This window comes from Aeromicrobium sp. Leaf289 (assembly GCF_001423335.1).
Lineage (GTDB): Bacteria > Actinomycetota > Actinomycetes > Propionibacteriales > Nocardioidaceae > Aeromicrobium.
The window spans coordinates 57116-113216 of the sequence record NZ_LMNK01000006.1 but is presented as its reverse complement, the minus strand read 5'-3'; the positions used below and the strand labels follow the sequence as shown (position 1 = coordinate 113216).

The following is a 56101-nucleotide window of genomic DNA, read 5'->3' as shown; positions in this document are numbered from 1 at the left end:
CCGAGCTGCGCGTCGGCGTCGTCGGCTTCGGCTGGATGGGCCAGGTGCACGCCCGAGCCCTGACGCGGCTCGTCCAGCACTACCCCGACACGGCGCTGCGTCCCCGCCTCGTGGCGGTGGCCGACAACGCCCCCGACGACCGGACGGCGCGAGCCGCCGCCGCGTACGGGTTCGAGCACCTGCTCTCGGACTGGCGCGAGCTGGTCGAGCACCCGGAGGTCGACCTCGTCTGCGTGACCGGTCCCAACTTCATCCACCGCGACGTCGCGGTCGCCGCGGCGCAGGCGGGCAAGCACCTCTGGGTCGAGAAGCCCGCCGGCCGCGACGCCGGGGAGACCGCCGAGATCGTGGCTGCGGTCGAGGCTGCCGGCGTGCAGGCCGCCGCGGGGTTCAACTACCGCAACGTGCCGGCCGTGGAACGGGCCCGGCGCATCGTCGCGTCGGGAGCCATCGGCGAGATCGAGCACTCCACCGTCCGGTTCCTCGCCGACTACTCCGCCGATCCCGACGCGGCACTGTCCTGGCGCTTCCGGACCGAGTTCTCCGGCTCGGGCGTGCTGGGCGACCTCGTGAGCCACGCGACGGACCTGCTCGGGTACGTGGTGGCGCCGGTCGCCGAGCTGGTCGTGGACCGCGCGACCTTCATCGCGCAGCGTCGCGAGGCCGTGCCGGGTGCGATGCACTACGAGAAGGGTGCCGGCGCGCTGGGCGACGTCGAGAACGAGGACTACGTGAGCGCCCTGCTGCGCCTCGCCGACGGCTCACGAGCCGTGCTGGAGTCGAGTCGCGTGGCCGTGGGGGAGCAGAACACCTACGGCTTCGAGGTCCACGGCACCCGCGGGGCCGTCGCGTGGGACTTCCGTCGCATGAACGAGCTGCGCGTCGCGTCGGCGCGCGACGACGCCTTCACCGACACGTTCTACGCCACCGAGTACGCCGGCCCGGGCGACGGGGAGATCGGTGCCTTCCAGCCCGGCACGAACAACCCGGTCGGCTTCGACGACCTGAAGGTGGTGGAGGCCCGACGTCTCGTCGAGTCGATCGCCACCGGCACGCCCGTCGGCGCGACCATCCACGACGCGCTCGTCGCGGCACGGGTGCTCGACGCCATGATCCTGTCCTCCGACGAACGAAAGTGGGTCTCCCTGTGAGCAAGCGACTGAAGGTCGGCGTCGTGGGCGCCGGTGCGATGGGGGCGGCGCACGTGCGCACGCTCGCGACGAGCGTCCCCGGCGCCGAGGTGACCCGGGTCTTCGACATGGACACCGCCCGCGCCCAGGCCGTCGCGGCCGAGGTGGGCGGTGAGGCCGCGGCCTCGCCCGAGGCGCTGGTCGCCGACGTCGACGCGTTCGTGATCGCGTCGCCCGACTTCACCCACGCCGACCTGGCGATCGCGGGCATCGAGGCCGGCAAGCACGTCCTGTGCGAGAAGCCGCTCGCGGTCACCGCCGACGACGCGCGACGCGTCGTGGACGCCGAGGTCGCGGCGGGTCGCCGGTTCGTGCAGGTCGGCTTCAACCGGCGCTTCGACCCGGGCTTCGTGAGCCTCAAGGGTTCGGTCGCCGACGGGTCGCTCGGCCAGGTGAAGCTCGTGCACGGGATCCACCGCAACGCCACGAACGCGACGAGCACCGACTCGTCCACGCTGGTGACCGGCTCGATGATCCACGAGTTCGACACCTTCCGGTGGTTGCTCGACGACGAGATCGCGGCCATCCGCGTCGAGTCGCCGATCGCCGAGGGCTTCAAGGACCCGCAGGTCGCCACCATCTGGATGGCGGCCGGCCAGATGATCACGGCCGAGGTCTACTGCAACGCCGCCTACGGGTACGACGTGCGTGTCGAGGTGGTCGGCGACGGCGGGTCGGCGATGCTCGAGCCCCGGCCCCCCGTGGTGCGCCGCGTCGCGGGGCAGAGCAGCACTGCGATCGGGAGCGACTTCGTGGAGCACTTCATCGAGTCCTACCGGCTCGAGCTCTCCGCCTGGGTCGACGCGTCACTGCGCGGCGAGGTCGTGGGCGCATCGGCGTGGGACGGCTTCGCGGCCAACCTGGTCGCGGCCTCCGGCGTCGCGGCCCTGGACTCGGGCGCACGCGAGCCGGTCGTCGTCCCCGAGCGCCCGGCGCTCTACGCCTGACGGGGTAGGTCAGGCGGGGTCGGCCAGGCGGGGGGCGGGCCCGCTGGTGCTGCGGACCACGAGTCGTGGCGTGAGCACGACCTCGGTCGGGTTCCGTCCCGCGAGCAGGTCGAGCGCTCCGGACACGGCTCGCTCCGCCATCTCGAGGGCGCTCTGCGCCACCGTCGTCATCCGGTCCTGCCGGGCGACGGCGAGCCGGGAGTCGTCGTAGCCCACGACCGACACGTCGGCCGGGACGTCGACGTGGGCTCGCAGCAGGACGTCGAGCACGCCGGAGGCGCAGTGGTCGTTGAAGGCGACCACGGCCGTCGGCGTCGGGCGCTGGTCGAGCAGGCGTCGCGCCGCCTCGACGCCCGCCTGCTCGGTGGGCCCGCCGGGGACGACCCACGGCTCCATGCCACGGCGCACGGCCGCTGCGTGGAAGCCCCGGCGGCGGTCCTCGGCGCCGGGCGCGGACCCGCCGTCGACGTGCACCACCCGCACGTGACCGAGCTCGGCCAGGTGGTCGACCGCGAGTCCGACGCCGGCCTCGTCGTCACCCCGCACCGAGGCCACGCCGTCGGCGTCGCTCCGGCGGGCCACGACGAGCGTCGGGACCCGCGTGCCGAGCGAGCCGAGGGCGTCGGGGGAGATGTCGGGACCGAGCAGCACCAGGGCGTCGCACCGTTCCCGCATGAGGGCCTGGATCGCCGCGTCCTCGTCGCGCGAGGGCGCCACGGCGCTGATCGCGACGTCGTAGCCCTGCGCGGCGGCCGCCTCGTAGAGGTGCTCGACGAGGTCGCCGTGGAAGGGCTGGTGCAGGTCGAACGTGACGCCCAGCAGCCGCGTGTCCGTGCGCCGCAGCTGGCGGGCGCGCTGGTCGGGCACGTAGCCGAGACGCTCGGCGACGCCGCGGACCCGCTCCCGGGTCGCCGCGCTCGCCCCGGGGGCGTCGCGCATCACGATCGACACGAGGGCGACCGAGACCCCGGCCTCGCGCGCCACGTCGGCGAGCGTCGTGCGGGTCACGCGTCCTCCTGGGGGCTCGTCGACGGCGGGGCTTGGACGAGAGCTTTGACGATGGGGCGTCCGCATCATATCCTCGGTCTGCATCGTTCTACTAGAACGTTCTAGTCCAGGCCTCGTCCGGTCGTCCGAACTCGCAGCCCACGTCGCCCCCGCCCCGCCCACCTCACCACGCACTCGGAGGAACCATGTCCGCTCCCGTTCGCATCGGCCTGATCGGCGCCGGCCGCATCGGCGCCTCCCACGCCGCCGTCGTCGCCCGACGCGTCCACGGGGCTTCCCTCGTGGCCGTCGCCGATCCTCGTCCCGGCGCCGCGGCCGAGGTGGCCGGGCCGCTCGACGCACGCGCCGAGACGTCGGTCGAGGCCGTCCTGCGGGCCGACGACGTCGACGCCGTGGTCGTGGCCGCGTCGTCGGTCGCCCACCGCGACCTCGTGGTGGCCGCGGCCGAGGCCGGCAAGCACGTGTTCTGCGAGAAGCCGGCCGGCATGTCGCTCGCGGAGATCGACGACGTGCGCACGGCGACGGCGAAGGCCGGGGTCGCGTTCCAGGTCGGCTTCAACCGGCGGTTCGCGCGCGAGTTCGCGGCGGCCCACGAGGCGATCGTGGCCGGACGCCTGGGGGACGTCCGCCAGCTCCGCTCGCTCACCCGCGACCCGGGCCGGGGTCCCTCCGACCCCGACGGCGTGCCGCCGTGGACGATCTTCACGCAGACCCTGATCCACGACTTCGACACGCTGAACTGGCTGAACCCGGGCGCTCACGCCGTCGACGTCGTCGCGACCGCCGGCTCGCTCACGGCGCCGGGCCACCCCACGTTGCTGGACCACGCCACCGTCGTCGTGACCTACTCCAACGGCGCGATCGCCACGGCCGAGGCGAGCTTCGCCGCGACCTACGGCTACGACGTGCGCGCCGAGGTGCTGGGCTCCGACGCGATGGTGACGATGGGTGAGGGCGCCCAGTCCTCGCTGCGTCTGCACGACGGGTCCGGCCGCCTGGCCACGACCGCCCACAGCGACACGGAGCTGCTCCTGGACGCGTACACCGGTGAGCTCGAGGAGCTCGTCGCCGCCGTGCGGGAGGGCCGTGCCCCCTCGGTCGGCGCGGACGACGCCTTCGCCGCGTTCGCGATCGCCCAGGCCTGCATCGACTCGTTCACCACCGGCGGCCGTGCGGCCGTCGCCACCGCCGTGCCGCAGGAGGCCTGAGATGACGTTCACCCTCGCGATCTGCTCCGAGATGGTCTACACGGACCTGCCGCACCTGGAGCGCGTGGAGCGCATCCACGAGCGCGGGTTCGCCGCCGAGATCTGGGACTGGACGGCCAAGGACGCCGACGCCCTCGTCGCGACCGGCGCCCGGTTCACGTCGATGACCGGCTACGTGACCGGCGACCTCGTCACCGAGGACGGGGCCGACGACCTCCTCCGGACGGCGGAGGAGTCCATCGGTTTCGCCCGGCGGATCAGCTGCCCGTCGCTGAACATCCACGGCACGGGGCTGGGGGAGGGCGGCATCCCGGTCCGGCCGGTCGAGGTCGTCACCGGCGACATGTGGCTCGCGGCGGTGAGGACGCTCTCGCGGGTGGCCGAGCTCGCCGAGCAGCACGACGTCACCTACGTGATCGAGAACCTCAACCTCGAGGTCGACCACCCCGGCACGCCGTTCGCGCGGGCCGCCGACACGCTGGCCCTCGTGAAGGCGGTCGGCAGTCCGCACCTGCGGATGAACCTCGACCTGTACCACGCCCAGATCGGCGAGGGGAACCTCGTGGAGCTCGTTCGTCGGGCCGCCCCGTACCTCGGCGAGGTGCAGGTGGCCGACGTGCCGGGTCGCTGCGAGCCCGGCACGGGCGAGATCCGCTGGCCCTTCGTGGCCCAGGCCCTCGCCGACGCCGGCTACGACGGCGTGGTGGCCATGGAGGCGTGGGCGAGCGACCCCTCGGTCGACGGCAGCGACCGCGCCCTCGACGCGTTCCGCGAGGCCTTCACGGTCTGACGCCTCGGCCGTCCCCTGCCCTGCCGGGCGCCAGGCTCACCGTCCGAACGCGCGGGGCAGGTTGAACGGCGTCACGACCTGGACCTGAGACGGCACCGACGTCGGGGGCCCCGGGACGGCTCCGTGGTGACGGAGCAGGAGGCGGCAGGCGTGCCGCGCGTCGGCACGCAGGTCGTGGTGGAGCGCGAAGTGCACGCGCCGGGTGCGCAGCAGCTCGGAGTTGTCGGCGTCGAGGTCGTGCGCGACGAAGACCTGCGGCGCCCGCCCCACCTCGGCGAACGCCGCCAGCGTGGCGCGGTTGCCACCACCGACGGAGTACACGGCGTCGACGTCGGGGTGCTCCGTGAGCGTGGCGCCGACGGCCGTGCCGGTGGAGGGGTCCAGGCCGCCGGTGTCGCTGACCCGCAGCACCCGTCGGCCGGGAGCGAGCTCGGCGAGGGCTTCGGTGAAGGACTCCACGCGCTGCCCCTCGCCGCGGAAGTCGCTGGCGCTGAGCGTCACGAGGACCGCGCCGACGCCGGGTGCGGACCGGGCGACCAGGTAGGCCGCAGTGCGTCCGGCTGCCGCGTTGTCGATGCCGACGTACGCGAGGCGCCTGCTGCCGGTCAGGTCGGTCACCAGGGTCACCACGGGTATCCCGGACTCGGCGAGCATCCCGACCTCCGCAGCCACGTCGGGGTGGTCGGGCGCCTTGAGCAGCACGCCGTGCGAGCGTCGGCGACCGATCGCGCGCAGCGTCTCGACCATGGTGGCCACGTCGGCCTCCTCGCCCAGGTGGAAGCGCGCACGGACCGCCGCCGGGCGCAGGGCGGGCAGCTCGGCCTCGAGCGCGGTCCGCACGGCGGCGCTGAACCGCGTGGGTGCCTGCATCACGAGGTCCAGCAGGAAGGTCCGGCCGACGAGGCGCAGCTGGGTGGCCTGGCGGTCCAGCTCCTCGATCGCCCGCTCGACCTCCGCCACCGTCGCGGCGCGGACGCCGGGGCGTCGGTGCAGGACGCGGTCGACCGTGGCCTCGCTGAGGCCGCTCTGCTGCGCGATCTCGCGCACCTTGTGGCGGTGGGGCACGGCTCCTCCGGGCGGGTCGGACCGATCGTTCTGAGGGTTTCTTGAGGGACTCTAGGCCCCCGCGCGGACGCATACCAGGACTAGCGTCGGACACGTCGAGACCTGCCGACCACCCCGCACCCAGGAGTCCGCCATGACCGCCACGCACCCCGCCCCGCCCGGCCGCCGAGCCCGCTTCACGCCCGACGACGTGAGCCTCGACGACTTCGTCGCGCTCGTCACCGCGCCCACCGATCCCCACGCCTACCGCCACGCCGACCGGGTGGAGCAGGGTGTCGTCGTGTACGCCGCCGCCGACCTGCGTGCGGCGGCGTCGACCCCCGACGGCGAGGACGCCGTCCGCGCCGAGATCGTCCACGCACTCGCCGACGGGCCGGGCATCGTCGTGCTCGAGGGGGCCTGGGACGACCTGTCCGTCGTCGACCGGGCCACCGCCGCGTTCGAGTCCGTCATCGCGGCGGAGAAGGCGTCAGGCGTGGCCGCCGGCGACCACTTCGCCAAGCCCGGGGCCAACGACCGGATCTGGAACGCGCTGGAGAAGCTCGCCGTGAGCGACCCGGGCACCTTCGTCGACTACTACGCCAACGACCTCCTGGCCCTCGTCTCCACCGCGTGGCTCGGACCGGGCTACCAGGTGACCTCGCAGGTCAACGTCGTCCGCCCCGGCGGCGTGGCACAGGACCCGCACCGCGACTACCACCTGGGGTTCCTCTCCGACGAGCTCACGGCGCGCTACCCCGCGCACGTGCACCTGCTGTCGCCGGTGCTGACGCTGCAGGGCGCCGTCGCCCACGTCGACATGCCCGTCGAGAGCGGCCCCACCCTCTACCTGCCGCACTCCCAGAAGTACGGTCCCGGCTACCTGGCCTACCGACGTCCGGAGTTCCGCGCCTACTTCGAGGAGCACCACGTCCAGCTGCCCCTGGCCAAGGGGGACGCGGTGTTCTTCAACCCGGCGCTGTTCCACGGAGCCGGGACCAACGTGTCCGCGGACGTGCAGCGGGTCGCGAACCTGCTGCAGGTCTCGTCGGCGTTCGGCCGGGCGATGGAGGCTGTCGACCGGGCGAGGGCCGCCACCGCCGTCTACCCGACGCTGCGCGAGCGCCAGGACGCCGGCTGGCCGACCGAGGCGCTGCACCACGTCGTCGCGGCGGTCGCGGAGGGCTACCCGTTCCCGACCAACCTCGACCTCGACCAGCCGGTCGACGGCATGACCCCGCTCGCGCAGACCGAGGTGCTCGAGCAGGCGCTCGCGGCCCGATGGTCCGCCGACCAGGTCGCGACGTCGCTCGGTGCGTACGCCGACCGCCGCAGGACCGCGCCGATCGAGGGTCTCTGACATGGGGCGCCTCGACGACCGGGTGGTCCTCGTCTCCGGTGGCACGCAGGGCGTCGGGCTGGCCATCGCGCGACTCGCCCTGCGCGAGGGCGCGCGGGTGGTCGTGACCGGGCGTCGTCCCGACGTCGGGGCCCGCGCCGCCGAGGAGCTGTCGGCACTCGGTGACGCGCGCTTCGTGGCGTGCGACGTCGCCGACGTCGAGGCCTGCCGCGCGGCGGTGGCCGGGACCGTCGCCCTGCACGGCCGGGTGGACGGTCTCGTGAACGCGGCGGGCTTCACCGAGCGCGGCAGCGTGCTCGACACGACGCCGGAGATGTTCGAGCAGCACGTGGCGGTGAACCTGCGCGGTCCCTTCTTCCTCATGCAGGCCGCGATCGGCGACATGGTCCGACGCGGGCAGCCCGGAGCGGTGGTCAACGTGCTCACCATGAGCGCGCACGGCGGCCAGCCGTACCTGGCGCCCTACGCCGCCACGAAGGCCGGGCTCGCCGGCCTGACCAGGAACGCCGCCCACGCCCACCGCTTCGACCGCGTGCGCGTCAACGGCGTCAACATCGGGTGGACCGACTCCGACGGCGAGGACGCGATCCAGCGCCGGTTCCACGACGCGGGCGACGACTGGCGGGAGCGTGCCGCCGAACGGCTGCCGGCCGGTCGGCTCGCGTCGCCGGAGGACGCGGCCGGCATCGTGGTGCTCCTGCTGAGCGACGAGAGCGGCGTCGTCACGGGCTCGGTCGTGGACTGGGACCAGACCGTGCCCGGCGCCTCGGACTGAGGTCCGGGGCTCCGGATGCGTCACGCTGTCAGCGAACAGGGCGTGTTCACGCGTGTCTCGCGACCGCTCGCCCTCTAGGGTCGACAACGTGAACACACCAGACGCCACCACCCAGGGCCCGACGGGCCAGGCTCAGTCGGTGCAGGGCATGGCCGGCACCGACGTCGGCCCGTCCGACCTCGACGGCCACATCTACCAGCGCCTGCTGCGCGAGCGCATCATCTTCCTCGGTTCGGAGGTGCGCGACCAGAACGCCAACGCGATCTGCGCGCAGATGCTGCTGCTCAACGCCGAGGACCCGGGCGCCGACATCTTCCTCTACATCAACAGCCCGGGCGGCTCGGTCGACTCGGGCATGGCCATCTACGACACGATGCAGTTCATCTCCAACGACGTCGCCACCGTGGCCATGGGCCTCGCCGCGTCGATGGGGCAGTTCCTGCTCGCGGCCGGTGCACCGGGCAAGCGCTACGCGCTCCCGCACGCGCGGATCATGATGCACCAGCCCTCCGGCGGCATCGGCGGCTCGGCCTCGGACATCAAGATCCAGGCCCAGCAGTCGATCCTGCTCAAGAAGCAGCTCAACGAGCTGCAGTCGGTCCACACCGGCCAGACGATCGAGCAGATCGAGGCCGACGCCGACCGCGACCGTTGGTTCACCCCCGACCAGGCCAAGGACTACGGCTTCATCGACCAGGTCATCAAGAGCGCCCAGGAAGTGGGTAAGAAGGCATGAGCTACTACATCCCGCAGTGGGAGGAGCGGACCTCCTACGGGTTCCGCCGCATCGACCCCTACGCCAAGCTCTTCGAGGACCGCATCATCTTCGTGGGCACGCCCATCAGCGACGACGTCGCCAACGCCGTCATGGCGCAGCTGCTCTGCCTGCAGCAGATGGACGCCGACCGCGACATCCAGCTGTACATCAACAGCCCGGGCGGCTCCTTCACGGCCATGACGGCCATCTACGACACGATGCAGTACCTCAAGTCCGACGTGATGACCGTCTGCCTCGGCCAGGCCGCCTCGGCCGCCGCCGTGCTGCTCGCCGCCGGCACCCCCGGCAAGCGCTACGCCCTGCCGAACAGCCGCATCCTCATCCACCAGCCCTACACCGAGGGCACGGGCGGCCAGATCTCCGACCTGGAGATCCAGGCCAACGAGATCCTCCGCATGCGCGAGCTGATGGAGAAGATGATCTCCGACGCCACGGGCAAGACGCCCGAGGAGGTCAGCAAGGACGTCGAGCGCGACAAGATCCTCACGGCCGACCAGGCCAAGGAGTACGGCATCATCGACGGGATCTTCGAGACCCTCAAGGTCCCCGCCGCCTGAGGCTCCGGCCGACGCCGCCACCCGTGGACGACACGCGGCGGCGTCGGCCGAACCCCCGGTGGACCGTCCGCCGGGCTTGTAGTGTGAGGGCGACGACACCAGCTCGTCCCCGACGTCGTGACGGAAGAGGAGTGCACCTGTGGCACGCATCGGTGAGACCGCTGACCTGCTGAAGTGCTCGTTCTGCGGCAAGAGCCAGAAGCAGGTCAAGAAGCTCATCGCCGGACCCGGCGTGTACATCTGCGACGAGTGCATCGACCTCTGCAACGAGATCATCGAGGAGGAGCTGGCCGAGGGTGCCGAGCTGAGCCTCGGTGAGCTGCCGAAGCCCCAGGAGATCTTCGAGTTCCTCAACGGGTACGTCGTGGGCCAGGACAACGCCAAGAAGAACCTCGCGGTGGCGGTGTACAACCACTACAAGCGGGTCCAGGCGCAGGCCGCGACCGGTCGTCCCAAGGACGACGCCGTGGAGCTGGCGAAGTCCAACATCCTCATGGTCGGGCCCACCGGCTGCGGCAAGACCTACCTCGCGCAGACGCTCGCCCGCATGCTGAACGTCCCGTTCGCCATCGCCGACGCCACCGCCCTCACCGAGGCCGGCTACGTGGGTGAGGACGTCGAGAACATCCTGCTCAAGCTCATCCAGGCCGCCGACTACGACGTCAAGAAGGCCGAGACGGGGATCATCTACATCGACGAGGTCGACAAGATCTCGCGCAAGGCCGAGAACCCGTCCATCACGCGCGACGTGTCGGGCGAGGGCGTGCAGCAGGCGCTGCTCAAGATCCTCGAGGGGACCACGGCCTCGGTGCCGCCGCAGGGCGGTCGCAAGCACCCGCACCAGGAGTTCATCCAGATCGACACCACCAACGTGCTGTTCATCGTCGGCGGTGCCTTCGCGGGCCTCGAGGAGATCATCGAGCAGCGCAGCGGCAAGGTCGGGCTGGGCTTCAACGTCGGCGGCATGCCCGAGAAGACGCCGGCCGAGCCGGAGAAGGTCTACTCCCAGGTGCTGCCCGAGGACCTGCTCAAGTTCGGCCTCATCCCCGAGTTCATCGGTCGTCTGCCGGTCATCGCCGCGGTCGACAAGCTCGACAAGCCGGCCCTCGTGTCCATCCTCACCGAGCCGCGCAACGCGCTCACCAAGCAGTTCGTGCGGCTGTTCGAGATCGACGACGTCGAGCTCGAGTTCACCGAGGAGGCGTGCGAGGCCATGGCCGACCTGGCGCTGGCCCGCGACACCGGCGCCCGTGGTCTGCGCTCGATCATCGAGCACGTGCTGCAGCCGGTCATGTACGACATCCCCTCCCGCGACGACGTCGCCAAGGTCGTCGTCACCGGTGCCACGGTGCGCGGCGAGGAGGGCCCCACGGTCCTCAGCCGCGACGAGGTCGCGAAGAAGGCCTCCTGACCGTCCGCTCCTGACCGCTCGCGTACCGCCGGTACGCGCCGGTGGCTAGGGTCGGGGCATGACCGTCGACATCACCCTGTTCGGGGCGACCGGGTTCACCGGCACGCTCACCGCCGTCTACCTCGGCACGCACCTGCCCGAGGGTGGGACCTGGGCCGTGGCGGGTCGCAGCGCCGCCAAGCTGCAGGACGTCGTCGACGAGGTCGAGGCGGCGGGCGGAGTCGCGCCCGACGTGGTCCTGGCCGACGTCTCCGACCCCGCCTCGATGCGGGCGATGGCCGAGGGCACGCGCGTGCTCATCTCGACCGTCGGCCCCTACATGCAGCACGGCGACCCCGCGGTGAAGGCCGCGGCCGAGGCGGGCATCGCCTACGTCGACCTGACCGGGGAGCCGGAGTTCGTCGACCGCACCTGGCTGGCGCACCACGAGACCGCCGTGAGGACCGGCGCGACGCTCGTGCACGCGTGCGGCTTCGACTCCATCCCGTACGACCTCGGCGTGCTCTTCACGGTCGAGCAGCTTCCCGAGGGCGTCCCCCTCGACGTCAAGGGCTACATCCGGGCCGGCGGCACGGCGTCGGGCGGCACCTACCACTCGGCGCTCGGGGCCTTCGCGCGGATCCGCCAGGCCGGCGCCACCGCCAAGCAGCGCAAGGCCGCGGAGGCCCGGCCCCAGGGCCGGAAGATCCGCGGCGGAGGGAAGATCGGCCGCGGGGCCGACGGCAAGGGCTGGGCTCTGCCGCTGCCCACCATCGACCCGCAGGTCGTGCTGCGCTCGGCGCGAGCCCTGGAGCGCTACGGCCCGGAGTTCTCCTACTCCCACTTCGCCCAGTTCAAGCGGCTGCCGATGCTGGCCGGCACGGTCGCCGGCGCGGGCGTCCTGCTCGCCGGCGCGCAGCTGGCACCCACCCGCAAGGCGCTGCTGAAGCTGCGTGCCCAGGGTGACGGCCCCAGCCCCGAGAAGCGCGCCTCGTCCTGGTTCAAGCTCCGCCTCGTCGGCGAGGGTGGTGGCAAGCGGGTGGTCACGCAGGTCAGCGGCGGTGACCCGGGCTACGACGAGACCGCCAAGATGCTGAGCGAGTCGGCGCTGTGCCTGGCGTTCGACGACGTGCCGAAGGTCGCCGGCCAGACCACCACGGCCGTCGCGATGGGCCGCCCGCTCATCGAACGCCTCCAGCGCAACGGCATCGCCTTCGAGACGCTCGAGTCGCGCTGACCCACGCCCGCCCCACCCTCACCGGCCCCACCCTCACCGGCCCCACCCTCACCGGCACCGCCCCCACCCGCGGTGAGCTCTCCACCGAACGACGCGGTGCAGGGTGGGGCGGTGAGGATTCCACCGTCCCAGCGCTGGACGGTGGAATGCCCACCCGGGATGGGAAGGAGCGGAGTCGGCGCGCTACTCGGTCTCGGCGAGGGTGGCGTCGGCCACGACCTCGGTGGTGCCGTCTGCGGCCTCCGTGGCGAGCGCGCCGGTCACCCGACCGGCCGCCTTCACGTCGTCGACGGCCTGCAGCACCAGGTCGAGCGAGGCCTGGGGCCCGCGGACGGTCACGGCCGTCACCTCGGTGCGCTGGCTGACCTTCGCGGTCGACTTCGCCCCGCGGATGCCGGCCAGCGCCTGGGCGGCGGCCGGCAGCAGCGCCGGGTCGCCGTCGACGGTCACGTCGTCGGTGGTCGGCCACGCCGCACGGTGCACCGAGCCCTCCTGCCACCAGCTCCAGACCTCCTCGGTCACGTAGGGCAGGAACGGCGCGAGGAGACGCAGCTGCGTCGACAGCGCCAGCACGAACGTGGCGCGGGCGGACTCCCCGGCCGGCGTCTCCTGGCGGGCGCGCTCCTTGACCAGCTCGAGGTAGTCGTCGCAGAAGTCCCAGAAGAACTTCTCGGCGACCTCGAGGGCCGAGGAGTAGTCGTAGGCCTCGAAGTGCGCGGTGGCCTGCTCCACGACGCCGCGGAGCCCGGCGAGCACGGAGCGGTCGAGGGGCTCGGTCACGCGCGCGACGTCGAGGTCGGCCGCGGTGGCACCGAGGCCGTAGTCCTCGGGCGCGGCGAGGACGAACTTGCTCGCGTTGAGCACCTTCATGGCCAGGCGCCGGCCGACCTTCATCTGGGTCTCGTCGAAGGGGGAGTCCGAGCCGGGACGCGCCAGCGCGGCACGCCAACGGACGGCGTCCGCGCCGTACTTGTCGAGGATCTCGTCAGGCACGACGACGTTGCCCTTGGACTTGCTCATCTTCTTGCGGTCGGGGTCGACCACGAAGCCCGAGATCGCCGTGTGCGTCCACGGCACGGAGCCGAACTCCTGGTGCGAGCGCACGACGGTGGCGAACAGCCACGTGCGGATGATGTCGTGGGCCTGAGGGCGCAGGTCCATCGGGAAGGTCCGCGCGAACAGGTCGGCGTCGCGCTCCCACCCGCAGGCGATCTGCGGGGTCAGCGACGACGTCGCCCAGGTGTCGAGCACGTCGGGGTCGCCGACGAACCCGCCGGCCGCACCGCGCTGCGACTCCTCGAAGCCGGGAGGGGCCTGCGACGCCGGGTCGACGGGCAGCGTGTCCTCAGCCGCGAAGATCGGGTCGTCGTAGTCGGGCTCGCCGTCGGCGTCGAGCCGGTACCAGACGGGGAACGGGATGCCGAAGAACCGCTGACGGCTCACCAGCCAGTCGCCGTTGAGGCCCTCGATCCAGTTGGTGAGGCGCGACTGCATGTAGCCGGGCGTCCAGTCGATCTCGCCACCCCGGGCGATCAGCGCGGCGCGCAGGTCGGCGTCGCGGCCTCCGTTGCGGATGTACCACTGACGGGTCGAGACGATCTCGAGCGGCTTGTCGCCGCGCTCGTAGAAGTTGGCCACGCGCTGCGTGGGCTGCGGCTCGCCGTCGAGGTCGCCGTTGTCGCGCAGCGCCTGCACGACGAGCTCGCGGGCCGAGAACACGGTCTTGCCGGCCAGCTCGGTCCACAACGTCTCGCCCGGCCCGCCGGCCACCCACTCCGGGGTCTCGCGCAGGAACCGGCCGTCGCGGCCGATCACGGTGCGGTTGGGCAGCTGGAACTCGCGCCACCACTGGACGTCGGTCAGGTCGCCGAACGTGCAGCAGTGCACGATGCCGGACCCCTTCTCGGGGTCGGCGAGCGGGCTGGCGATGATCGGCACCTCGACGCCGAACAGCGGTGAGACCGCGGTGCTGCCGAAGAGGTGCGCGTAGCGCTCGTCGTCGGGGTGGGCGATGATCGCGACCGCGGCGGCCGTGAGCTCCGGCCGCGTGGTCTCGACGACGATCGGGCCGGACGCGTGCTGGTAGGTCACGCGGTGGTAGGCGCCGGGGTAGTCGCGGGCCTCGAGCTCGGCCTGCGCGACGGCGGTCTGGTACGTGACGTCCCACAGGGTCGGGGCGTCCTGCAGGTAGGCCTCGCCGCGACCCACGTTGCGCAGGAACGCGCGCTGGCTGGCGGTCTGGGCGTCGGCGCCGATGGTCGTGTACTGGTGCGACCAGTCGACGCTCAGGCCGAGTGTGCGCCACAGCTTCTCGAAGACCTTCTCGTCCTCCTCCACGAGCTCGTTGCACAGCTCGATGAAGTTGCGTCGGCTGATCGGCACCTGCTTCTTGGGATCGGGCTTCGCAGGCGGCGTGAAGTCGGCGTCGTAGGGCAGGGACGGGTCGCAGCGGACGCCGTAGAAGTTCTGCACGCGACGCTCGGTGGGGAGGCCGTTGTCGTCCCACCCCATCGGGTAGAAGACCTCCTTGCCGCGCATCCGCTGGAAGCGCGCCACCACGTCGGTGTGGGTGTAGCTGAACACGTGACCCACGTGCAGCGAGCCCGACACGGTCGGGGGAGGCGTGTCGATGGAGTACACGTCGGCGCGCTCGGCGGAGCGGTCGAACGTGTAGGTGCCCTGCTCGGCCCATACCTGGCTCCAGCGCTCCTCGAGTCCTTCGAGGGCGGGCTTGGCCGGGACGCGGTTCGCTGCAGTGGTCACGAGAGGACAGTCTAGGAGCCCGGGCCCTGGCGGGGGTGCCGGGCCGTGGGCGGCCGATGCGGGGGTGCCGGGCCGTGGGCGGCCGATGGTGCAGCGGGGGTGCCGGGCCGTGGGCGGCCGATGGTGCAGCGGGGGTGCCGGGCCGTGGGCGGCGAATGGTCCGGCGGGGCCGCGCGGCGTCGGGTTGTGGCGCAGGGCGGGAGGGCGCACGGTGGTGGCATGCCCCTGACATCGATCGAGGACGAGCTCCGCCAGCTCATCGCCGACCGCGTGCGCGCGGTGGCCGAGCGTGACAGCAGGACGTTGGTCGACGCCCACGATCCCAAGGTGGTCAGCTACCCCGTGCTCCCGCCTGCCGAGACCCACGGGACCGAGGCCGTGGCGGACGGCCTGGGTGCGTGGCTGTCGTCCTACGCCGTCGGTCCCGAGTACGAGGTGCACCACCTGCACGTGGGTGGGGCCGACGACGTCGGGTACTGCGCCTTCCGGTACCACGTGAGCGGCCGCCTGCACGACGGTGCCGAGGTGGACATGTGGGTGCGCAGCACCCTGGTCTGTCGGCGCGTGGACGGCGCGTGGCGCATCGTCCACCAGCACGAGTCGGTGCCCTTCGACCCGGCCACCGGCGCCGGCCTCGTCTCCGAGGCGCCCGACGACTGACCCGGGGCGTGCCCGTCAGACGAGCCAGCGCAGGGTCCGACCGTGTCCGTGCGTCCAGGCCACGGCCTGCCCGTCGACGCCCAGCACGAAGGTGGGGTGGTCCGGGGGAGGCGCAGGACTTCCGGAGGTGACCGACGGCAGGACGTTCTTCGACTCGTTGCTGACCCAGTGGCAGGCGCCCTCGGCCACGAGGCCACGGACGAGGACGTCGTAGGCGTCCCGCTGCTCGTCGTCGAGGTAGGCGATCACGGCGCTGTGGAACACGACGACCGGTCCGTCGGCCGACGCAGCCTCGACGAGGCGCGGCAGCTCGGTGAGCAGGTCGCCGGCGACGAGGTCCGGTGGATCGGCCCGGGCCACGTCGAGCGCCGCACGCAGTCGGTCGCGACGGTCCTGGTGCTCGGGCCAGACCAAGGCCTCCAGCCAGGCGGCGTCGTCGCCGGACGTGACGTCGAGCGGGTTGAGGTCGACGCCTCGTCTGGCTGCCACGGACGGGACCCGGGTGGGGAGCGAGACGCGTCCGGTCACCCGGCACGGCAGCTCGGGCCCGACGCCGAGGGTCACGTCGCCGTCGTCGGTGCGCCACCGGTAGGCGTAGCGGTCGGGGTAGAGGCACAGGCCCGCGCTGGCACCGACCTCGACCAGCGAGAGCGGCGCGCCGTCGTGGTGCTCGGCGAGGAGGCCGAACGCCGGGACCAGCGTGGCGAGTCGTCCGACCTCGTTGGTCTGGGTGGCGCGCTCGAGGATCGTCGCGCGGACGGGTCCCTCCGGGCCGTCCGCCAGGAGCGCGTCGCGGAGCCCGCCGTACGGGCCCGGGGCGATCACGCCGTGCACGCGGGCGGCGGCGAACACCAGGTTCGGCTGCTGCTTCAGACGGGGGAGGGTGGTGAGCCACCCCAGCACCTCGGGGTCCTCGGCGACGGCCGCGGACCACGTGGCGAAGGTGGGGGAGTCGGCGGCCTGGGCCGCGAACTCCCGATACTGCTCGGCCAGGTCGTGCCAGAGGTCCATGCCGTCGATTGTTGCTCGCTGCGACCGGTGCGCGAGCAGCGGAGGGCGGTTACGCCTAGGCGCGGTGCTCGGGGGCGGGGTGCCCCTCGGCCAGGGGGTCCGCTGGATGGGCCGGGTCAGCGGCGTGGTGGGCGACCGCGTGGTCGGGGGCGCCGCTCACGTGCCCGCCGTCGGTGCGGAACAGCGCGCTCGGCCACCACATCCAGCGGCCGAGGTCGAGGTTCAGGGCCGTCACCAGCACCGACCGCACGATGATCGTGTCGAGCAGCACGCCGAGGGCCACGGCGAAGCCGAGCTCGGCGAGGAACACGATCGGCAGGGACCCGAGGGCGGCGAACGTGCCGGCCAGCACGAGGCCGGCCGACGTGATGACGCCTCCGGTGGCGGCCAGCCCGATGAGCGCACCCCGTCGGGTGCCGTGCAGGAGCGCCTCCTCCCGGACGCGGGTCATGAGGAAGATGTTGTAGTCGATGCCGAGCGCCACGAGGAAGACGAAGGCGTACAGCGGGAGCGACGAGTCGGCCCCCTCGAAGCCCAGGACGTGGCGGAACACGAGGGCGCTGATGCCCAGGGCCGCGCCGAACGAGAGCACCACCGTGGCCAGCAGCACCAGCGGTGCGACCAGCGCCCGCAGCAGCAGGGCCAGGATCAGCAGCACGGCCACCAGGATGATCGGGATGATGAGCCGGTTGTCGGCCGCCGAGGCGTCCTGCACGTCGTGGTTGATCGCCGTGGTGCCGCCGACGAGGGCTCCCGGCACGTCGGCCAGCGCGTCGCGGGCGCGGTCGATCGTCTCGAACGCGCTCGTGGAGTCCGGCGCCGCCTCGAGGGTGCCCTCGACGTAGGCGATGTCGCCCTGCACGACCGGCTCGGTCACGGTGTCCGGCGAGATGCCCTGCACGTCCTGCAGCGCCGCAGCGGCCGCCTCGCCCGCGTCGGCGTCGGCCACGACCTGCACCGGGTCGCCGGCCCCACCCGGGAAGTGCTCCGCCAGCTTCTCCTCGGCCACGATGGACGGCTGCTCGGTGGTGAACGACTCGGCGTTCGAGAGCCCGTCGGCGTCGAGCTGGACCACGCCGAGGGTGAAGGCGCCCAGGGCGAGGGTCGTCACCACCCACACCGTGCGCGGGCGGTGCGCGATGCGCCGACCCACCCGACCCCAGATGCCGCGCTCGGCGGGCTGCGGGTCGCCGAAGCGCGGCACGAAGGGCCAGAAGACCCAGCGGCCGAACACCACGAGCAGCACGGGGAGGAGGACGAGCATCACGACGAGGGAGACGACGATGCCCGCGGCGGCGACCGGTCCCAGCCCGGACGTCGAGCTCATCTGGGCGAGCAGCAGGCACAGCAGGCCGACGACCACGGTGCTGCCGCTCGCGAGGATGGCCGGGGCGGCGCGGTGCAGGGCATGCGCCATGGCCTCGTGACGGTCCTCGGTGTTGCGCAGCTCCTCGCGGTAGCGGGCCACGAGCAGCAGCGCGTAGTCGATCCCGGCGCCGAGCACGAGCACGGACAGGATGCCCGCGCTCTGGCCGTTGACCGTGAGGTCCGCGTACCTCGCCAGCAGGTACACGACGCCCTGGGCGGCGAACACGCTGAGCACGCCGCACACGAGCGGGATGATCCACAGGATCGGGCTGCGATAGGTCAGCAGCAGCATGACGACCACGACCGAGATCGCCGCGAGGAGGAGGATGCCGTCGATCCCGGCGAAGGCCTTCGCCTGGTCCGCGCCGAGCGCCGCAGGGCCGGCCACGTAGACGTCGGCCCCGCCGGCGCCGTCCTCCGCGGCGGTGCGCAGCTCGTCGACGACGTCGGGCAGGCGCTCCCAGCCGGTGTCGGGGTCGATCCTGAGGCTGACCACCAGCTGCGCGGCGACACCGTCCTCGGACGGGATCGGGCCCACGATGTCGCCGGTCACCTCGGGGATCGCCGCGATATCGGTCTTCAGGGTCTCGAGCCGCGCGAGGTCGTCGGGCTGGGGGCCGTCCTCCCGCACGAGCAGGACGATGGCCGGGATCACGTCGGGGTCGGCGAACTGGGTCGCCTTCGCGATGACCTGCGTCGACTCAGCCTCCGCCGGCAGGAAGGAGGCGACGTCGTTCTCCTGCACGTCGGCGAGCTTCGAGCCGAACGAGCCCAGACCGCCCAGGGCGACGAGCATGACGACCAGCACGAGCCACTTGGCTCGACGGTGGGCGATCCAACCACTGATCCGGTGGTTCATGCGCATGCTCCTGGGGGGTGGGGTGCACGACCGGCGCCGCAGCCCTCTCATCATGGCGGACAGAGGGGGGCGCGTGGAATCAGGGAGATCCCCGATCCGCTCACCCGGGCCGACTGGGTCCACGCGGTCGGCACGCGCGGCACGGCCTGGGATACTGGCGGGGATGAACCCCACCTACGCCGAGGTCGAGGCCGCCCTGCTGGGCCGCTGGCCCGAGACCAGGCTCGAGCCGTCGCTCGAGCGCATCACCGCCCTGTGCCGTCTGCTCGGCGACCCGCAGGACGCCTACCCCGTCGTCCACCTCACCGGCACGAACGGCAAGTCGTCGACGGCGCGGATGATCGACGCGCTGCTGCGGGCGCTCGACCTGCGCACCGGGCGGTTCACCAGCCCGCACCTGCAGAGCATGACCGAGCGGATCAGCCTCGACGGCGAGCCGCTCACCGAGGAGCAGTTCGTCGAGGCCTTCGCCGACGTGGCCGCCTACGCCCAGGTCGTCGACGACAGCCAGCCGCACCCGATCTCGTTCTTCGAGCTCACCGTCGCCATGGCGTACGCGGCCTTCGCCGACGCGCCGGTCGACGCCGCGGTGGTGGAGGTCGGCATGGGGGGTGCGTGGGACGCCACCAACGTGGCGACCGGCCGCGTCGCCGTGGTCACGCCCGTGGCCGTCGACCACACCGCCTACCTCGGCGACCGCGCGGTCGACATCGCGCTGGAGAAGTCCGGCATCATCAAGCCGGGCGCCCACGCCGTGCTCGCCGCCCAGGAGCCCGAGGTGCTCGACGTCCTCATGCGCCGCAGCATGGAGGTCGGGGCCACGGCGCTGCGCGAGGGCGTCGACTTCGGGGTCGCCGACCGGCTCAACGCCGTCGGCGGGCAGCAGATCAGCCTGCAGGGCCTCAACGCCCGCTACGACGACGTCCTCCTGCAGCTGCACGGTGCGCACCAGGCGCAGAACGCCGCGGTGGCGCTGGCCTCGGTCGAGGCGTTCGTCGGTGCCGAGCTCGACGGCGACCTGGTGCGGTCGGCGTTCGGCGAGGTCACCTCGCCCGGTCGGCTGGAGGTCGTGCGGCGCAGCCCGACCGTGCTGGTCGACTCCGCGCACAACCCGCACGGCGTCCGCGCTGCGCTCGAGGCGGTCCAGGACTCCTTCACCTTCAGCCCGCTCGTCGGTGTCGTCAGCGTCATGGCCGACAAGGACGTCGAGGAGATGCTCCGTGAGCTCGAGCCCGTGCTGGCCCACGTGGTGTGCACCCAGAACAGCCTGCCGCGTGCCATGCGGGCCGACGAGCTCGGCGAGCTGGCCGAGGAGGTCTTCGGCGAGGACCGGGTGACCGTGGAGCGGGGTCTGGACGACGCCCTCGTCCGCGCGATCTCGATGGCCGAGACCGGTGCGGGCATGGAGGAGGCGATCGGCAGCGGCGGCGTCATCGTGATCGGGTCGGTCGTCACCGCCGGCGAGGCGCGGGTGCTGCTGGGTGCCGGGGCAGTCGGAGGTGGGGCATGAGGGGCATGTGTGCGGCGATGCTGACGTTCGAGGCGATCCTCCTCGGACTCAGCGTCCCGGTGATGATCTCCGTGGAGGACGTGCCGGCCGGACTGGCGCTCACGCTCGGCCTGGGGCTCGCGGTGCTGTGCATCCTGACGGCCGGCATGCTGCGCAAGCCGTCGGGCTACGTCGTCGGCCACGTCCTGCAGGTGGCGGTCGTCGCCCTGGGCTTCCTCGTGCCGGTCATGTTCTTCGTCGGCGGCATGTTCGCCCTGCTCTGGGCCAGCGCCTTCCTGCTCGGCCGACGCATCGAGGCCGACAAGGCCCGGTGGGCCGCCGAGGGTCCCGACCCCGACTGACCCTCGCGTCCCGGGGGAGCGCGGCCTACGGTGGACCCATGGTCAAGGTGCTCGCGGTCGCGGACGAGGTGGTGGAGTCGATCCACCACCCGCAGGTGCGACGGCTGCGGCCGGACCTCGTGCTGGCCGCCGGGGACCTGCCGTGGGACTACCTCGAGTTCCTCTCCTCCTGCCTCGACGTCCCGGTCGTGTTCGTGCCGGGCAACCACGACCCGCAGGTCGTGACCCAGCGCAGCGGTCTCATGGGCGTCCTGACCGGCGACGGCATGCCGTCGGCCGACCCCCGGCCCCTCGGCTGCACCAGCGCCGACGGCGCGGTGGTCGAGGCGGCGGGTCTGCGCATCGCGGGTCTGGGCGGCAGCATCCGCTACAACGCGGGGGCCAACCAGTACACCCAGCGCCAGCTGGCGCGTCGGGCCCGACGACTGGTGCGACGGGCCGGTGACCGACCGGTCGACGTCCTGCTCACGCACTCCCCGCCGTTCGGCCTCGGCGACGAGGACGACCCGCCGCACCGGGGCTTCGAGGCGCTGCACGACGTGATCGGCCGGCTGCAGCCCACCTGGCACCTGCACGGCCACATCCACCCCTACGGTCTGCAGAAGAGCGACCGCCACGTCGGCCGCACCACGCTGCGCAACGTGATCCCGTGGCAGGTCATCGACGTCGAGCCGCTCGACGCACCCCGCGCCGCGGTCGCCGGGGGTGGGCGCCGTGGTCGGTGACTCCGGATCGCCCCGCGTGGACGCCGAGAGCGACTTCATGCGTGCGCGGCGGCACCAGGTGCTGTCGGCGCTGGCGGCACGGCTGCGCAACGACCACGACGACGTCGCGCAGTCGATGTCGTTCGACGAGGTCGTGGAGGCGCTCGGTCGGCGCGGGGAGCACTACGCGGGCACGCGGGTGATCCCGCTGGACTCGATCGTCGGCTCCGTCGACAAGGTGCGCGACTTCGACCGCCGGTTCCGGCCGACGTCGGCGCGCAGCCGTGAGCGCTGGGAGCGTCTGGCCCGCGCGAGCCGCACCGGCGAGGTGATCCCGCCGATCGAGGTCTACCAGGTGGGCGACCAGTACTACGTGCGCGACGGCCACCACCGCGTCTCGGTGGCCCGCAGCCTCGGCCTGAAGCTGATCGAGGCGCGGGTGACCGTCGTCGACACGTTCCTGAGGCCGGTGGGGGTCGAGGGACGCAGCGACCTCGAGCTCAAGCACTGGCGCCGACTGATGCTGGAGCGGGTGCCGTTCACCGGCGAGGCGCGCGCCGCGGTGGCCTTCGACGACCCCTTCGACTACGGCTACCTGGCCGAGACCGTGGAGGCCTGGGCCACCCGCACCATGCACGCCGAGGGTGCCTACATGGACAAGGCGACCATGGCGAGCCGCTGGTACGCCGAGGAGTTCGAGCCGGTCGTGGCCATGATCGAGGAGGCCGGGGTGCGCGGCGACGACGAGCGACCTGCCGCGGCCTACCTGCGGGTCGCGGGGGAGCGGTACCGGCTCATCCGCGAGCACGAGTGGAACGCCGAGGTGCTCGAGGCCGTGCGCAAGCGCCGCCGGAAGGCCCAGCCTCCCCGCCCGTCCGACCGGTCGTGACCGGCCGGACGCGGCACGGGGCTAGAGACCGACGGTGAGGTTCTCCCCGCTCGTCGGGTCGAACAGGTGCAGCTTGTCGGTGTCGATGAACAGCACCGTGTTGTCGTCGTCGGTGATCTTGCTGGCGGCGTCGAGCGAGACGACCAGCTGCGTGCGCAGCGACTCGCTGTCGGCCTCGCGGGCGAGCTCGCGCAGCTGGTCCTGCGTGGTGGCGTCGGCGTCGTAGGGCACGTAGGCGTACTGCTGGTCGCCGAGCCACTCCCGCACGTCGATGTGCGCCTCGAACGTGCGCGAGGAGTCGGCCTCGTCCTTCAGCACTGACACGTCCTCGAAGTGCTCGGGGCGGATGCCGGCCAGCATGAGGCCCTTGCCCTCGGCGCGCGCGGCCTTGTCGGCGGGCAGCGGGAAGGTGCCGAACGGCAAGGTGATCTTCCCGTCCTCCACGGTGGCCGGCAGGAAGTTCATCGGCGGCGAGCCGATGAAGCCGGCGACGAAGAGGTTGACCGGCTGCTCGTACAGCTCACGCGGGGAGGCGAGCTGCTGCAGGATCCCGCGCTTCATGACCGCGACGCGGTCGCCGAGCGTCATCGCCTCGGTCTGGTCGTGCGTCACGTACACGGTCGTGATGCCGAGCTGCTTCTGCAGGCGCGCGATCTCGGTGCGCATCTGGCCACGCAGCTTGGCGTCGAGGTTCGACAGCGGCTCGTCGAACAGGAACGCCTTGGCGTCGCGCACGATGGCACGACCCATGGCCACGCGCTGGCGCTGGCCGCCGGAGAGGTTGCCGGGCTTGCGCTCGAGGTGCTCGTCGAGGTCGAGCGTCTTGCTGGCCTGGCGGACCTTCTCGTCGATCTCCTTCTCCGGCACCTTCTTCAGGCGCAGCGGGAAGGCGATGTTCTCGTAGACCGTCAGGTGCGGGTAGAGCGCGTAGTTCTGGAAGACCATGGCCAGGTTGCGGTCGCGCGGTGCCAGGTCGTTGACCCGGTCGCCGTCGATGATCATGTCGCCGGAGCTGATGTCCTCCAGACCCACGATCATGCGCAGCAGGGTCGACTTCCCGCAGCCCGACGGGCCGACCAGGATCAGGAACTCCCCGTCCTCGACGTCGATGCTGATGTCGTTCACGGCGGGGAAGCCGTCCCCGTACTTCTTGACGATGTTCTTCATCTCGATGGTGGCCATGGGATCAACCCTTCACTGCGCCGGCGGTGAGGCCCGCGACGATCTTTCGCTGGAAGAAGAGGACGAGGAGGATGACCGGGATCGTCGCGACCACGGCACCCGCGGCCAGCAAGGACGCCGGCCGGTTGAACGGGTCGGCACCGACGAAGAACGACAGTGCCGCGGGGATGGGTCGTGCGTTCTCGGTGGACGTCAGCGAGATGCCGAACACGAAGTCGTTCCACGCGAAGAAGAACGTCAGGATCGCGGCGGTGAACACACCGGGTGCCGCGAGCGGGACGATGACCTTGCGGAAGGCCTGCCACGAGGTCGCCCCGTCGACCTGCGCGGCCTGCTCCATCTCCCACGGGATCTCGCGGAAGAACGCCGAGAGCGTCCAGATCGCGAGGGGGAGGGTGAAGCTCATGTAGGGGATGATGAGGCCGGGCCACGTGTCGTAGATCCCGAGCGTGCGCCACATGTCGAACAGCGGCCCGACGAGCGAGACCACGGGGAACATGGCGATGACGAGGGCGGTGGTGAGCACGAACCGCTTGCCCTTGAACTCCAGCCGCGCGACCGCGTAGGCGGTGAGCGTGGCCAGGGCGACGGAGAGCAGGGTCGCGATGAGCGAGATGCCGATCGAGTTGAAGATCGCCCGACGGAACTGCTCGTCGGCGATGACGTCGGCGTAGTTCTGCCAGCCTGCGCCACCTCCGCTGGAGGGGAAGAAGCCGGGGCTGCCGTTGGTGACCGCCTCCTGGCTCTTGAAGGACAGCGAGATGATCCAGGCCACCGGGAGGAGGCACCAGATCATGATGGCGACGAAGCCGACGAGCGTGCCGATGCGGGTCGCAGCGTTCTTGTTCATGTCAGCCCTCCTGCCGTGCGTCCGCGAGGTTGACCCGGAACACCTTGACGATCACGAACGCCACCACGAGCACCGACAGGAACAGCAGCACCGAGAGGGCCGAGCCGATGCCGAGCTGGAACTGCTCGATCACCTGCCGGTAGGTGAGGAACGAGATCGACTCTGTGTTGTTGGCACCGGCGGTCATGACGAAGATGTTGTCGAAGATGCGGTAGGCGTCGAGCGCGCGGAACAGCACGGCCACCATGATCGCCGCCCGCATGTTCGGCAGGATCACCTTCCAGAGCCGCTGCCACCACGTGGCCCCGTCGACCTTGGCCGCCTCCAGCATGTCCTCGGGGACCTGCGCGAGGCCGGCGAGCAGGAGCAGCGCCATGAACGGCGTCGTCTTCCAGATCTCCGAGACCATGATCGCCACCATCGACGTCTGGTACTCCGCGAACCACGTGAAGTCGTCGCCGAGGAAGGGGATCCAGCCGTTCACGAAGCCGTTCGTGTTGGAGAACGCGAACTGCCACGCGAAGCCCGAGACGACGGTGATGATGCCGTAGGGGATGAGGATCGACGTGCGGACGAGGCCGCGGGCGAAGATCAGCCGGTGCATGACCATGGCGAAGACGAAGCCGATGACGAGCTCGAACGCCACGGTGATGATCATGATGCCGACCGTGTTGGCCGTGTCGATCCAGAACAGCCGGTCGGTCAGGGCGGTCCCGTAGTTGGCCAGGCCCACGAACTCACGGTCATCGGGAGCGGTGAGCGAGTAGCTGAACAGCGACAGGTAGAGCGCGCGCAGCATCGGGAACGCGGTGACCAGCAGCATCAGTGCGACGGCCGGGGCCACGAGGTACAACGCGAGGCGGCTCTCCGCCTTGGCGCGGTCCGACGCGACGGGCTTGCTCGCGGACTTCTTCGGGGCCTTCTTGGGGGCGGTGGCGGTGCTCACAGGAGTGCCTCCCCTCGGAGGATCGCGGTCAGGAAGTCGGCCGACTGCTTCGGCGTCGAGTCCGGGCTCACCGAGCGGGGCGAGTGCCAGCGGGACTGGATGGCGCTCGAGACCTGGCTGTAGAAGGCGCTCTTGGGGCGCGGGCCGCCGGTATCGACGCTCTCGCTGTAGAGCTGCAGCAGGTCGGCCGGGTAGGCCTCCTTGAGCTCGGCGGAGTCGTAGACCGACTGGCGCGACGGCATGAGGCCCTCGTTGACGGCCAGGGCCGACTGCGCCTCGGCGTTCGTGACGCAGACGGCAGCCTCCTGCGCGAAGTCGGGGTGCTTGGAGAACGCGCCGACGCCGATGTCGATGCCGCCGATCGGGGGCCGGGACTCCTCGCCCTCGACGGTCTGCGGGTAGCGCGCGTAGCCGAGGTCCTCGAACGCCTGCTCGTCCGCCGGGCCACCGGGCTTGCCGATGAGGCCCTCGTAGTTCTTGTAGACGAAGGTCCAGTTGGTCATGAACTCACCGGGACCGTTCTCGGGGAACATCTGGCCGAGGCTCGTGCCCTCGTTCGAGGTGGTGAGGTCGGGCTGGGCGGCGGGGGAGTCGGCGAGCTTCTCGATGACCGCAGCGGCGTCCTTGCCGGCCGCCGAGTCGATCGTGACCTTCGCGTCGCGGCCGTCCTCGACGGTGTCGGGGTCGAGGATATTGCCGCCGGCGCCCTGGATGAGCGAGTTGATCCACACGACGTACGCCTCGTAGCGGTTGGCCTGCACGCCGACGGTGCCGCCCTCCTCGGAGGCCGCGTCGATGACTTGGTCCCAGGTGACCGGCTGGCTCATGTCGAGCCCGGCGGCCTCGGCGAGGGACTTGCGGAACCACACGACCTGCGTGTTGGCCCACTGCGGCGCGGCGACGACCTGGTCGTTCCAGGTGACGGTCTCGGCCGCGCCCTTGAGGACGTCGTCGTCGAGCACCTGGTCGGCGAGGTCGCCCTCGAACGGCTTCAGCCACTTGGCGTTGGCGAACTCGGGGACGAACACCGGGTCGAGGCTCATGAGGTCGGTGGAGCTGTCACCCGCGGCGAGCCGGCGCGCGAGCTGCGTGCGCTGGTCGGTGGCGCTGGCCGGGAGCAGCTGGATGGCGATGTCGTAGTCGTCGGTGCTGCAGTCCTCGGCCAGCTTGTTCAGGGTGTCCTGGCCGTCCGGGTTGATGTACCAGTTGAGCGTGGGCTTGCCCTCGGATCCGCCACAGGCGGCGAGGAGCGAGGAGCCGAGGGCGAGACTCGCGACCATCACCGCCGTCCGACGTCGCGTGGTCGCCATGGGTCGGGTCCCCTTTCCCTCCGTCCCCGACGTGACCGGTGCCACACGGGAGTCATCAACGTAGGACGGTGCCGTCGGGGGCGCAACCCCGGGGTCGCCGCGGTCGCGATCAGGCCGGGTGAGGGCGGAGCCAGACCGTGGTGTCGGCGGGCAGGTGGTCGTCAGCGACCTCGCCGCTGGAGACGAGCAGCTCGCCCGGAGGCCGGGGGACCGGCACCGACGACACGTTGGCGTGGACGGTCGCCACCACGTCGCCACCGCTGGCGACGAGCGCGAACGACAGCAGTCCGTCGACGTGCTCCACGCCGTGGTCGTCACCGTCCTCGATCCACGCGAGCGACCGCGTGCCCAGGTCGAGCTCGCGCCGCAGTCGCAGCAGCGTGCGGTACAGCTCGAGCGTCGAGCCCTCGACGCCGCGCTGGCGGGCAGGCGCCAGGTCCGCGTAGGCCGACGGCTGCGGCAGCCACGGCTCGCCCTCGGGGCCGAAGCCGAGCGACGGGCCGGTGGACTCCCACGGGACGGGCACGCGGCAGCCGTCGCGCCCTCGTCGCTCGTGGCCCGAGAGCTCCCAGGTGGGGTCCTGAAGCACGTCGGTGGGGAGCTCGGTGGCGTCGGGCAGGCCCAGCTCCTCGCCCTGGTACAGGTAGGCCGACCCCGGGAGGGCGAGCATGAGGGTGGTCGCCGCGCGGGCCCGGCGCAGGCCCAGCTCCGCGTCGGGCTGCTCGTCGTCGGGGCCGATGCCCTCCGTGTCGACGACACGGGTGGCGTCGGAGCGACCCAGCCGCGTGGCGTGCCGCACGACGTCGTGGTTCGAGAGCACCCAGGTCTGCGGGGCGCCGACGTCGGCGGCGCTCTCGAGGGACCGGCCGATCGCGTCGCGCAGGGCGGGGGCGTCCCACGGCGTCAGCAGGAACGAGAAGTTGAACGTCTGGTGCAGCTCGTCGGGACGCACGTACTGCGCGAGCGCGTGCGCGGGTTCCACCCACGCCTCGCCGCAGAGCATCCGGTCGTCGTCCTGGCCCCACAGGTCGGCGAGCGACCCGGCGTAGCCCTCGACGAGGGTGCGCCAGCTGCGGTAGACGTCGTGCACTCCCGGCTGGTCCCACATCGGCAGCAGGCGCGTGTGGCTGCCGACCGTGTCGAGCAGGAGGTCGGCGTCGGGAAGGCCGTCGGCCTTGATCAGCCCGTGCGCGACGTCGATGCGGAAGCCGTCGACACCGCGGTCGAGCCAGAAGCGCAGCACCGAGAGCAGCTCCTCGCGGACCTCGGGGTTGGTCCAGTCGAAGTCGGGCTGCGTGACGTCGAACAGGTGCAGGTACCACTCGCCGGGGGTGCCGTCGGCCTCGGTGACGCGTGTCCAGGCCGGACCTCCGAAGTTCGAGGTCCAGTTGTTGGGCGGCTCGGCGCCGTCGGTGCCCTTGCCGGGCCGGAAGACGTACCGCGCCCGCTCGGGGCTGCCGGGGCCGGCGGCGAGCGCCGCCTGGAACCAGGGGTGCTCGCTCGAGGAGTGGTTCGGCACGACGTCGACGATCACCCGAAGACCGAGTCCGTGGGCCCGCTCGACGAGGGCGTCGAAGTCGTCGAGGGTGCCGAACAGCGGGTCGACGTCGCGGAAGTCGGCGACGTCGTAGCCGGCGTCGTTCTGCGGGGACACGTAGAAAGGCGACAGCCACAGGGCGTCGACGCCGAGGTCGGCGAGGTGCTCGAGCCGGGAGGTGATGCCGGGCAGGTCGCCGATGCCGTCGCCGTCGGCGTCGGCCCACGACCGGGGGTACACCTGGTAGATGACGGCGTGGCGCCACCAGGGCTGGTTGCTCATGGATTCCTCGGGGTCGGGCTCGCTGGGGTCGGCACGGACCACGCTACCGACGGGCGCACCACCGGACGGACGAGCGGGGGCCTTCGCTAGGTTGAGGCCATGTCCCAGCGCACGCTCGTCCTGCTCAAGCCCGACGCCGTCCGTCGTGGTCTCGTCGGTGAGGTCCTCGGCCGCTACGAGGCGAAGGGCCTCACGATCGTGGCCATGGAGCACCGCGCCATCGACGCCGCCCAGGCCGACGCGCACTACGCCGAGCACGTCGAGCAGCCCTGGTACCCGCCGCTGCGCGACTTCGCGACGTCGGGCCCGCTCGTGGCGCTCGTGCTCGAGGGCGACGAGGCGATCGCGGTCGTCCGCGCCCTGAACGGCGCCACCGACGGCCGGGCCGCCGCCCCCGGCACCGTCCGCGGTGACCTCTCCCTGTCCAACCGCGAGAACCTCGTCCACGCGTCCGACTCCGAGGAGTCCGCGGCCCGCGAGATCGCCCTCTGGTTCCCCTCCCTCGCCTGACGCCTCCGGCGGACGCAAGATTCTGCGTTCATGAGTGGAAGGCCGAAGGGTTCTGCCTTCGTGTCCGAATCCCGTCACGAACGCAGAACACTTGAGCTGCTCGCACCTGAACGCAGCATCTTGCGTTGCTCTGGGTCCCAGGATGGTGACCGGGGAAGGAGCTCGGGGGCCAGGGCGCCTTCCCACCCGTGGGCCCGTGCCATCCGGTCGAGCTGGTCCATCACGGTGTGGGGGTGGTGGCGAACCGAGTACGACGAGAAGGTCAGCCCGTGTCGGCCGGTGATCACGATCTCGTTGGCTCGGACCAGGTCCTCGTCCCACTGCTCGATGGCGAGGTGCGGGATCCCGTGCACCTCGACGCCGAACCCGAGGCGCTCGCTCCATACGTCGAGGTAGAAGCGACCAGCCGGACCACGCACCGCCTCTTGCCGTGTGGCGACGGGGAGCCCGGTGGCTCGCCAGATGGCCGCGAAGTCTCGCTCGGGGACCGACTGGATCCCGCCGGCCGCGTCGAGGATCGACGAGACGATCACGCTGCGATGCCGACACCGACCGCGGCGGGTCAGGGCCTCACGCAGGTGCCGGGTGGTGACGAGACCGGCCTGCAGGGCGCTGATCACGATCCAGCGTGCGTAGCGTTCGTTGCTGCTCCACGAGGCGGTGTCGAGGATCGACCGCGCTGGCCTGGTCCGTCTCGGCCGGTGCGTGGGATGCACGTCGACATCGGTCAGCTCGTGCGACCAGTGCGCGGTGGCGCGGTCCCACGACGGCGCCCGTGCTCCCGCCGGCAGGACGACGAGATGGCGGGGGTCGCGCGCGTCGAAGCCGTCCTGTCGGAGCGCCGAGGAGCCGGCGAGGGCCGCACGCGGGGGAGAGGAGGCGAGCGCGACCAGGTCTCGTTCGTGCAGGGTCAGGACACCGTTGTGCGTGACGACGACACCTCGGCACGGGCGCTGCCAGACACCGGCGCGGAGGCGCTGACGCACAGGCCAGGCCCCGAACAGCTCGACGGTCTGGCGGACGGACATGACGGTCTGCATGCCTCCACCGTGTCGGCCGTCCGGCCCCGGACGAAGGGTGCGGCCGAAGGCTGTGGACGGAGGCACGCGGGCGCGAGAGCCCTGTGGACGGGGCGACGCAAGATTCTGCGTTCAGTACCGGCGTCCCGATCGATGCTGCGTTCGCGTCCGGATCCCGTCGTCAACGCAGCATCGTTCGGACTCTCGCTCACGAAGGCAGAATCTTGCGTCCTCTAGAGGGGTCAGGCGGGGTCGAGGGGAGGGGGCTCGGTGGGGCCGGTCCAGGGGACGACGACGTGGGCGAGGACGCCGTGGAAGCGGCCGCGGACCTCCTCGGGGAGCCAGACGACCTCGTGGGACTGCGAGGCGAGGTCGACGGTGCCGTCGAGGGTCACGGCGTCGACGGCCTGGCGGGGCGCGTCGCCCACCCGATCCTCGTACTCCACGAGCGTCACGCCGACGCTGATCGGCACCTCGTTGCGATTCACCAGGCCGATCCCCCAGAAGTCCTGCGGGTCGAGCGTGGCGTGCTCCTCGAGGTCGACCATGAGCGCCTCGACCGGGGCCACGATGCCGTCGAGGTCCACCTGCTCCATGCCCTCGACGTGCACCTCGACGCCGCGCACGTTGCGGGCGCCCTGGCCATGGAAGTGCAGCACGTCGGTGGCGGCGGAACCGGGGGGCGCCACCACGGCGCCACGGTCGATGCCCAGCACCGTGCCGACCTCGACGTTCGGCAGTTCGCGACCGTACTGGTCGCGGGGCACGAACCGCAGGATCGGGCGCAGGCCCACCTCGGAGCCGTTGCTCAGCGTGACCGTCTGGTCGGGCGCGTCCGGATCGGACGCCTTCGGCACGTAGGAGACCGAGATCGGCGGCTTGCGTCGATTGAACAGACCCATGGCAGTCAAGCGTACGGAGTCGCGCTCAGTACCAGCCGGCGCCCTTCTTGAAGTCCCACGCCGCGCACGGTGAGCCGTAGCGACCCTCGATGTAGCCGAGGCCCCACTCGATCTGGGTCGCCGGGTTGGTGCGCCAGTCGCTGCCGGCGCTGGCCATCTTGGTGCCCGGCAGGGACTGCGGGATGCCGTAGGCACCCGAGGACGGGTTCTCGGCGTCCACGCGCCAGCCGCTCTCCTGGCTCCAGATGTTGTCGAGGCAGGAGAACTGGCCCTCGTCCCAGCCGTAGTCGGCGAGCATGGCGCGTGCGACGACCTTGGGGTCGGCGGCCTCCAGCGCCGCCTGCCGCTCCTTCTCGCGCTTCGCCTTCGCGGCGGCCTCCTTGCGCTCGGCGGCCTCCTTCTTCGCCTGCGCGGTGGCACGCTGCTGTCCGTCGGCCTTGGCCTGGACCTCCTCGACCCGGCGCTGGGCGCCCTGGTCGACGATCACGGCGTCGGACACGCGCTGGGCCTGGACGAGCGGCGTCGCGATGGCCGACACGGGGCGCAGCCCGGTCGCGGCGGCGGCGCTGTCACCGGCTCCCACGGCCTGGGCGCCGGCGGTCAGACCGGCGGCCACGACGACCCCGCCGACGGCGAAGGTCGTGAGCGTGCGGCCGCTTGGCAGGGCGTCGGCGACGTCGGCCAGCAGGTCGAGGGTGCGGTCGCGCCGGCGTTCGAAGGCCGATGGTGCGCGGTGGCGTGCCATCCGGTGCCGACCGCCCGACCGGTCGACGAGGTCGTCGTGACGCACACGCACTCCTGTCCAGCTCGACGGAAAGAGGGCGGGGAAGGGCCCAGGACGAAGCCACCATCCTAGGCAACGTTGCTGAGACGGCGCAGGCGTTCTCTCAGGTCCCGGACGCCGCGTAGCCTGGGGCCATGTCCGTCGAGTCCGTCTTCCCCCGTCTCGAGCCGCTCCTGCCGACGGTGGGCAAGCCCATCCAGTACGTCGGCGGCGAGCTCAACGCCACCGTCAAGGAGTGGGACGACGTCAGCGTGCGCTGGGCGCTCATGTACCCCGACGCCTACGAGGTCGGGCTGCCGAACCAGGGCGTCCAGATCCTCTACGAGGTGCTGAACGAGCGTGACTGGCTGCTGGCCGAGCGCACGTACGCGGTGCAGGCCGACATGGAGGCCGTCATGCGGGAGCACGGCATCCCGCAGTTCACGGTCGACGCGCACCGTCCCGTGCGCGCGTTCGACGTGCTGGGCATCTCCTTCGCCACCGAGCTCGGCTACACCAACATGCTCACGGCGCTCGACCTGGCCGGCATCCCGCTGCACGCCGTCGACCGCACCGACGACGACCCGATCGTGCTCGCGGGCGGCCACAGCGCCTTCAACCCCGAGCCGGTCGCCGACTTCCTCGACGCCGCCGTGCTCGGCGACGGCGAGGAGATCGCGCTCGCCATCAGCGAGGTCGTGCGCGAGTGGAAGGACGAGGGGCGTCCTGGCGGCCGCGACGAGCTGCTGCTGCGGCTCGCGGCCTCAGGGGGCGTGTACGTGCCGAAGTTCTACGACGTCGACTACCGCGACGACGGCCGCATCGCGTCGGTCCGGCCCAACCGCGAGGGCGTGCCGTGGCGCGTGGCCAAGCACACCGTCATGGACCTCGACCAGTGGCCGTACCCGCGCAAGCCGCTGGTGCCGCTGGCCGAGACGGTGCACGAGCGGTACTCGGTCGAGATCTTCCGTGGCTGCACGCGCGGCTGCCGGTTCTGCCAGGCAGGCATGATCACGCGCCCCGTGCGCGAGCGCTCGCTGCAGACCATCGGCGACATGATCGACACCGGTCTGAAGGAGTCGGGCTACCAGGAGGTCGGCCTCCTCAGCCTCTCCAGCGCCGACCACACCGAGATCGGCGACCTCGCCAAGCAGCTCGGCGACCGCTACGAGGGCACCAACACGTCGCTGTCGCTGCCGTCGACCCGCGTCGACGCCTTCAACATCACGCTGGCCAACGAGTTCAGCCGCAACGGCCGACGCTCGGGGCTCACGTTCGCGCCCGAGGGCGGCAGCGAGCGTCTGCGCAAGGTCATCAACAAGGCGGTCACCGAGGACGACCTCATCCGCACCGTCACCGCCGCCTACTCGCACGGCTGGCGCCAGGTGAAGCTCTACTTCATGTGCGGCCTGCCCACCGAGACCGACGAGGACGTCCTGCAGATCGGAGAGCTCGCCAAGCGGGTCATCGAGGCCGGACGCGAGGCGTCGGGGCGCCGCGACATCCGCTGCACCGTGAGCATCGGCGGCTTCGTGCCCAAGCCGCAGACCCCGTTCCAGTGGGCCGCGCAGCTCGACCACGAGACCACCGACGAGCGCCTGCGCAAGCTGCGTGAGTCCGTGCAGTCGGACAAGCGCTTCGGTCGTGCCATCGGCTTCCGGTACCACGACGGACGGCCCGGGATCGTCGAGGGACTGCTGTCGCGCGGTGACCGACGGGTCGGGCGGATCGTCGAGGCGGTGTGGCGTGACGGCGGTCGGTTCGACGGCTGGAGCGAGCACTTCTCGTTCGAGCGCTGGGAGTCCGCGACCGCCGAGGTCCTGGCCGACGAGCCGGTCGACCTCGACTGGTACACGACCCGTGAGCGCGACCACGACGAGGTGCTCCCGTGGGACCACCTCGACGCCGGTCTCGACAAGGAGTGGCTCTGGGAGGACTGGCAGGACGCGCTCGACCCCGACGCCCTCGAGATCGAGGACTGCCGCTGGACGCCCTGCTACGACTGCGGCGTGTGCCCGCAGATGGGCACCGACATCCAGATCGGCCCGACGGGCCAGAAGCTGCTGCCGCTCTCGGTGGTCTGAGCGGACTCAGGCGGCAGGGCGCTCGAGCTCGTCCTCGATCGTCCCGCCGCGGTCCACGAGGGTGCCGAAGACGCCGATGAGGACGGCGCCGAGCATGAGCACCGTGACCGGTGCGGTCCACGAGCCGGTCACGTCGTGCAGCAGGCCGGTGCCGAACGGTCCGAGCCCGGCCACGAGGTAGCCGACGGACTGCGCGAACGCCGACAGCGAGGCCGTGCCCTCCGTCGTCGAGGCGCGACGGCCGAACATGATCAGCACCCAGGTGAACGCGCACCCGCCGAGCCCGAGCAGGATCGCCCAGAGCCACGGAGCCGCGGTCGGGGCCCACAGGACCCCGGCCCAGCCGCTCGCGGTCAGGGCGGCGAAGACCCACGGGAGGATGCCGCGGCCTCCGAGGCGGGCCACCAACGGTGGCAGCAGGAGGGTCATCGGGATGCCGACGGCCCCGAGCAGTCCCTGCATCGCACCGGCGGTGCCCTGCGCGAGCCCGGCGTCGGCCAGGATCGTCGGGAACCAGCCGAACTGGGCGTAGGCCTGGGCCGACTGCGCGCCGAAGCAGAGGGCGCAGGCCCAGGCGAGTCGGCTGCGGGCGAGCCGGGCCAGCGACGGTCCGACCGGTCGGACGTCGCGCCCCGCGCGCCCGGCACGGGCCGCGATCGGCAGCCACGGCAGCAGGGCGGCCACGCTCAGTACGGCCCACACCGCGATGCCGGGCCGCCAGCCACCGAGCGCGTCCGCGGCCGGCACCGTGACGACCGAGCTCACGGCGCCGCCGGCCATGAGCGCGGCGCCGTAGAGCGAGCCGACGAGGGGGAGCCGGTCGGGGAAGTGCTCCTTCGCGAGGGCGGGCAGCACCACGTTGCCCACCGCGCACGCGGCGAGCGCCACGACCGACAGCACGAGGAAGAGCGCGGTGGAGTCGACGACCGACCGGGCGAGGAGCCCGAGGGCCAGCACGGCCAGCAGTGCGGCGGCGGTGCGGTCGAGACCGAGCAGACGGACCACGCGCGCTGCCGTCGTCCCGAAGACGGCGAAGCACAGCACGGGCAGCGTGGTCAGGACGCCCGCGACCGTGGCGCTCATGCCGAGGTCGTCGCGCAGGGGGTCGATGACCACCCCGACGCTGCCGATCGCCACGCGCAGGTTGAGCGCGAGCAGCACGATCGCGGCCCCCACGAGCCAGGCGGGACCCCCGCGACGGACCGACGACGAGGAGCTCACCGAGACATCCAACGCCACCGTCGGGAGGCGTCCGCACGCGGCCCTCGGCGAGAGCCTGCGGACGCCGACCTCGGTAGGGTCGGCCCCATGTCCGACGGCAGCACGACCCTGCGTGGCACCCCCAACCCGGAGGCGCCCAACCCGCAGCTGCCCATCGTCCAGCGGCTGCGCATCCGCTACGCCAAGCGTGGCCGGCTGCGGTTCACCAGCCACCGCGACTTCGGTCGTGCCTTCGAGCGCGCGGTCCGCCGCGCCCAGGTGCCGATCGCGTTCTCGTCGGGCTACACGCCCCACCCGAAGATCTCCTACGCCGGAGCGGCTCCCACCGGCGCGGCGAGCGAGGCCGAGTTCCTCGAGATCGGGCTCACGCAGCAGCGTGATCCCGAGTCCGTCCGCGTGGCGCTGGACGACGCCCTGCCGCCCGGCATCGACGTGCTGGAGGTGGTTCCTGCACGCGAGGGCGGGGGCTCGCTGGCGGACCGGCTCGAGGCGAGCGAGTGGGTGATCGAGCTGCGCGGAACCGCGCCGGAGCAGGTCCGGGAGGCGGCCGACGCATTCCTCGCGGCCGAGCAGGTCGACGTCGAGCGGATGACCAAACGAGGTCTGCGGACGTTCGACGCCCGTGCCGCCGTCCAGTCACTCTCCGTTGGTTCGTCCGACACCTCGGGTGTGGCGTATGCGATACTGACGGTGGTCGTCCGACACCAGAACCCGTCGGTCCGACCGGACGACGTACTCACCGGACTCCGCAACCGCGGGGGCCTCGAGCTCGAGCAGACGCCCCTGGCGACACGCTCGGCCCAGGGTCCTCTGGACGTGGAGAACGGGACGGTCGGCGATCCACTCGCCCTCGACCGCGACGCATCCTGACAGGTGCTGACCGCGGCGGGACGGACGGGGAGCCGTGTGACAGGCCGGACGTCGACCACCCGGGACGCCCCAGCGCCCCGGCGCCGCCAGAAGACTTTCGGTGACCGAGCCCTCGGGCGAGGAGCCGCAGACGCAGAACCCCGGCCTCACGTAGGCGCTCACGGGGCCTGAGGAGAGCACATGCTCGACGACGACAAGAACACACCCACCACCGAGACCAGCACCACCTCGCGCACGAGACGACGGGCCGCCGCCCGGCCGGCGGGACCTCCCGCGGCCGTGAGCACCGACATCTTCGCCCCGCCCGAGGCCCCGGCGAAGAAGGCTCCGTCGCGTGCCGCGTCCGGCAAGGACCCCGCCACGAAGGACTCCGACGCGTCCGACGCCGGCTCGACGCAGGAGGCCCCGGCCAGACGGACCGCCAAGAAGGCGGCCCCCTCGGGCGGGTCCGACGGCGACACCGGGTCCCCCGACGCCCCGGCGAAGAAGGCGGCGGCCAAGAAGCCCGCCAAGAAGAGCACCTCCGCGGGCTCGGCCACCAAGAAGACCGCGGCGAAGAAGACCGCGGTCAAGGACGACGCTGCTCCTGAGGAAGCCGACGCGACCGCGTCCGGCCAGGAGGCCTCGACGGCGAGCGACGACCGCGCGAGCAGCGGTGACCGGCCCGCCAGGAAGCGCAGCGGTCGCAAGCCCGCGGCATCCGGCGACGATGCCGGGACCGCAGCCGTGGCGTTCCAGGCTCCCGAGCCCGTGACGGCGCCCGCCCGCGACGACCGGTCCTCCGAGGGGCGTTCTTCCGACGGCACGGACTCCGACGAGCAGGGCGACGACTCCGGTGACGGATCCGGTGGCGGTCCCAAGCGTCGTCGCCGCAGCCGCGGCGGACGTCGTCGCAACAAGAGTGACGACACCCGCGACGGCTCGGACTCCTCCGACGGTGCCGAGTCCGGCGAGGTCAAGGGCCAGGACGACGGAGCCGGCGGCTCGTCGAACCAGGACGACTCCGGTGACGGGGGAGACGGCGAGGGCCAGAGCACCAACACCCGCCGCCGCCGGCGTCGCGCCCGCTCGGGCGAGCGCGCGTCCGCCTCGCCCGACGATCCGGAGAACACCGTCGTGCGGGTTCGCGAGGGTCGCAACCCCGAGGACGAGATCACCGGCGTGGCCGGGTCCACGCGCCTGGAGGCCAAGAAGCAGCGCCGCCGCGAGGGCCGTGAGGCCGGACGGCGCCGCGCCCCGATCGTGTCCGAGGCCGAGTTCCTGGCCCGGCGCGAGGCCGTCGACCGTCAGATGGTCGTCCGCCAGCACGTCTCGAAGGGCTCCGGCGCCGAGAGCGACGCCTACACCCAGATCGCCGTGCTCGAGGACTCCGTGCTCGTCGAGCACTACGTGGCCCGTGAGTCCCAGACGTCGCTCATCGGCAACGTCTACCTCGGCAAGGTCCAGAACGTCCTGCCCAGCATGGAGGCCGCCTTCGTCGACATCGGTGCCGGTCGCAACGCCGTCATCTACGCCGGCGAGGTCGACTGGAGCGGTGTGCAGAACGGCAAGGCCCGCAAGATCGAGGAGGCGCTGACCCCCGGCCAGCAGATCCTCGTGCAGGTCTCGAAGGACCCGATCGGCCAGAAGGGCGCGCGGCTCACGAGCCAGATCAGCCTGCCGGGCCGCTTCCTGGTCTACGTCCCGGGCGGCCAGTCCAACGGCATCTCCCGCAAGCTGCCCGACACCGAGCGCGCCCGGCTCAAGGCCCTCCTCAAGGAGGTGCTCCCCGAGGACGCCGGCGTCATCGTCCGCACGGCCGCCGAGGGCGCCAGCGAGGACCAGCTGACCCGCGACGTCACCGCGCTCACCGCGCGCTGGGACGACATCAAGGCCAAGGCCGGCATCGGGGAGGACGGGACGCCCTCCGCGAAGGGCCCCCAGCTCCTGTACGCCGAGCCCGACCTCGTGATCAAGGTCGTGCGCGACCTGTTCAACGAGGACTTCGCCTCGCTCGTCGTCGAGGGCTCCGACGCCTGGGACAACATCTCCGGCTACCTGCGTCACGTCGCACCCGACCTCGCCGAGCGACTGCAGGAGTGGTCGCCCGCCGAGCACGACGGCCGCGACTCCTTCGACGTGCTGCGCATCGACGAGCAGATCCACAAGGCGCTGGACCGCAAGGTCTGGCTGCCCTCGGGCGGCTCGCTCGTGATCGACCGGACCGAGGCCATGACCGTGGTCGACGTCAACACCGGCAAGTTCACCGGCTCCGGGGGCAACCTCGAGGAGACGGTCACCAAGAACAACCTCGAGGCCGCCGAGGAGATCGTCCGCCAGCTCCGGCTGCGCGACATCGGCGGCATCATCGTCATCGACTTCATCGACATGGTGCTCGAGAGCAACCGTGACCTGGTCCTGCGTCGCCTGGTCGAGTGCCTGGGCCGCGACCGCACCCGCCACCAGGTGGCCGAGGTGACGTCGCTCGGGCTCGTGCAGATGACCCGCAAGCGGATCGGCACCGGCCTGCTCGAGTCGTTCAGCACCGACTGCGACCACTGCAACGGGCGCGGTGTGGTCATCACGGCCGAGCCGGTCGAGCCGAAGAAGGACGAGCCGCGAGGCGGCGGACGCCAGCGTCGTGGTCGTGGCGGCAACGGTGGCAACGACAACGGTGGATCGAACGGCGGCGGCAACGGCGGCGGCGGCAACAACGGCGGCGGTGGCAACGGCGGCGGCGGCAACAACGGCGGCGGCGGCAACAACGGCAACGGCAACGGGTCGAGCAACGGCAACGGTGGCTCGCGTCGCGGGCAGCAGAAGCCGGCGACGGACGAGGCCGACTCCTCGGAGTCGACGACGTCGAGGACGACCTCGTCGTCCTCGGGCCGGTCCTCCCGCCGTTCGGGGCCCCCGAAGGACGTGCCGACGCCCGAGGACGGCGCTTCGGCGCCTGCCGAGCCGTCGGAGCCGTCGGAGCAGGAGACTCCTGCACCCGCCGTCGACGCCGCGCTCGAGCCCGAGAGCCCCGCACCCGAGACGGGCGACCAGGCTGTCGAGGACGCCGTCGCGCCGGAGGCCGAGACCGCTGCCGAGCCCGTGCAGGACCCTCTGCCCGAGGCCGAGCAGGAGTCCGCTCCCGAGGTGTCGGAGACGGACGGCGACCGGGCCTCCACCAGCGAGGACGCCCCCGTTTTGACCGAGCCGGGTGACGGTCCGTAGAATGATGTGTCGGCGTGCCCTGCGCGCCGATCCGCATGCCCGGGCGAGAGCCCGGCACCGGTCGCCGAACCAGCCCGCTGCGTTCGCCCGGCCCCGCACAGCCCCAAGCCTTGGCAAGCACAGCTTCCAGCAAGAACCGAGTGAGGAATCCCGTGGTCTACGCAATCGTGCGCAGTGGCGGCACGCAGCAGAAGGTCGCCGTCGGCGACGTCATCGAGATCGACCAGCTCGGCCTGGCCCAGGGCGAGGCGGTCTCGCTGCCGGCCGTCCTGTACGTCGACGGTGACACCGTCACGGCCGACGCCGACTCGCTCTCCCAGGTCTCCGTGACCGCCGAGGCCATCGGTGGCACCAAGGGCCCCAAGATCACCATCCAGAAGTACAAGAACAAGACCGGCTACAAGAAGCGCCAGGGGCACCGTCAGAAGTACACCCAGGTCAAGATCACCGGCATCGCGAAGTAGAGGACTGAACTCATGGCACACAAGAAGGGCGCAGCCTCCACCAAGAACGGCCGCGACTCCAACAGCCAGCGCCTCGGCGTCAAGCGCTTCGGCGGCCAGCTGGTCAACGCGGGCGAGATCATCGTCCGCCAGCGCGGCACCCACTTCCACCCCGGCACCAACGTCGGCCGTGGCGGCGACGACACGCTCTTCGCGCTGTCGGCCGGCTCGGTCGAGTTCGGGACGCGTCGCGGCCGCAAGGTCGTGAACATCGTTCCGGGCGAGTAGCCGGCAGAACATCCGTCGAAGGGGTGGTCCGCGCATGCGGGCCACCCCTTCGACGTCCCTGCACCTCCCTCCCACCCCCGTTCCCAGGAGCACCCGATGGCCGTCCCCACCTTCGTCGACCGCGTGACGCTGCACGTCGTCGGCGGCAACGGCGGGCACGGCATCGCGTCGGTGCACCGCGAGAAGTTCAAGCCGCTCGGCGGGCCCGACGGCGGCAACGGCGGTCACGGTGGCGACGTCATCCTGCGGGTCTCGGCCGACGTGACCACGCTCGTGGACTACCACCACGAGCCGAAGCGCAAGGCCGGCAACGGTGCGCCGGGCGAGGGCGGCAACCGCAGTGGTGGTCATGGTGCCGACCTCGTGCTCAAGGTCCCCGACGGAACGGTGGTGCGCTCCGGCGGTGAGCACGGCACCGGCGAGGTGCTCGCCGACCTCGTGGGCCCCGGCACCGAGCTCGTCATCGCCGCGGGCGGCCGAGGTGGTCTCGGCAACGCGGCCCTGGCGTCGGCCAAGCGCAAGGCGCCCGGCTTCGCCCTCAAGGGTGAGCCCGGCCAGGAGCGCACGATCGTGCTGGAGCTCAAGGTCGTGGCCGACATCGGTCTCGTCGGGTTCCCCAGCGCCGGCAAGTCCAGCCTCATCGCCGCCCTGTCACGCGCCCGGCCCAAGATCGCCGACTACCCGTTCACCACCCTGGTCCCGAACCTGGGCGTCGTCACCGCGGGGTCGACCACGTTCACCGTGGCCGACGTGCCCGGCCTCATCGAGGGTGCCAGCGAGGGACGCGGCCTCGGTCACGACTTCCTGCGCCACGTCGAGCGGTGCGCGGCCCTCGTGCACGTCGTCGACTGCGCGACGGTGGAGCCCGGCCGCGACCCGTTGAGCGACCTCGACGTCATCGAGGCCGAGCTGCGTGCCTACGCCGACGGCCTGGCCGAGGGTGCCACCGGCAAGGACCTGCTCGAGCGCCCGCGGCTGGTGGCGCTCAACAAGACCGACGTCCCCGACGCCGCCCAGATCGCCGAGTTCGTGCGCGCCGACCTCGAGGAGCGCGGCTACGACGTGTTCGACGTCTCCGCCGCCAGCCACGCCGGGCTGCGCGAGCTGTCGTTCGCCATGGCCGAGATCGTCGCGCGCCGTCGCGCCGACGCGCCCTCGCAGGAGATCACCCGCATCGTCCTGCGCCCCCCGGCCGAGGCCGGCGTGGGCCAGGAGTTCACCGTCGACCAGCGCCGCGGCCCCGAGGGCCAGCAGCAGTGGATCGTGCGTGGCGCCAAGCTCACCCGCTGGGTGGGCCAGACCGACTTCAGCAACGACGAGGCGGTGGGCTACCTCGCCGACCGCCTCGCTCGCCTCGGAGTGGAGGCCAGCCTCGCGAAGCTCGGTGCCGAGCCCGGCGACGACGTCGTCATCGGCGGCACGGCCGACCTGGGCTGGGAGGACGCGGTCGTCTTCGACTTCGACCCCACGATCGAGGCCGGTGCCGAGATGCTGGGTCGTCGTGGTGAGGACCAGCGCCTGGACCGCGACGACCGGCGGACGAACGTCGAGCGTCGCGAGGCGCTGGCCGCCAAGCGGGCGCAGGAGGCCGAGTTCCGCGAGCTGCGCGAGCGCGGCGAGGAGCCCGACTGGACCTCCGAGGACGAGGACGCGGACACCGAGGGCACGGGGGCATGACCCGGAGGGTCGTCGTCAAGGTCGGCTCGTCGTCGCTGACGTCGTCGACCGGCCACCTCGACCCGGCCAAGGTCGACGTCGTGGTGGAGGCCCTCGCCGCAGCCCGGCGAGCGGGCGACGAGGTGGTGCTGGTCAGCTCCGGTGCCATCGCGGCCGGCCTGGGGCCTCTGGGGCTCACGACCCGTCCCAGGGACCTGCCGACGCAGCAGGCCGCGGCCAGCGTCGGCCAGGGTGCCCTCGTAGCGCACTACTCCGAGCGGTTCGCCGCCCACGGCATCACGGTGGGCCAGGTCCTGCTGACCGTCGACGACGTGACCCGCCGCAGCCACTACCGAAACGCGCACCAGACGTTCGCCAAGCTGCACGACCTGGGTGTGCTGCCGGTCGTCAACGAGAACGACACGGTGGCCACGAGCGAGATCCGCTTCGGTGACAACGACCGGCTGGCGGCCCTGGTGGCGCACCTCGTGCACGCCGACCTGCTGGTGCTGCTCTCCGACGTCGACGGTCTCTTCACCGGCCACCCGTCGCTGCCCACGTCACGGCCGATCCCCGACGTGCACGGACCCGAGGACCTCCTCGAGGTCGACGTCGCGCGCGTCGGGTCGAAGGTCGGTACCGGCGGCATGGTCACCAAGATCGAGGCCGCGCGGATCGCCACGGGTGCGGGCATCCCGGTGGTGCTGGCCGGGGCCGACCGGGCCGGTGCGGCCGTCGCGGGCGAGGCGGTGGGCACGCGCTTCCACCCCACGGGCCGACGTCGGCCCACTCGGCTGCTGTGGCTCGCGCACGCGAGCGAGACCAAGGGCCAGCTGCACGTCGACGCCGGAGCGGTCGCCGCCCTGACCTCGCGCAAGGCCTCGCTGCTGCCGGCCGGCATCGTCGGGGTCAGTGGCGAGTTCGGTGCCGGGGAGCCGGTCGACGTCGTGGGGCCCGACGGCCAGGCGGTGGCCCGCGGGCTCGTGAACTACGACAGCGGGGAGCTGCCCAGCCTCATCGGCCGGTCCACGCACGCGCTGGCCGCCGAGCTGGGGGCCGACTACGAGCGCGAGGTCGTGCACCGTGACGACCTCGTCGTCCTCTGACCCGACCTGCGGGGCACGCAGGATCCTGCGTCCCCGGGAGTCAGGGCCGGTCGACGTCGACCCAGACGAGCCGGTGGTCTGAGGCCGGGAACGGGAACGTGCCGGTGAGCCGTGACAGGGGGTCGGCCTGCGTGGGCCAGAAGACGCGGGCGTCGCGGATGCGCAGGTCCCGGCTCGGCAGCACGTAGTCGGCTCGGATGTTGCCCGGCGGCTCCGCGAAGTCGGCGGTGTCGAACCTCGGGTCGCCCCGGTGTGCGTCGTTCGCCCCGCCCTGCAGTCGGGCCGCCTCCACGGCACCCTCGCTGGACGGCGTCACCGACGTGTTCACGCGGGGCAGGTCGAGCAGCTGGTTCGCGGCACCGGGGAGGGAGTCGCCGTCGACGGGGTCGGAGTTCAGGTCGCCGGCGACGACGAACGGGGCGGCGGGGGAGAGGCCCCCGCGCCGGCCGCTGTCGTCCCTGATCCAGCGCGCCTGGCGAGGGGAGCCGACGTAGTCCGCCCAGAACCGGATCTCGTCGGCGTTGCGACGGCCGTTGCGGTCCTCGGGGCCGTCGAAGACCGGCGGCGTCGGGTGGCTGACGAGCAGGTGGACCGACCGACGGCCGACCTTCACGGGCACGTCCCAGTGGGACTTGCTCGACAGGCGCAGGACGTCGACGGCCTCGGGGGAGTAGTAGCCGGACGGCATGCGGTTGCCCGGCATGTCCTTCCACAGCTGCTTCTGGAACGTGCGGATCCGCTTCGCGTCGATCGGGTAGCGGCTCAGCACCGCCATGCCGTACTGGCCGGGGAACGCGCCGAAGCCGTACGCGTCGTCGGGACCGTCCGTGGTCCCGTCGCCGTTCAGGTCGAGACCGGTCGGGACGCCCGTGTTGACCGGCGCCGTGAACGTGTACCGGTAGCGGATCGGCTCCGCCCCGTTCCAGCCCCGCGCCAGGTAGTTCCGCTCGAACAGACGCAGCGCCTCCGGGTCGTGGTCGACCTCCTGCAGCACGAGCACGTCGGGCCGGGCGCGCTGGATCGTCTCGGCGACGGCACGGGCCTGGGCGTTCGCGTCGGTGGTCAGGTCGCGCCGCAGGTCGCCCTCGGCCGGCCGGTTGAGCGAGGCGTTGAACGTCGCGAACCGCACCGACGGCTCGTGGCCGGGACCGTGGTGGCCACCGCCGTGGGCTTCGGCGGGCGACGACGTGGAGGGCACGACCAGGACGGTAACGCCCAGGACGAGGGCGAGTGCGAGGGCGAGGCGTCGTGCCGGTGCGCGCCCGCCGCGCGTGGTGAAGGGTCCCCGAGTCATGCGCGGCACTGTTCCAGGCGCGGGTGAACGACGGGTGACGTCCCCCGCCCTCGCTACGATCGGGGCGTGAAGGAACAGGTGCACGAGCTCGCCCGACGGTCGCGGACCGCCGCCCGGACCCTCGCTCTCGCGTCGCGGGCGCAGAAGGACGCTGCCCTGCTCGCGATGGCCGATGCGCTCGTCGCCGCCACCGAGCGGATCGTGGCCGAGAACGCGGCGGACGTCGAGACCGCCCGCGCCGACGGCACCCCCGAGAACGTGATCGACCGCCTGCTCCTGGACGCCGACCGGGTGGCGGCCTTCGCACAGGGCGTGCGCGACGTCGCCGCCCTTCCCGACCCCGTCGGCGAGGTCGTCCGCGGGTCCACGCTGCCCAACGGCCTGCGGCTCGAGCAGCTGCGTGTGCCCATGGGCGTCATCGCGATGATCTACGAGGGCCGACCCAACGTCACCGCCGACGCCGCTGCCATCTGTCTCAAGGCCGGCAGCGCGTCGTTGCTGCGGGGGTCCCGGTCCGCGGCCCGGTCCAACGCCGCGATCGTCGACGTCATGCGCGACGCGATCGCCGGCGCCGGTCTGCCCGCCGACGTGGTCCAGGCCGTTCCCGCCCACGACCGCTCCAGCGCCACGGAGCTGATGCAGGCACGTGGGCTCGTCGACCTGGTGATCCCGCGCGGGGGAGCCGGGCTGATCCGTACCGTCGTCGAGCAGTCGACCGTGCCGGTCATCGAGACCGGGACCGGGAACGTGCACGTCTACGTGGACGCCGACGCCGACCTCGACATGGCGCTCGACATCGTGCTCAACGCCAAGACCCACCGCACCAGCGTGTGCAACGCCGCGGAGTCGCTGCTCGTGCACCGCGACGTGGCCGAGGAGTTCCTGCCGCGGGTCACCGAGGCGCTGCAGACCGCGGGCGTGACCGTCCACGGCGACGCGGCCTTCGCCGCCGTCCCGGGCGTGCTGGCGGCGTCCGACCACGACTGGGCCACCGAGTACCTGTCGCTCGACATCGCCGCCGCGGTGGTCGACTCGCTCGACGACGCGGTGGAGCACATCCGCACCTGGTCGTCGGGGCACACCGAGGCGATCGTCACGCGGTCGATCGACGCGGCGCGACGGTTCACCCTGGGGGTCGACTCGGCCGCCGTGATGGTCAACGCGTCGACCCGGTTCACCGACGGAGGCGAGTTCGGCTTCGGGGCCGAGATCGGGATCTCCACCCAGAAGCTGCACGCACGCGGCCCGATGGGCCTGCAGGAGATGACGACCACGACGTACGTGGTGACCGGCGACGGCCACGTGCGCTGAGCATCACGGGGTCGGGCACCACCACGTCGGCCCGCCCTGCCCGCGCTGGTAGATTGCGACCATGCTCGAGTTCCTGGTCGCAGCCGAAGAGTCCGCCGAGGGCGGCCACATCAACCCGTACATCATCGGCGGTGTCGCCCTCGCGATCCTGCTGATCCTGCTGTTCGCGCTGCTGGCCTTCGGCAAGGGTCGCGAGCACTCCTGAGCACGTCAGGGTCCGTGGTCGCCGAGCCCCTGCCCACGCGACGACGTCGCGTCGGCGTCATGGGTGGCACGTTCGACCCGATCCACCACGGCCACCTCGTGGCGGCGAGCGAGGTGCAGTCGTGGTTCGACCTCGACGAGGTCGTCTTCGTGCCGACCGGTCGCCCCTGGCAGAAGGCCGACCGGGAGGTCTCGACCGCCGAGCACCGCTACCTCATGACGGTGATCGCCACGGCGGCGAACCCCCGCTTCGAGGTCAGCCGGGTCGACATCGACCGCGACGGGCCCACCTACACCATCGACACCCTCCGCGACCTGGCCGCGGACATGCCCGACGCCGACCTGTACTTCATCACCGGCGCCGACGCGATGGCGGCGATCCTCACCTGGCGCGACCACGAGGAGCTCTTCGAGCTGGCCCACTTCGTCGGCTGCACGCGCCCCGGGCACGAGATGGACGAGCAGACGCTGGAGGGACTCCCCGTCGAGCGCATCACGCTCGTCGAGATCCCGGCCCTGGCCATCTCGTCGACCGACTGCCGTGTGCGCGTCACGTCGGGCGAGCCGGTCTGGTACCTCGTCCCCGACGGCGTGGTCCAGTACATCGGCAAGCACCGTCTCTACTCCCCGCCCCCCGAGGCGCCCCCAGGGGCCGTCCCGGGAACCGACCCCGACTCCGAGGACTCCCCATGACCGCGTCCGACCGGGCGATCGAGCTCGCCCGCGCCGCCGCCGCCGCCGCCGACGAGAAGCTCGCCACCGAGATCCTCGCCTTCGACGTCTCCGAGCAGCTCTACATCACCGACGTCTTCCTGCTGTGCAGCGCGAGCAACCAGCCGCAGGTGCGAGCCGTGAAGGACGCCATCGAGGAGAAGCTGCTGGAGCTCGGCGCCAAGCCCGTGCGGCGCGAGGGCGAGCGCGAGGGCCGGTGGGTGCTCATCGACTTCGCCGAGCTCGTGGTGCATGTGCAGCACAGCGAGGAGCGGGCCTTCTACGCCCTCGAGCGTCTGTGGAGCGACTGCCCGACCATCAGCCTCACGTCGGCATGACGCGACGGGTCGTGCTCTGGCGCCACGGGCGCACGGAGTGGAACGTCACGGGCCGGGTGCAAGGACAGACCGACACGTCGCTCGACGACGTCGGACGCGAGCAGGCGCGTGCGGCCGCCGCACGCCTCGCGTCGCTCCGGCCGGTGCGGATCCTCAGCTCCGACCTCGAGCGGGCGCGCGACACGGCCGAGGAGCTGTCGCGGGTGACCGGCGTGCCCGTCGAGCTCGACGAGCGTCTGCGCGAGATGAACTTCGGTGAGCGCGAGGGCCTCACGTGGCGCGAGTCGTGGGACCGCTTCCCCGAGCTCATGAAGGCGATGTTGGAGGACCGCGAGGAGCGGTTCCCGCAGGCGGAGCTGCACGCCGAGGCCGGCGCGCGCCTGTCGGAGGCGCTCTCCGAGGCGCTCGAGTCGTTGGAGGACGAGCAGACGCTCGTGGTCGTGGCGCACGGCGCGGTGCTGCGGGTCGGGGCCTGCACGTTCCTGGGTTTTCCGGAGGCCACGTGGCGGACGTTCGCCGGGCTCTCGAACTGCTCCTGGATCGCGCTCGAGCAGATCTCGCCGGCGCACGGGACGCGCTGGCGGCTCACGGAGTGGAACGCCGGCACGCTGCCCGAGCCGGTCATGTCCGACGACGAGTGACCCCGGTTTGAGTCGCTCCGCGGCAGGGTCTAGAGTGTTCACTCGGTGCTCGACCCGGTCGGGTACCACCCGCGAGGGGCATTGGCGCAGTTGGTAGCGCGCTTCCATGGCATGGAAGAGGTCAGGAGTTCGAATCTCCTATGCTCCACTCGAACGAGAGAAGGCCCCCAGTCCTCGAGACTGGGGGTCTTCTTCGTTCCGGCAGGGGCCTTCTCTCGTTCGAATCGGGACCGGTGATTCGGGGAGGAGCGAGCTCTGCCAGCGACGGAGTCTCCTATGCTCCACTCGAACGAGCGAAGGCCCCCAGTCCTCGGACTGGGGGTCTTCTTCGTTGTCGCGACGGCTGACTCGGACATGACCTGCGGCTGCGCTTCCTCGGCTCCTGCTGAACCTGCGCCGCGAAAGGGCCTCGACCGGGCAGCCGGTAGGGGGACCGGTCGGGCTCTCGGGTCGCGGCCTGGGTGGTCAGAGGTAGGTGACGCACGTTTCGTGGGTGTCGGAGGTAGGTCTCGTACCTTTCGACGGTCTCGGCAGGTGCGTCACCTACCTCTGACTGCGTCGTTCGGTGCGTCACCCACCGCTGGCGGCCCGGGATCAGGATCGGGCCGAGGACGCACCTGCATCCCCGGGTCGGGGCCGTGGGGGTAGGTAGGCCGCGCTACCCGCGGGGGCGGCGGTAGATGTGCCGCGGATACGCACGGTGTATCCGCGGCGGGCCTACCTGGACGGGCCGGGATACGCGGGCCACCTACCTCTGACGGCCCAGTGCCGCGGCGGGGAGGCGGGACGCGGCGTGGAGCGGGTCGATCCCGAAGCGCGGGGACGCACGTCCTGGCCGATGATGGCCGCATGACGCTGACCGACACGGACCTCATCCACCTGCGCCGCTGCGTCGAGCTCGCCCGCGAGGCGCTCGAGCACGGCGACATGCCCTTCGGCTCGCTGCTGGTCGGCGCCGACGGCACCGTGCTGCTGGAGGAGCGCAACCAGGAGGGCGCGGGGGACGCGACACGCCATCCGGAGCTCGCGCTCGCCACATGGGCCGGGGCGCACCTGGCGCCGGCTGAGCGAGCCGGCGCGACCGCGTACACGACGGGGGAGCACTGTGCCATGTGCTCCGCGGCTCACGGCTGGGTCGGGCTGGGACGCATCGTCGTCGCGGTGCGAGCCACGCAGCTCACCGAGTGGCTCGACGGATGGGGGGAGCCTGCCCCGCCTGTGGCCACCTTGCCCATCGAGCAGGTGGTGCCGGGAGTCGTGGTCGACGGTCCCGCCCCCGAGCTCGCCGACGAGATGCAGGCGCTGCACCGGGCCCGCGTCGAACGTGACCGCGCGCGGCGGTGAGCACCGCACCGCGCACCGGATGTTCGTGTGTCGTTTCTTGACTCGTTCAAGAAAGTGGCTACAGTCGGGGGCATGACGTCGATCGAGGCACCCGAGCTCCTGAGGGAGGCGGGACTGCGCGTCACGCGCCCCCGGGTGGCCGTCCTCGACGCGCTCGAACGGACGCCGCACGCCGACACCGCCACCGTCATCGACGCCGCCCGGACCCTCGTCCCCGACGTCTCGCACCAGGCGGTCTACGACACGCTGGCCGCCCTCACCCAGGTGGGGATCGTCCGGCGCATCCAGCCGCACGGCCACACCGCACGCTACGAGCGACGCGTGGGTGACAACCACCACCACGTGGTGTGCCGCGGCTGCGGCGACATCGCCGACGTCGACTGCGCCACGGGCGAGGCTCCCTGCCTCGTCCCGTCGTCCGACCACGGCTTCGTCATCGACGAGGCCGAGGTCATCTTCTGGGGCACCTGCCCCTCCTGCACCGCCTGACTCCCGCGTCATCGACGCGGACCGCCCGACCTGTCCAACCCCGTGAGAGGAACCCACGTGAGCGAGCACGACAAGCCCGACGCCGAAGTCGGCGAGATGAACGAGCCGGACCACGCCAAGGGCGCTGCCGGAGGCGGCTGCCCCGTCGCGCACGAGTCACTGCCCCACCCCACCCGCCAGGACGCGAACAAGGTCTGGTGGCCCGAGGGCGTCAACCTCAAGGTCCTGGCGAAGAACCCCGCCGTCGCGAACCCGCACGGCGAGGACTTCGACTACGCCGCCGCCTTCGAGTCCCTCGACCTCGCCGAGGTCAAGCGCGACATCGAGCAGGTGCTCACCACCTCGCAGGACTGGTGGCCGGCCGACTTCGGCCACTACGGCGGCCTCATGATCCGCATGGCCTGGCACAGTGCCGGCACGTACCGCGTGCACGACGGCCGCGGCGGCGCCGGTGCCGGTCAGCAGCGCTTCGCCCCGCTCAACAGCTGGCCCGACAACGGCAACCTCGACAAGGCCCGCCGCCTGCTCTGGCCGGTCAAGAAGAAGTACGGCAAGAACCTCTCCTGGGCGGACCTCATGGTCCTCACCGGCAACGTGGCGCTGGAGTCCATGGGATTCGAGACCTTCGGCTTCGCCGGTGGTCGCGAGGACGTGTGGGAGCCCGACGCCGACGTGTACTGGGGCCCGGAGACCACGTGGCTCGGTGACGAGCGCTACTCCGGCGACCGCGACCTCGAGAAGCCGCTGGCCGCCGTCCAGATGGGCCTCATCTACGTCAACCCCGAGGGCCCGAACGGCAACCCCGACCCGATGGCGTCGGCCCGCGACATCCGCGAGACGTTCGGTCGCATGGCGATGAACGACGAGGAGACCGTCGCCCTGATCGCGGGAGGTCACACCTTCGGCAAGACCCACGGTGCTGCCGACCCCGACGCCCACGTCGGTGCGGAGCCCGAGGGCGCTCCCATCGAGCAGCAGGGCCTGGGCTGGAAGAACTCCTTCGGCACCGGCCACGGCAACGACACCATCACGTCGGGCCTGGAGGTCACCTGGACCACCAAGCCGACGCAGTGGACGAACGACTACCTGGAGATCCTGTTCGGCTACGAGTGGGAGCTCTCCGAGAGCCCGGCCGGCGCGGCGCAGTGGGTCGCCAAGGACGCCGAGGCGATCATCCCCGACGCCCACGGTGGTCCGAACCGCAAGCCCACGATGCTGACCACCGACCTGGCGCTGCGTGTCGACCCGGCGTACGAGAAGATCTCGCGCCGCTTCAAGGACGACCCGGCCGCGTTCGCCGACGCCTTCGCGCGGGCCTGGTTCAAGCTGACGCACCGTGACATGGGTCCGATCCAGCGCTACCTCGGCCCGGAGGTCCCCTCCGAGACGCTCATCTGGCAGGACCCGCTGCCCGAGGCCACCGGTGCGCCGCTCGACGAGGCCGCGGTCGCGGTCCTCAAGCAGCGCATCGCCGACTCCGGCCTGAGCGTGACCGACCTCGTGAGCACGGCGTGGGCCTCGGCCTCGACGTTCCGCAGCAGCGACAAGCGCGGCGGCGCCAACGGCGCTCGCGTGCGCCTCGAGCCGCAGATCGGCTGGGAGGTCAACAACCCCGGCGAGCTGCGTCGGGTGCTCGGCGTCCTCGAGGGCATCCAGGCGGACTCCGGCACCTCGGTGTCGCTGGCCGACCTGATCGTCCTCGCCGGTGGCGTCGGCATCGAGCAGGCCGCCAAGGCGGCCGGCCTTGAGATCGCGGTCCCGTTCACCCCGGGCCGCGTCGACGCCACGCTCGAGCACACCGACGTCGAGTCCTTCGAGTGGCTGGAGCCGCGTGCCGACGGGTTCCGCAACTACCTCGGCAAGGGCAACCGGCTGCCGGCGGAGCACCTGCTCGTCGACCGCGCGAACCTGCTCGGCGTCAGCGCCCCGCAGATGACGGCCCTCGTCGGCGGTCTGCGCGCCCTCGGCGCCACCTACGACCGGTCCACGCTGGGCGTCCTGACGGACCGCCCGGGCACGCTCACGAACGACTTCTTCGTGAACCTGCTCGACATGGACGTCACCTGGACGTCGGTCGATCCCGAGGCCGGCATCTACGAGGGTCGCGACGCCTCCGGCGAGGTGCGCTGGACCGGGAGCCGCGCCGACCTCGTGTTCGGCTCGAACTCCGAGCTGCGCGCCGTGGCCGAGGTCTACGCGAGCGACGACGGTGCCGCCGCGTTCGTCGACGAGTTCGTCGGGGCCTGGGTCAAGGTCATGGAGGCCGACCGCTTCGACGTGCAGCGCTGAGCGAGGAGCACGACCCGCGAGGGGCTCGGACCACCACGGTCCGGGCCCCTCGTCGTGTCGATCCGGCCTGTCGGAGCTCGCGCCTACGCTCACCGCATGGGACGCATCGTCTACGACACGGCCACGAGCCTCGACGGCTGGATCGCCGACGAGCAGCACTCCCTCGACTGGCTGTTCGCCGTCGACGGCGGCGAGCAGCCCGAGGAGGGGCTCCTGCCGGCCGACGCGGCGGTGCTGGTGGAGGGGTCCAGCACCTACGAGTGGCTCCTGCGCACCGAGGACGTACTGGAGCACCCGGAGAAGTGGCAGGGCTTCCACGGCGACCGCCCCACCTTCGTGTTCACCACCCGCGACCTTCCCGTGCCCGCCGGCGCCGACGTGCGTCTGGTGCGTGGTCCCGTCGCCGACGTGCTGCCGCGGATCCGCGAGGCCGCGGCTGGCCGCGACGTGTGGGTCGTCGGGGGAGGGGACCTCGCCGCCCAGTTCCTCGAGGCCGACGCGCTCGACGAGATCGCGGTCTCCGTCGCCCCGGTCACGCTCGGCAGCGGCGCCCCGCTGCTCCCGCGCCGTGTGGAGTCGTCCCGCCTGCGGCTGCGCAGCGCCACGGCCGTGGGGCAGTTCGCGCGGCTGGTGTACTCCGTCGAGGCGTCAGGCCAGGCCCACGGCCAGGGCGACGACGCCGAGCAGCGGTAGCGCTCCCTGGGTGACCGCGGCGCGGGCCTTGTCCGGGCTCGAGAGCAGCACCGCAGCGGCGGCCAGCATCGAGCCCGCGCCGACGAACGCCATCGTGGCCCCGACGACGGTCTCGTCGACGGCCACGAGGATCACGCCTGCGCCCGCCACGAGAGCCAGGAACAGGTTGTAGAAGCCCTGGTTGTAGGCCAGCTCGCGCGTCGCCTGAGCCTCCTCGACGGTCGTGCCGAAGGTCGCCCGCCCGCGGGCCGAGGTCCACGCGAACGACTCGAGCCAGAAGATGTAGACGTGCAGCAGGGCGGCGAGCCCCACGAGGACCAGACCGACGATGAGCATGGCGACATCATCGCCGATCGAGGTGTCGGTCGGGGGTCTGGCACCACGCACCCCTGCGGGCGTACGGTCCACCGAGAGCAGGAGGTGCCGTGAAGGTCGTCGTCGCAGGCGGTACGGGGGTCATCGGACGGGTGGTCGTCGAGCGTGCTCGCCGGCGGGGCCACGACGTGACGGTGCTGTCCCGAGGCAGCGGTCACGACCTCCGGCGGAGCAGGGCCGGTCTCGACGACGCCCTCGCAGGAGCCCACGCCGTGCTGGACCTCACCAACGTCGTCACCCTCTCGGCGGGTGCGGCGGTGCGCTTCACGACCACCGTGACGCGCCGGCTGCTCACCGCGGGGGCCCGGGCCGGCGTGGGGCACCACGTGGCGCTCTCGGTGGTCGGCATCGACGACATCGACGCGGGCTACTACGCAGGCAAGCTCGCGCAGGAGCGGATGGTGGCCACCGGCCCTGTTCCGTGGACGATCCAGAGGGCGACGCAGGTGCACGAGTTCGCCGAGCAGGCCCTGGGCTTCGCCTCCGTCGGCAGCGTCTCCCTCGTGCCGCGGATCCTCGCCCGGCCCGTGGCGGGGGACACCGTGGCCGAGCGCCTGGTCGACCTCGTGGAAGCCGGGCCGCAGGGTCGGGTGCCGGACCTGGTCGGACCGCGCGACGAGGTGGTCGCCGATCTCGCCCGGCAGTGGTTGGCGGCGACCGGGCGCCGCGGCCGGGTCGTGCAGGTCTCGCTGCCCGGCGCCTACGGCACGGGGATCGCCTCCGGTGCGCTGCGCGGCCGCCCGGGCGCGACGGGGGAGGGGCCGGAGTTCGGGGAGTGGCTGGCCCGGCGGTGAGCCACCTCACGTCACCTATTGGTTGCGCTGATCAACCATCTCGCTATAGTTGACGGAGTCAACCAATCCGTCCTCCCGTGAAGCGAGCCCCCGTGTCCGAACCCAGTGCCACCACCCAGGCGCCCGCAGCCGAGGCCGCGGGCCAGATGACCCACCGCCAGGTGCTCGAGGCCCTCAGTGGCCTGCTGCTCGCGATGTTCGTCGCGATGCTGTCGAGCACCGTGGTCACCAACGCGCTGCCGCGCATCGTCACCGACCTCGAGGGCAGCCAGACCGGCTACACGTGGGTCGTCGTCGCCACGTTGCTGGCCATGACCGCCACCACCCCGATCTGGGGCAAGCTGGCCGACCTGTTCAGCAAGAAGATGCTCGTGCAGATCGCCCTGGTGATCTTCTCGGCCGGCTCGCTCGTGGCGGCGTTCGCGCCCAGCATGGGCGTCCTCATCGGTGCGCGCGCCCTGCAGGGGCTCGGCGTCGGCGGCCTGACCGCACTCGTGCAGGTCGTCATCGCCTCGATGGTCACCCCGCGTGAGCGGGGCCGCTACTCCGGCTACATCGGCGCCGTCTTCGCGCTGGCCACGGTCAGTGGCCCGCTCATCGGGGGACTGATCGTCGACAGCCCGCTCGGCTGGCGCGGCTGCTTCTTCGTCGGCCTGCCCTTCGCCCTCGCCGCCTTCGTGCTGCTGCAGCGCACCCTGCACCTGCCCGTGGTCCGCCGCGAGGTCTCGATCGACTACGCGGGAGCGACCCTCATCATGGGCGGCGTGAGCCTGCTGCTGGTGTGGGTCTCGCTCGCCGGCTCCAGCTTCGCGTGGGCGTCGGCCACGTCGGCCGGTCTGGTGGTCGGTGGCGCGGTGCTCATCGCCGCCGCGCTCGTCGTCGAGGCGCGGTTCGCCACCGAGCCGATCATCCCGCTGCGTCTCTTCCGCGACCGGACCACGTCGTTGGCCACCCTCGCCTCCGTGATGATCGGCATCGCGATGTTCGGCGCCACCGTGTACCTGAGCCAGTACTTCCAGTTCTCGCGCGGCATGTCGCCGACCGAGGCCGGGCTGATGTCGATCGCCATGGTCGGCGGCCTGCTCGTCTCGAGCATCACCTCCGGGCGCATCATCAGCCGCACCGGTGTGTGGAAGCGCTGGCTCGTCGGCGGCATGGTCCTCGTGACGGCCGGCTTCGCCCTGCTCGGCACGATCGACGGCTCGACGCCGTTGTGGACCGTCGGCCTGTACATGGCCCTCGTGGGCCTCGGCCTCGGTGCCACCATGCAGAACCTGGTCCTGGCCGTGCAGAACAACACGCGTCTCGAGGACATGGGGGCCGCCAGCTCGGTCGTCGCCTTCTTCCGCTCGATGGGCGGATCGGTGGGCGTCGCGGTGCTCGGGACGATCCTCAGCCACGACGTCAAGCGCAACGTCAGCGACGGTGTCCAGCAGCTGACGGCATCCGGTCAGCTCGACCGTGCAGATCTCGAGGCCGCTCAGCAGTCGACCGGCCACATCCCGGACATCTCGGCGCTGCCGGGCCCGTTCCGCACCCTCTACGAAGCCTCGTTCGGGGAAGCCTTCGGCCACATCTTCATGGTGGCGACGCCCTTCGCGGTCGCGGCCCTGGTCTGCATCCTGTTCATCAAGGAGGTGCCGCTGCGCACCACCATCGAGAAGGACGTGGACGAGCTCGAGTCCGAGGGGCAGCCCGCCGACACCGTGGCGAGCCTCTGATGACCGCCGCGCCCACCTCGACGCACGACAGCGGCACCCAGCCGGGCGCGCTGGGCGCGCTGCGGCTGGTCGAGCTCGAGGTGGGTGTGCTGCTGAGGCGGGCGCGCCGTGCGGTCGTGGAGCGGGCCCACTCCGTGCACCCGGACCTGCAGCCCGTCGGCTACCTGGTCCTGGCGCAGGTCGAGGCGGACGGACCGGTGCGAGGGAGCTCGCTCTGCGGGGTCCTGGAGCTCGACAAGGCCGCCGTCAGTCGGTCCGTCCAGCACCTGCTGGAGCTCGGTCTGGTCGATCGCACCCCCGACCCGGAGGACGGGCGGGCCACGCTGCTGTCGGCCAGCGACGAGGGTCGACGACGGATCCGTGACGTCGACGTCGACCGGCGGACGGCGCTCGGTGAGCGCTTCGCGGGGTGGCAGGAGGGCGACCTGCTGGCCGTGGCGGACTCGCTGCACCGCTACAACGCGACGTTCGACGTGGAGCCCGACGCGTCCTGACTCAGTCGAGCGAGAGCGTCATGAAGACGCTGTGCGGGTCGAGGACGTACGACGCGAAGGGACCGCACTCGACGAACCCGCGCCGGGCGTAGAGCCGGCGGGCCGGCTCGAACGCGGGCTGGGTCCCGGTCTCGAGACTCACGCGGGTCAACCCCTGCGCACGCGCGACCCGGACCAGATGGTCCAGGACGGCGGCGCCGACACCGGCGCCGCGTGCATCCTCGGTGGTGCGCATGGCCTTCAGCTCCCCGAGGCCGCCAGCGTGCCGCTTGAGGGCCCCGATGCCCAGCAACCGGTCCCCGTCGTGGTCCGGCCCGGCACGTCTGGCCGCGACGAGCACGACGTCGTCCCTCGCCAGAGCGTCGTGCGGAAGCGCGTGGACGCTGCCGGGAGGCGAGGTGGCGCGCATCTGCGCAAGGTGCTCGTCGAGGAGGACGGCGACGTCGGGGTCGTGGGGCGAGGCCGTCTCGATGCGCACGAGTCCATCATCCACACCGGGGTCCGAGTACCGTGTGCAGGTGCAGCGAGAGGAGCCGACCGCGCGACCGCGCCCGCCGTGGTGGCGTCTGGTGGTCGTCGGCCTGGTCGCCGTCGCAGCAGCCGGCCACCTCGTCGTGGTGACGCTCGCCGCGCTGCCGCCCAACACGTACTCCGAGGCCGCGCGTCCAGCCACGTCCTACCTGGGCGCCTACTTCGCCCAGAACTGGCGGCTCTTCGCGCCCAACCCGGTCTCGGCCGACCGCACCGTCCGGTTCCAGGGCGCCTACGAGCAGGACGGCGAGCTCGTGGTCACCGACTGGCTCGACTGGACCGACGTCGAGCTCGACCTGGTGCGCCACCGGCT

At 71.9% G+C, this 56101-nt stretch carries 53 protein-coding genes and 1 tRNA gene (2 of these 54 cut by a window edge); 37 read left to right on the top strand and 17 right to left on the bottom strand.

The genetic code is table 11. The features are described 5' to 3' along the window. Together ASF37_RS16170 and ASF37_RS16165 are read left to right on the top strand one after the other, a co-directional pair. Nucleotides 1–1151, top strand: the 3' portion of a protein-coding gene (locus tag ASF37_RS16170; protein ID WP_235500016.1) for a Gfo/Idh/MocA family protein. It extends 10 nt beyond the left edge of the window; only the last 1151 of its 1161 coding nucleotides appear in the window; the start codon falls outside the window, past its left edge; its stop codon occupies nt 1149–1151. Then, entirely contained in the window at nt 1148–2137 is a 990-nt protein-coding gene (locus ASF37_RS16165; protein WP_056575811.1) for a Gfo/Idh/MocA family oxidoreductase, read from the top strand. The genes ASF37_RS16170 and ASF37_RS16165 overlap by 4 nt, the downstream gene beginning before the upstream one ends. A gap of 9 nt (nt 2138–2146) precedes the next feature. Here the strand turns inward: ASF37_RS16165 and ASF37_RS16160 are convergent, their stop codons facing one another. Beyond that, nucleotides 2147–3145 carry a LacI family DNA-binding transcriptional regulator gene (locus ASF37_RS16160; protein ID WP_056581701.1) on the bottom strand — a complete coding sequence of 333 codons (999 nt, stop codon included), beginning with the start codon at nt 3143–3145 and terminating at the stop codon, nt 2147–2149. A 185-nt stretch (nt 3146–3330) separates the two neighbouring features. On the opposite strand from ASF37_RS16160, the gene ASF37_RS16155 reads away from it, so the two are divergent. Both ASF37_RS16155 and ASF37_RS16150 read left to right on the top strand, forming a co-directional pair. Then, a complete protein-coding gene (locus ASF37_RS16155) occupies nt 3331–4353 on the top strand; it encodes a Gfo/Idh/MocA family oxidoreductase (protein ID WP_056581700.1) in 1023 nt (340 codons plus the stop codon). Nucleotide 4354: 1 nt separating this feature from the next. Beyond that, complete coding sequence (locus ASF37_RS16150) at nt 4355–5143, top strand: TIM barrel protein (RefSeq protein ID WP_056581699.1); 789 nt, start codon at nt 4355–4357, stop codon at nt 5141–5143. Nucleotides 5144–5179: 36 nt separating this feature from the next. Here the strand turns inward: ASF37_RS16150 and ASF37_RS16145 are convergent, their stop codons facing one another. After that, nucleotides 5180–6208, bottom strand: coding sequence for a LacI family DNA-binding transcriptional regulator (locus tag ASF37_RS16145; protein ID WP_056581695.1), 1029 nt, complete (start codon nt 6206–6208; stop codon nt 5180–5182). Between the two features lie 133 nt (nt 6209–6341). On the opposite strand from ASF37_RS16145, the gene ASF37_RS16140 reads away from it, so the two are divergent. The 6 genes from ASF37_RS16140 (at nt 6342) to ASF37_RS16115 (ending at nt 12284) form a co-directional block, all read left to right on the top strand. After that, nucleotides 6342–7547 carry a phytanoyl-CoA dioxygenase family protein gene (locus ASF37_RS16140; protein ID WP_056555209.1) on the top strand — a complete coding sequence of 402 codons (1206 nt, stop codon included), beginning with the start codon at nt 6342–6344 and terminating at the stop codon, nt 7545–7547. Between the two features lies 1 nt (nt 7548). Continuing rightward, nucleotides 7549–8322, top strand: a complete 774-nt coding sequence (locus ASF37_RS16135) for an SDR family oxidoreductase (protein ID WP_055965069.1) — start codon at nt 7549–7551, stop codon at nt 8320–8322. Between the two features lie 148 nt (nt 8323–8470). Next, the gene (locus ASF37_RS16130; RefSeq protein WP_055966357.1) at nt 8471–9058 is read left to right on the top strand and encodes an ATP-dependent Clp protease proteolytic subunit; all 588 of its coding nucleotides are present in this window, start codon (nt 8471–8473) and stop codon (nt 9056–9058) included. Next, nucleotides 9055–9657, top strand: coding sequence for an ATP-dependent Clp protease proteolytic subunit (locus ASF37_RS16125; RefSeq protein ID WP_055965072.1), 603 nt, complete (start codon nt 9055–9057; stop codon nt 9655–9657). Before ASF37_RS16130 ends, ASF37_RS16125 begins: the two co-directional genes overlap by 4 nt. 139 nt (nt 9658–9796) lie before the next feature. Then, nucleotides 9797–11068, top strand: a complete 1272-nt coding sequence (gene clpX / locus ASF37_RS16120) for an ATP-dependent Clp protease ATP-binding subunit ClpX (protein WP_055965075.1) — start codon at nt 9797–9799, stop codon at nt 11066–11068. A 58-nt stretch (nt 11069–11126) separates the two neighbouring features. Next, complete coding sequence (locus ASF37_RS16115; protein WP_056581692.1) at nt 11127–12284, top strand: trans-acting enoyl reductase family protein; 1158 nt, start codon at nt 11127–11129, stop codon at nt 12282–12284. A gap of 183 nt (nt 12285–12467) precedes the next feature. Here the strand turns inward: ASF37_RS16115 and valS are convergent, their stop codons facing one another. Beyond that, nucleotides 12468–15047 (bottom strand): valine--tRNA ligase, encoded by a 2580-nt coding sequence (valS, locus tag ASF37_RS16110; protein ID WP_056581689.1) that lies wholly within the window; start codon nt 15045–15047, stop codon nt 12468–12470. A gap of 219 nt (nt 15048–15266) precedes the next feature. Here valS and ASF37_RS16105 point away from each other — a divergent pair, with 219 nt between their 5' ends. Beyond that, entirely contained in the window at nt 15267–15707 is a 441-nt protein-coding gene (locus ASF37_RS16105; protein ID WP_056581686.1) for a nuclear transport factor 2 family protein, read from the top strand. Between the two features lie 15 nt (nt 15708–15722). Here the strand turns inward: ASF37_RS16105 and ASF37_RS16100 are convergent, their stop codons facing one another. Both ASF37_RS16100 and ASF37_RS16095 read right to left on the bottom strand, forming a co-directional pair. Next, nucleotides 15723–16718 carry a DUF2332 domain-containing protein gene (locus tag ASF37_RS16100; RefSeq protein ID WP_056555223.1) on the bottom strand — a complete coding sequence of 332 codons (996 nt, stop codon included), beginning with the start codon at nt 16716–16718 and terminating at the stop codon, nt 15723–15725. A 55-nt stretch (nt 16719–16773) separates the two neighbouring features. Further along, nucleotides 16774–18945 carry an MMPL family transporter gene (locus ASF37_RS16095; RefSeq protein ID WP_082506565.1) on the bottom strand — a complete coding sequence of 724 codons (2172 nt, stop codon included), beginning with the start codon at nt 18943–18945 and terminating at the stop codon, nt 16774–16776. A gap of 163 nt (nt 18946–19108) precedes the next feature. Between ASF37_RS16095 and ASF37_RS16090 the strand changes: the two genes are divergently transcribed. The 4 genes from ASF37_RS16090 to ASF37_RS16075 are packed head-to-tail and all read left to right on the top strand — an operon-like array spanning nt 19109 to nt 22389. Then, nucleotides 19109–20455 (top strand): folylpolyglutamate synthase/dihydrofolate synthase family protein, encoded by a 1347-nt coding sequence (locus tag ASF37_RS16090; protein ID WP_055965088.1) that lies wholly within the window; start codon nt 19109–19111, stop codon nt 20453–20455. Continuing rightward, nucleotides 20452–20796, top strand: a complete 345-nt coding sequence (locus ASF37_RS16085; RefSeq protein WP_055965092.1) for a DUF4233 domain-containing protein — start codon at nt 20452–20454, stop codon at nt 20794–20796. The genes ASF37_RS16090 and ASF37_RS16085 overlap by 4 nt, the downstream gene beginning before the upstream one ends. Nucleotides 20797–20834: 38 nt before the next feature. Beyond that, nucleotides 20835–21521, top strand: coding sequence for a metallophosphoesterase (locus tag ASF37_RS16080; RefSeq protein WP_056555230.1), 687 nt, complete (start codon nt 20835–20837; stop codon nt 21519–21521). A gap of 16 nt (nt 21522–21537) precedes the next feature. After that, nucleotides 21538–22389: a ParB N-terminal domain-containing protein gene (locus ASF37_RS16075; RefSeq protein ID WP_235500015.1), complete on the top strand. Its 852-nt coding sequence runs from the start codon at nt 21538–21540 to the stop codon at nt 22387–22389. Between the two features lie 21 nt (nt 22390–22410). On the opposite strand, the gene ASF37_RS16070 is transcribed toward ASF37_RS16075, so the two are convergent. The 5 genes from ASF37_RS16070 to ASF37_RS16050 all read right to left on the bottom strand — a co-directional run bounded on the left by ASF37_RS16070 (nt 22411) and on the right by ASF37_RS16050 (nt 28496). After that, the gene (locus ASF37_RS16070) at nt 22411–23571 is read right to left on the bottom strand and encodes an ABC transporter ATP-binding protein (RefSeq protein ID WP_082481966.1); all 1161 of its coding nucleotides are present in this window, start codon (nt 23569–23571) and stop codon (nt 22411–22413) included. 4 nt (nt 23572–23575) lie between these two features. Continuing rightward, on the bottom strand, nt 23576–24421 hold the full coding sequence (locus ASF37_RS16065) for a carbohydrate ABC transporter permease (protein WP_055965099.1): 846 nt from the start codon (nt 24419–24421) through the stop codon (nt 23576–23578). 1 nt (nt 24422) lies between these two features. Continuing rightward, nucleotides 24423–25367: a carbohydrate ABC transporter permease gene (locus ASF37_RS16060; protein ID WP_055965104.1), complete on the bottom strand. Its 945-nt coding sequence runs from the start codon at nt 25365–25367 to the stop codon at nt 24423–24425. After that, entirely contained in the window at nt 25364–26677 is a 1314-nt protein-coding gene (locus ASF37_RS16055) for an extracellular solute-binding protein (protein WP_056581683.1), read from the bottom strand. The genes ASF37_RS16060 and ASF37_RS16055 overlap by 4 nt, the downstream gene beginning before the upstream one ends. Before the next feature lie 109 nt (nt 26678–26786). Continuing rightward, nucleotides 26787–28496: a glycoside hydrolase family 13 protein gene (locus tag ASF37_RS16050; protein ID WP_056581715.1), complete on the bottom strand. Its 1710-nt coding sequence runs from the start codon at nt 28494–28496 to the stop codon at nt 26787–26789. Between the two features lie 99 nt (nt 28497–28595). Between ASF37_RS16050 and ndk the strand changes: the two genes are divergently transcribed. Then, a complete protein-coding gene (ndk, locus tag ASF37_RS16045) occupies nt 28596–29006 on the top strand; it encodes a nucleoside-diphosphate kinase (RefSeq protein WP_055965112.1) in 411 nt (136 codons plus the stop codon). Nucleotides 29007–29080: 74 nt separating this feature from the next. Here the strand turns inward: ndk and ASF37_RS16040 are convergent, their stop codons facing one another. The 3 genes from ASF37_RS16040 to ASF37_RS17515 all read right to left on the bottom strand — a co-directional run bounded on the left by ASF37_RS16040 (nt 29081) and on the right by ASF37_RS17515 (nt 31717). Next, nucleotides 29081–30046: a hypothetical protein gene (locus ASF37_RS16040; RefSeq protein ID WP_056581680.1), complete on the bottom strand. Its 966-nt coding sequence runs from the start codon at nt 30044–30046 to the stop codon at nt 29081–29083. A 221-nt stretch (nt 30047–30267) separates the two neighbouring features. Continuing rightward, nucleotides 30268–30927: a hypothetical protein gene (locus ASF37_RS16035; RefSeq protein ID WP_056555244.1), complete on the bottom strand. Its 660-nt coding sequence runs from the start codon at nt 30925–30927 to the stop codon at nt 30268–30270. A 25-nt stretch (nt 30928–30952) separates the two neighbouring features. Further along, nucleotides 30953–31717, bottom strand: coding sequence for a lytic transglycosylase domain-containing protein (locus ASF37_RS17515; protein WP_055965124.1), 765 nt, complete (start codon nt 31715–31717; stop codon nt 30953–30955). 128 nt (nt 31718–31845) lie between these two features. Between ASF37_RS17515 and ASF37_RS16025 the strand changes: the two genes are divergently transcribed. Further along, nucleotides 31846–33774: a TIGR03960 family B12-binding radical SAM protein gene (locus ASF37_RS16025; protein ID WP_055965128.1), complete on the top strand. Its 1929-nt coding sequence runs from the start codon at nt 31846–31848 to the stop codon at nt 33772–33774. Nucleotides 33775–33780: 6 nt separating this feature from the next. On the opposite strand, the gene ASF37_RS16020 is transcribed toward ASF37_RS16025, so the two are convergent. Beyond that, nucleotides 33781–34995 carry an MFS transporter gene (locus ASF37_RS16020; protein ID WP_056576015.1) on the bottom strand — a complete coding sequence of 405 codons (1215 nt, stop codon included), beginning with the start codon at nt 34993–34995 and terminating at the stop codon, nt 33781–33783. A gap of 87 nt (nt 34996–35082) precedes the next feature. Between ASF37_RS16020 and ASF37_RS16015 the strand changes: the two genes are divergently transcribed. From ASF37_RS16015 to proB, 6 genes are all read left to right on the top strand, one after another. Beyond that, the gene (locus tag ASF37_RS16015) at nt 35083–35865 is read left to right on the top strand and encodes a TIGR03936 family radical SAM-associated protein (protein ID WP_156364821.1); all 783 of its coding nucleotides are present in this window, start codon (nt 35083–35085) and stop codon (nt 35863–35865) included. Between the two features lie 180 nt (nt 35866–36045). After that, the gene (locus ASF37_RS16010; protein ID WP_056581677.1) at nt 36046–39066 is read left to right on the top strand and encodes an Rne/Rng family ribonuclease; all 3021 of its coding nucleotides are present in this window, start codon (nt 36046–36048) and stop codon (nt 39064–39066) included. Nucleotides 39067–39218: 152 nt separating this feature from the next. Beyond that, nucleotides 39219–39530, top strand: coding sequence for a 50S ribosomal protein L21 (gene rplU / locus ASF37_RS16005; RefSeq protein WP_055965138.1), 312 nt, complete (start codon nt 39219–39221; stop codon nt 39528–39530). Nucleotides 39531–39542: 12 nt separating this feature from the next. Beyond that, nucleotides 39543–39797 carry a 50S ribosomal protein L27 gene (gene rpmA, locus ASF37_RS16000; RefSeq protein ID WP_055965140.1) on the top strand — a complete coding sequence of 85 codons (255 nt, stop codon included), beginning with the start codon at nt 39543–39545 and terminating at the stop codon, nt 39795–39797. A 96-nt stretch (nt 39798–39893) separates the two neighbouring features. Continuing rightward, nucleotides 39894–41474, top strand: a complete 1581-nt coding sequence (gene obgE, locus ASF37_RS15995) for a GTPase ObgE (RefSeq protein WP_056581668.1) — start codon at nt 39894–39896, stop codon at nt 41472–41474. Further along, complete coding sequence (proB, locus tag ASF37_RS15990) at nt 41471–42559, top strand: glutamate 5-kinase (protein WP_056581666.1); 1089 nt, start codon at nt 41471–41473, stop codon at nt 42557–42559. The genes obgE and proB overlap by 4 nt, the downstream gene beginning before the upstream one ends. A gap of 40 nt (nt 42560–42599) precedes the next feature. Here the strand turns inward: proB and ASF37_RS15985 are convergent, their stop codons facing one another. Then, nucleotides 42600–43853: an endonuclease/exonuclease/phosphatase family protein gene (locus tag ASF37_RS15985; RefSeq protein ID WP_056581663.1), complete on the bottom strand. Its 1254-nt coding sequence runs from the start codon at nt 43851–43853 to the stop codon at nt 42600–42602. 66 nt (nt 43854–43919) lie between these two features. On the opposite strand from ASF37_RS15985, the gene ASF37_RS15980 reads away from it, so the two are divergent. From ASF37_RS15980 to ASF37_RS15940, 10 genes are all read left to right on the top strand, one after another. Next, complete coding sequence (locus ASF37_RS15980; protein ID WP_056581657.1) at nt 43920–45164, top strand: glutamate-5-semialdehyde dehydrogenase; 1245 nt, start codon at nt 43920–43922, stop codon at nt 45162–45164. Nucleotides 45165–45225: 61 nt separating this feature from the next. Further along, a complete protein-coding gene (locus tag ASF37_RS17510) occupies nt 45226–45369 on the top strand; it encodes a hypothetical protein (protein WP_164468780.1) in 144 nt (47 codons plus the stop codon). Nucleotides 45370–45383: 14 nt separating this feature from the next. After that, complete coding sequence (gene nadD / locus ASF37_RS15975) at nt 45384–46061, top strand: nicotinate-nucleotide adenylyltransferase (RefSeq protein WP_200914502.1); 678 nt, start codon at nt 45384–45386, stop codon at nt 46059–46061. Then, a complete protein-coding gene (rsfS, locus tag ASF37_RS15970) occupies nt 46058–46417 on the top strand; it encodes a ribosome silencing factor (RefSeq protein ID WP_055965155.1) in 360 nt (119 codons plus the stop codon). Before nadD ends, rsfS begins: the two co-directional genes overlap by 4 nt. After that, nucleotides 46414–47058, top strand: coding sequence for a histidine phosphatase family protein (locus ASF37_RS15965; RefSeq protein WP_056581656.1), 645 nt, complete (start codon nt 46414–46416; stop codon nt 47056–47058). Before rsfS ends, ASF37_RS15965 begins: the two co-directional genes overlap by 4 nt. Before the next feature lie 75 nt (nt 47059–47133). Continuing rightward, nucleotides 47134–47206 (top strand) — tRNA-Ala (locus ASF37_RS15960). Nucleotides 47207–47907: 701 nt separating this feature from the next. Further along, nucleotides 47908–48402: a nucleoside deaminase gene (locus ASF37_RS15955; RefSeq protein ID WP_056581655.1), complete on the top strand. Its 495-nt coding sequence runs from the start codon at nt 47908–47910 to the stop codon at nt 48400–48402. Nucleotides 48403–48474: 72 nt separating this feature from the next. Next, the gene (locus tag ASF37_RS15950; protein WP_055965165.1) at nt 48475–48891 is read left to right on the top strand and encodes a Fur family transcriptional regulator; all 417 of its coding nucleotides are present in this window, start codon (nt 48475–48477) and stop codon (nt 48889–48891) included. A 96-nt stretch (nt 48892–48987) separates the two neighbouring features. Next, entirely contained in the window at nt 48988–51180 is a 2193-nt protein-coding gene (gene katG / locus ASF37_RS15945; protein WP_156368232.1) for a catalase/peroxidase HPI, read from the top strand. A 96-nt stretch (nt 51181–51276) separates the two neighbouring features. Continuing rightward, a complete protein-coding gene (locus ASF37_RS15940; protein ID WP_056555262.1) occupies nt 51277–51873 on the top strand; it encodes a dihydrofolate reductase family protein in 597 nt (198 codons plus the stop codon). On the opposite strand, the gene ASF37_RS15935 is transcribed toward ASF37_RS15940, so the two are convergent. Beyond that, nucleotides 51829–52209 carry a DUF1304 domain-containing protein gene (locus tag ASF37_RS15935; protein ID WP_056581642.1) on the bottom strand — a complete coding sequence of 127 codons (381 nt, stop codon included), beginning with the start codon at nt 52207–52209 and terminating at the stop codon, nt 51829–51831. The genes ASF37_RS15940 and ASF37_RS15935 overlap by 45 nt on opposite strands. Nucleotides 52210–52298: 89 nt before the next feature. Between ASF37_RS15935 and ASF37_RS15930 the strand changes: the two genes are divergently transcribed. From ASF37_RS15930 to ASF37_RS15920, 3 genes are all read left to right on the top strand, one after another. Beyond that, nucleotides 52299–53042: an SDR family oxidoreductase gene (locus ASF37_RS15930; protein WP_055965176.1), complete on the top strand. Its 744-nt coding sequence runs from the start codon at nt 52299–52301 to the stop codon at nt 53040–53042. Between the two features lie 92 nt (nt 53043–53134). Beyond that, nucleotides 53135–54763 (top strand): MDR family MFS transporter, encoded by a 1629-nt coding sequence (locus ASF37_RS15925; RefSeq protein ID WP_369796993.1) that lies wholly within the window; start codon nt 53135–53137, stop codon nt 54761–54763. Then, nucleotides 54763–55257, top strand: coding sequence for a MarR family winged helix-turn-helix transcriptional regulator (locus tag ASF37_RS15920; protein WP_055965179.1), 495 nt, complete (start codon nt 54763–54765; stop codon nt 55255–55257). The genes ASF37_RS15925 and ASF37_RS15920 overlap by 1 nt, the downstream gene beginning before the upstream one ends. Nucleotide 55258: 1 nt before the next feature. Here the strand turns inward: ASF37_RS15920 and ASF37_RS15915 are convergent, their stop codons facing one another. After that, nucleotides 55259–55735, bottom strand: coding sequence for a GNAT family N-acetyltransferase (locus tag ASF37_RS15915; RefSeq protein ID WP_235493004.1), 477 nt, complete (start codon nt 55733–55735; stop codon nt 55259–55261). A gap of 40 nt (nt 55736–55775) precedes the next feature. Here ASF37_RS15915 and ASF37_RS15910 point away from each other — a divergent pair, with 40 nt between their 5' ends. Beyond that, nucleotides 55776–56101, top strand: partial view of a DUF5819 family protein gene (locus ASF37_RS15910; protein ID WP_156368231.1) — the start only. It continues 454 nt past the right edge of the window; the window shows 326 of its 780 coding nt (coding positions 1–326); it begins with the start codon at nt 55776–55778; the stop codon falls past the right edge of the window.

Excerpts from the sequence above, each read along its gene's own strand:
- ASF37_RS16155 (WP_056581700.1), top strand. The coding sequence starts at position 3,331 with ATGTCCGCTCCCGTTCGCATCGGCCTGATCGGCGCCGGCCGCATCGGC.
- ASF37_RS16150 (WP_056581699.1), top strand. The coding sequence starts at position 4,355 with ATGACGTTCACCCTCGCGATCTGCTCCGAGATGGTCTACACGGACCTG.
- ASF37_RS16140 (WP_056555209.1), top strand. The coding sequence starts at position 6,342 with ATGACCGCCACGCACCCCGCCCCGCCCGGCCGCCGAGCCCGCTTCACG.
- ASF37_RS16135 (WP_055965069.1), top strand. The coding sequence starts at position 7,549 with ATGGGGCGCCTCGACGACCGGGTGGTCCTCGTCTCCGGTGGCACGCAG.
- ASF37_RS16130 (WP_055966357.1), top strand. The coding sequence starts at position 8,471 with ATGGCCGGCACCGACGTCGGCCCGTCCGACCTCGACGGCCACATCTAC.
- ASF37_RS16125 (WP_055965072.1), top strand. The coding sequence starts at position 9,055 with ATGAGCTACTACATCCCGCAGTGGGAGGAGCGGACCTCCTACGGGTTC.
- ASF37_RS16115 (WP_056581692.1), top strand. The coding sequence starts at position 11,127 with ATGACCGTCGACATCACCCTGTTCGGGGCGACCGGGTTCACCGGCACG.
- ASF37_RS16105 (WP_056581686.1), top strand. The coding sequence starts at position 15,267 with ATGCCCCTGACATCGATCGAGGACGAGCTCCGCCAGCTCATCGCCGAC.
- ASF37_RS16100 (WP_056555223.1), bottom strand. The coding sequence starts at position 16,718 with ATGGACCTCTGGCACGACCTGGCCGAGCAGTATCGGGAGTTCGCGGCC.
- ASF37_RS16095 (WP_082506565.1), bottom strand. The coding sequence starts at position 18,945 with ATGAACCACCGGATCAGTGGTTGGATCGCCCACCGTCGAGCCAAGTGG.
- ASF37_RS16090 (WP_055965088.1), top strand. The coding sequence starts at position 19,109 with ATGAACCCCACCTACGCCGAGGTCGAGGCCGCCCTGCTGGGCCGCTGG.
- ASF37_RS16085 (WP_055965092.1), top strand. The coding sequence starts at position 20,452 with ATGAGGGGCATGTGTGCGGCGATGCTGACGTTCGAGGCGATCCTCCTC.
- ASF37_RS16080 (WP_056555230.1), top strand. The coding sequence starts at position 20,835 with ATGGTCAAGGTGCTCGCGGTCGCGGACGAGGTGGTGGAGTCGATCCAC.
- ASF37_RS16070 (WP_082481966.1), bottom strand. The coding sequence starts at position 23,571 with ATGGCCACCATCGAGATGAAGAACATCGTCAAGAAGTACGGGGACGGC.
- ASF37_RS16065 (WP_055965099.1), bottom strand. The coding sequence starts at position 24,421 with ATGAACAAGAACGCTGCGACCCGCATCGGCACGCTCGTCGGCTTCGTC.
- ASF37_RS16055 (WP_056581683.1), bottom strand. The coding sequence starts at position 26,677 with ATGGCGACCACGCGACGTCGGACGGCGGTGATGGTCGCGAGTCTCGCC.
- ASF37_RS16050 (WP_056581715.1), bottom strand. The coding sequence starts at position 28,496 with ATGAGCAACCAGCCCTGGTGGCGCCACGCCGTCATCTACCAGGTGTAC.
- ndk (WP_055965112.1), top strand. The coding sequence starts at position 28,596 with ATGTCCCAGCGCACGCTCGTCCTGCTCAAGCCCGACGCCGTCCGTCGT.
- ASF37_RS16040 (WP_056581680.1), bottom strand. The coding sequence starts at position 30,046 with ATGCAGACCGTCATGTCCGTCCGCCAGACCGTCGAGCTGTTCGGGGCC.
- ASF37_RS16035 (WP_056555244.1), bottom strand. The coding sequence starts at position 30,927 with ATGGGTCTGTTCAATCGACGCAAGCCGCCGATCTCGGTCTCCTACGTG.
- ASF37_RS16025 (WP_055965128.1), top strand. The coding sequence starts at position 31,846 with ATGTCCGTCGAGTCCGTCTTCCCCCGTCTCGAGCCGCTCCTGCCGACG.
- ASF37_RS16015 (WP_156364821.1), top strand. The coding sequence starts at position 35,083 with ATGTCCGACGGCAGCACGACCCTGCGTGGCACCCCCAACCCGGAGGCG.
- ASF37_RS16010 (WP_056581677.1), top strand. The coding sequence starts at position 36,046 with ATGCTCGACGACGACAAGAACACACCCACCACCGAGACCAGCACCACC.
- rpmA (WP_055965140.1), top strand. The coding sequence starts at position 39,543 with ATGGCACACAAGAAGGGCGCAGCCTCCACCAAGAACGGCCGCGACTCC.
- obgE (WP_056581668.1), top strand. The coding sequence starts at position 39,894 with ATGGCCGTCCCCACCTTCGTCGACCGCGTGACGCTGCACGTCGTCGGC.
- proB (WP_056581666.1), top strand. The coding sequence starts at position 41,471 with ATGACCCGGAGGGTCGTCGTCAAGGTCGGCTCGTCGTCGCTGACGTCG.
- ASF37_RS15985 (WP_056581663.1), bottom strand. The coding sequence starts at position 43,853 with ATGACTCGGGGACCCTTCACCACGCGCGGCGGGCGCGCACCGGCACGA.
- ASF37_RS17510 (WP_164468780.1), top strand. The coding sequence starts at position 45,226 with ATGCTCGAGTTCCTGGTCGCAGCCGAAGAGTCCGCCGAGGGCGGCCAC.
- rsfS (WP_055965155.1), top strand. The coding sequence starts at position 46,058 with ATGACCGCGTCCGACCGGGCGATCGAGCTCGCCCGCGCCGCCGCCGCC.
- ASF37_RS15965 (WP_056581656.1), top strand. The coding sequence starts at position 46,414 with ATGACGCGACGGGTCGTGCTCTGGCGCCACGGGCGCACGGAGTGGAAC.
- ASF37_RS15955 (WP_056581655.1), top strand. The coding sequence starts at position 47,908 with ATGACGCTGACCGACACGGACCTCATCCACCTGCGCCGCTGCGTCGAG.
- ASF37_RS15950 (WP_055965165.1), top strand. The coding sequence starts at position 48,475 with ATGACGTCGATCGAGGCACCCGAGCTCCTGAGGGAGGCGGGACTGCGC.
- katG (WP_156368232.1), top strand. The coding sequence starts at position 48,988 with ATGAACGAGCCGGACCACGCCAAGGGCGCTGCCGGAGGCGGCTGCCCC.
- ASF37_RS15940 (WP_056555262.1), top strand. The coding sequence starts at position 51,277 with ATGGGACGCATCGTCTACGACACGGCCACGAGCCTCGACGGCTGGATC.
- ASF37_RS15935 (WP_056581642.1), bottom strand. The coding sequence starts at position 52,209 with ATGCTCATCGTCGGTCTGGTCCTCGTGGGGCTCGCCGCCCTGCTGCAC.
- ASF37_RS15920 (WP_055965179.1), top strand. The coding sequence starts at position 54,763 with ATGACCGCCGCGCCCACCTCGACGCACGACAGCGGCACCCAGCCGGGC.